This is a genomic window from Streptomyces sp. NPDC019224 (genome assembly GCF_040632605.1).
Classification (GTDB): domain Bacteria; phylum Actinomycetota; class Actinomycetes; order Streptomycetales; family Streptomycetaceae; genus Streptomyces.
Genome location: NZ_JBEYCF010000046.1, coordinates 13,833 through 63,944, shown reverse-complemented (window position 1 = coordinate 63,944; position 50,112 = coordinate 13,833). Strand labels below are relative to the sequence as shown.

At 71.7% G+C, this 50,112-nt stretch carries 40 protein-coding genes and 1 pseudogene; 11 read left to right on the top strand and 30 right to left on the bottom strand.

Annotation, left to right across the window (positions count from 1 at the left end; all coding sequences use genetic code 11):
* The 15 genes from ABZ564_RS25295 to ABZ564_RS25225 all read right to left on the bottom strand — a co-directional run.
* Nucleotides 1-78, bottom strand: a 78-nt coding sequence (locus ABZ564_RS25295) for a hypothetical protein (RefSeq protein WP_360860754.1), incomplete at its 3' end; no start/stop codon positions are given.
* Between the two features lie 56 nt (nt 79-134).
* On the bottom strand, nt 135-1,154 hold the full coding sequence (hpnH, locus tag ABZ564_RS25290; RefSeq protein WP_360860743.1) for an adenosyl-hopene transferase HpnH: 1,020 nt from the start codon (nt 1,152-1,154) through the stop codon (nt 135-137).
* 5 nt (nt 1,155-1,159) lie between these two features.
* Nucleotides 1,160-1,819 (bottom strand): 1-hydroxy-2-methyl-2-butenyl 4-diphosphate reductase, encoded by a 660-nt coding sequence (locus tag ABZ564_RS25285; RefSeq protein ID WP_360860741.1) that lies wholly within the window; start codon nt 1,817-1,819, stop codon nt 1,160-1,162.
* Nucleotides 1,819-3,822 carry a squalene--hopene cyclase gene (shc, locus tag ABZ564_RS25280; RefSeq protein WP_360860739.1) on the bottom strand — a complete coding sequence of 668 codons (2,004 nt, stop codon included), beginning with the start codon at nt 3,820-3,822 and terminating at the stop codon, nt 1,819-1,821. Before shc ends, ABZ564_RS25285 begins: the two co-directional genes overlap by 1 nt.
* 106 nt (nt 3,823-3,928) lie before the next feature.
* Nucleotides 3,929-5,032 carry a polyprenyl synthetase family protein gene (locus tag ABZ564_RS25275; RefSeq protein ID WP_360860737.1) on the bottom strand — a complete coding sequence of 368 codons (1,104 nt, stop codon included), beginning with the start codon at nt 5,030-5,032 and terminating at the stop codon, nt 3,929-3,931.
* The gene (hpnE, locus tag ABZ564_RS25270) at nt 5,029-6,417 is read right to left on the bottom strand and encodes a hydroxysqualene dehydroxylase HpnE (protein ID WP_360860735.1); all 1,389 of its coding nucleotides are present in this window, start codon (nt 6,415-6,417) and stop codon (nt 5,029-5,031) included. The genes ABZ564_RS25275 and hpnE overlap by 4 nt, the downstream gene beginning before the upstream one ends.
* Before the next feature lie 119 nt (nt 6,418-6,536).
* Nucleotides 6,537-7,457 (bottom strand): presqualene diphosphate synthase HpnD, encoded by a 921-nt coding sequence (gene hpnD, locus ABZ564_RS25265; protein ID WP_360860733.1) that lies wholly within the window; start codon nt 7,455-7,457, stop codon nt 6,537-6,539.
* A gap of 29 nt (nt 7,458-7,486) precedes the next feature.
* Entirely contained in the window at nt 7,487-8,407 is a 921-nt protein-coding gene (hpnC, locus tag ABZ564_RS25260; protein ID WP_360860731.1) for a squalene synthase HpnC, read from the bottom strand.
* Between the two features lie 442 nt (nt 8,408-8,849).
* The gene (locus tag ABZ564_RS25255; protein ID WP_360860729.1) at nt 8,850-9,635 is read right to left on the bottom strand and encodes an ABC transporter ATP-binding protein; all 786 of its coding nucleotides are present in this window, start codon (nt 9,633-9,635) and stop codon (nt 8,850-8,852) included.
* A complete protein-coding gene (locus tag ABZ564_RS25250; RefSeq protein ID WP_360860727.1) occupies nt 9,628-10,557 on the bottom strand; it encodes an ABC transporter permease in 930 nt (309 codons plus the stop codon). Before ABZ564_RS25250 ends, ABZ564_RS25255 begins: the two co-directional genes overlap by 8 nt.
* A gap of 106 nt (nt 10,558-10,663) precedes the next feature.
* On the bottom strand, nt 10,664-11,536 hold the full coding sequence (locus ABZ564_RS25245) for a glycosyltransferase (protein ID WP_360860752.1): 873 nt from the start codon (nt 11,534-11,536) through the stop codon (nt 10,664-10,666).
* 8 nt (nt 11,537-11,544) lie between these two features.
* Nucleotides 11,545-12,324 (bottom strand): CDP-alcohol phosphatidyltransferase family protein, encoded by a 780-nt coding sequence (locus tag ABZ564_RS25240; protein WP_360860725.1) that lies wholly within the window; start codon nt 12,322-12,324, stop codon nt 11,545-11,547.
* Nucleotides 12,302-13,363 (bottom strand): iron-containing alcohol dehydrogenase family protein, encoded by a 1,062-nt coding sequence (locus ABZ564_RS25235; RefSeq protein WP_360860723.1) that lies wholly within the window; start codon nt 13,361-13,363, stop codon nt 12,302-12,304. The genes ABZ564_RS25240 and ABZ564_RS25235 overlap by 23 nt, the downstream gene beginning before the upstream one ends.
* A complete protein-coding gene (locus ABZ564_RS25230; RefSeq protein ID WP_360860721.1) occupies nt 13,351-14,088 on the bottom strand; it encodes a phosphocholine cytidylyltransferase family protein in 738 nt (245 codons plus the stop codon). Before ABZ564_RS25230 ends, ABZ564_RS25235 begins: the two co-directional genes overlap by 13 nt.
* A complete protein-coding gene (locus ABZ564_RS25225; RefSeq protein WP_360860750.1) occupies nt 14,085-15,908 on the bottom strand; it encodes a DUF5941 domain-containing protein in 1,824 nt (607 codons plus the stop codon). The genes ABZ564_RS25230 and ABZ564_RS25225 overlap by 4 nt, the downstream gene beginning before the upstream one ends.
* A 390-nt stretch (nt 15,909-16,298) precedes the next feature.
* Between ABZ564_RS25225 and ABZ564_RS25220 the strand changes: the two genes are divergently transcribed.
* From ABZ564_RS25220 to idi, 3 genes are all read left to right on the top strand, one after another.
* On the top strand, nt 16,299-17,234 hold the full coding sequence (locus ABZ564_RS25220; protein ID WP_360860719.1) for a cation diffusion facilitator family transporter: 936 nt from the start codon (nt 16,299-16,301) through the stop codon (nt 17,232-17,234).
* Between the two features lie 73 nt (nt 17,235-17,307).
* Nucleotides 17,308-17,823 (top strand): N-acetyltransferase, encoded by a 516-nt coding sequence (locus ABZ564_RS25215; RefSeq protein WP_360860717.1) that lies wholly within the window; start codon nt 17,308-17,310, stop codon nt 17,821-17,823.
* 126 nt (nt 17,824-17,949) lie between these two features.
* Nucleotides 17,950-18,543: an isopentenyl-diphosphate Delta-isomerase gene (idi, locus tag ABZ564_RS25210; protein WP_360860715.1), complete on the top strand. Its 594-nt coding sequence runs from the start codon at nt 17,950-17,952 to the stop codon at nt 18,541-18,543.
* A gap of 22 nt (nt 18,544-18,565) precedes the next feature.
* Here the strand turns inward: idi and ABZ564_RS25205 are convergent, their stop codons facing one another.
* Complete coding sequence (locus ABZ564_RS25205; protein WP_360860749.1) at nt 18,566-19,024, bottom strand: ATP-binding protein; 459 nt, start codon at nt 19,022-19,024, stop codon at nt 18,566-18,568.
* A 133-nt stretch (nt 19,025-19,157) separates the two neighbouring features.
* On the bottom strand, nt 19,158-19,793 hold the full coding sequence (locus ABZ564_RS25200) for a DUF308 domain-containing protein (protein WP_360860713.1): 636 nt from the start codon (nt 19,791-19,793) through the stop codon (nt 19,158-19,160).
* Nucleotides 19,794-19,872: 79 nt separating this feature from the next.
* Between ABZ564_RS25200 and ABZ564_RS25195 the strand changes: the two genes are divergently transcribed.
* The 3 genes from ABZ564_RS25195 (at nt 19,873) to ABZ564_RS25185 (ending at nt 24,131) form a co-directional block, all read left to right on the top strand.
* The gene (locus ABZ564_RS25195) at nt 19,873-20,643 is read left to right on the top strand and encodes an enoyl-CoA hydratase/isomerase family protein (protein ID WP_360860711.1); all 771 of its coding nucleotides are present in this window, start codon (nt 19,873-19,875) and stop codon (nt 20,641-20,643) included.
* An 82-nt stretch (nt 20,644-20,725) separates the two neighbouring features.
* Complete coding sequence (locus ABZ564_RS25190; protein WP_360860709.1) at nt 20,726-21,583, top strand: hypothetical protein; 858 nt, start codon at nt 20,726-20,728, stop codon at nt 21,581-21,583.
* 154 nt (nt 21,584-21,737) lie between these two features.
* Entirely contained in the window at nt 21,738-24,131 is a 2,394-nt protein-coding gene (locus ABZ564_RS25185) for a Tex family protein (RefSeq protein WP_360860706.1), read from the top strand.
* Between the two features lie 206 nt (nt 24,132-24,337).
* Here the strand turns inward: ABZ564_RS25185 and ABZ564_RS25180 are convergent, their stop codons facing one another.
* The 3 genes from ABZ564_RS25180 to ABZ564_RS25170 all read right to left on the bottom strand — a co-directional run bounded on the left by ABZ564_RS25180 (nt 24,338) and on the right by ABZ564_RS25170 (nt 28,083).
* The gene (locus ABZ564_RS25180) at nt 24,338-25,552 is read right to left on the bottom strand and encodes an amidohydrolase (protein ID WP_360860703.1); all 1,215 of its coding nucleotides are present in this window, start codon (nt 25,550-25,552) and stop codon (nt 24,338-24,340) included.
* A 56-nt stretch (nt 25,553-25,608) separates the two neighbouring features.
* The gene (locus ABZ564_RS25175) at nt 25,609-26,277 is read right to left on the bottom strand and encodes a GntR family transcriptional regulator (protein ID WP_360860700.1); all 669 of its coding nucleotides are present in this window, start codon (nt 26,275-26,277) and stop codon (nt 25,609-25,611) included.
* Between the two features lie 168 nt (nt 26,278-26,445).
* A complete protein-coding gene (locus ABZ564_RS25170) occupies nt 26,446-28,083 on the bottom strand; it encodes an ABC-F family ATP-binding cassette domain-containing protein (RefSeq protein WP_360860697.1) in 1,638 nt (545 codons plus the stop codon).
* Between the two features lie 178 nt (nt 28,084-28,261).
* Here ABZ564_RS25170 and ABZ564_RS25165 point away from each other — a divergent pair, with 178 nt between their 5' ends.
* Entirely contained in the window at nt 28,262-29,185 is a 924-nt protein-coding gene (locus ABZ564_RS25165) for an FAD-dependent oxidoreductase (RefSeq protein WP_360860694.1), read from the top strand.
* Between the two features lie 82 nt (nt 29,186-29,267).
* On the opposite strand, the gene ABZ564_RS25160 is transcribed toward ABZ564_RS25165, so the two are convergent.
* The gene (locus tag ABZ564_RS25160; protein WP_360860691.1) at nt 29,268-31,007 is read right to left on the bottom strand and encodes a BCCT family transporter; all 1,740 of its coding nucleotides are present in this window, start codon (nt 31,005-31,007) and stop codon (nt 29,268-29,270) included.
* Between the two features lie 493 nt (nt 31,008-31,500).
* Between ABZ564_RS25160 and ABZ564_RS25155 the strand changes: the two genes are divergently transcribed.
* A complete protein-coding gene (locus ABZ564_RS25155; protein ID WP_360860688.1) occupies nt 31,501-32,541 on the top strand; it encodes a LacI family DNA-binding transcriptional regulator in 1,041 nt (346 codons plus the stop codon).
* Between the two features lie 15 nt (nt 32,542-32,556).
* On the opposite strand, the gene ABZ564_RS25150 is transcribed toward ABZ564_RS25155, so the two are convergent.
* From ABZ564_RS25150 to ABZ564_RS25140, 3 genes and pseudogenes are all read right to left on the bottom strand, one after another.
* Complete coding sequence (locus ABZ564_RS25150) at nt 32,557-33,438, bottom strand: oxygenase MpaB family protein (RefSeq protein WP_360860685.1); 882 nt, start codon at nt 33,436-33,438, stop codon at nt 32,557-32,559.
* Nucleotides 33,439-33,567: 129 nt separating this feature from the next.
* The gene (locus ABZ564_RS25145; protein WP_360860682.1) at nt 33,568-34,380 is read right to left on the bottom strand and encodes a tetratricopeptide repeat protein; all 813 of its coding nucleotides are present in this window, start codon (nt 34,378-34,380) and stop codon (nt 33,568-33,570) included.
* A 53-nt stretch (nt 34,381-34,433) separates the two neighbouring features.
* A pseudogene (locus ABZ564_RS25140) lies at nt 34,434-34,909 on the bottom strand (macro domain-containing protein).
* Between the two features lie 156 nt (nt 34,910-35,065).
* On the opposite strand from ABZ564_RS25140, the gene ABZ564_RS25135 reads away from it, so the two are divergent.
* Nucleotides 35,066-35,797, top strand: coding sequence for a MerR family transcriptional regulator (locus ABZ564_RS25135; RefSeq protein WP_360860679.1), 732 nt, complete (start codon nt 35,066-35,068; stop codon nt 35,795-35,797).
* Between the two features lie 46 nt (nt 35,798-35,843).
* On the opposite strand, the gene ABZ564_RS25130 is transcribed toward ABZ564_RS25135, so the two are convergent.
* Genes ABZ564_RS25130 through ABZ564_RS25115 form a run of 4 tightly spaced genes read right to left on the bottom strand, consistent with a single transcriptional unit; the run spans nt 35,844 to nt 41,605 of the window.
* Complete coding sequence (locus tag ABZ564_RS25130) at nt 35,844-38,015, bottom strand: 3-hydroxyacyl-CoA dehydrogenase NAD-binding domain-containing protein (protein ID WP_360860676.1); 2,172 nt, start codon at nt 38,013-38,015, stop codon at nt 35,844-35,846.
* A gap of 30 nt (nt 38,016-38,045) precedes the next feature.
* Complete coding sequence (locus tag ABZ564_RS25125) at nt 38,046-39,260, bottom strand: acetyl-CoA C-acetyltransferase (protein ID WP_360860673.1); 1,215 nt, start codon at nt 39,258-39,260, stop codon at nt 38,046-38,048.
* A 51-nt stretch (nt 39,261-39,311) separates the two neighbouring features.
* Nucleotides 39,312-40,454: an acyl-CoA dehydrogenase family protein gene (locus ABZ564_RS25120; RefSeq protein WP_360860670.1), complete on the bottom strand. Its 1,143-nt coding sequence runs from the start codon at nt 40,452-40,454 to the stop codon at nt 39,312-39,314.
* Nucleotides 40,454-41,605 (bottom strand): CaiB/BaiF CoA-transferase family protein, encoded by a 1,152-nt coding sequence (locus ABZ564_RS25115; RefSeq protein WP_360860668.1) that lies wholly within the window; start codon nt 41,603-41,605, stop codon nt 40,454-40,456. Before ABZ564_RS25115 ends, ABZ564_RS25120 begins: the two co-directional genes overlap by 1 nt.
* A 213-nt stretch (nt 41,606-41,818) precedes the next feature.
* On the opposite strand from ABZ564_RS25115, the gene ABZ564_RS25110 reads away from it, so the two are divergent.
* Complete coding sequence (locus ABZ564_RS25110) at nt 41,819-43,009, top strand: saccharopine dehydrogenase NADP-binding domain-containing protein (RefSeq protein WP_360860665.1); 1,191 nt, start codon at nt 41,819-41,821, stop codon at nt 43,007-43,009.
* A gap of 258 nt (nt 43,010-43,267) precedes the next feature.
* On the opposite strand, the gene ABZ564_RS25105 is transcribed toward ABZ564_RS25110, so the two are convergent.
* On the bottom strand, nt 43,268-47,200 hold the full coding sequence (locus ABZ564_RS25105; protein ID WP_360860662.1) for a ThuA domain-containing protein: 3,933 nt from the start codon (nt 47,198-47,200) through the stop codon (nt 43,268-43,270).
* Nucleotides 47,201-47,600: 400 nt separating this feature from the next.
* A complete protein-coding gene (locus tag ABZ564_RS25100; RefSeq protein ID WP_360860659.1) occupies nt 47,601-48,608 on the bottom strand; it encodes a multicopper oxidase domain-containing protein in 1,008 nt (335 codons plus the stop codon).
* A gap of 627 nt (nt 48,609-49,235) precedes the next feature.
* Between ABZ564_RS25100 and ABZ564_RS25095 the strand changes: the two genes are divergently transcribed.
* Nucleotides 49,236-50,112 (top strand): plastocyanin/azurin family copper-binding protein (locus ABZ564_RS25095; RefSeq protein ID WP_360860656.1); only part of this gene is annotated, 877 nt, incomplete at its 3' end.

Genomic DNA, 50,112 nt, shown 5'->3' with positions numbered 1-50,112 from the left:
CATCAGCGTGTAGAACCAGCCGCGGGTCTGGTCGATGGCCTCCGAGATGAACTGCGCCGGGTAGCGGCTCTCGAAGATCTCCTTGTTCTTGTACGCGGGTGCCCCGCCCGCCTGCCGGGCGACCGGCTATCTGCTCACCGGTTTCCGCCGACGGTCTCGCGTGCGGCGCGCAGGGACTCCTTCAGCGACCCCATGGTGGCGAGGACGGCGGTGGGTTCGTAACCGCAGTGCGCCATGCAGTTCGCGCAGCGCGGGTCCTTGCCCCGGCCGTACTTGTCCCAGTCGGTCTCCTCGATGAGCTGCCGGTACGTCGGCACGTAGCCGTCGCTCATCAGGTAGCAGGGCCGCTGCCAGCCGAACAGCGAGTAGTTGGGGATGGCCCATGCCGTGCACGGGAAGTCGGCCTTGCCCTCCAGGAAGTCCAGGAAGAGCGGCGAGTGGTTCAGCCGCCACCGGCTCCGGTTGCCGCCGGCGAAGGTCTTCCTGAACAGCTCACGGGTCTGGTCGACGCCCAGGAAGTGCTCCTGGTCGGGTGCCTTCTCGTACGCGTAGGCGGGCGAGATCATCATCTCGTCGACCTTGAGGTCGTCGTTGAGGAAGTTGAGCACCTCGATGATGGTCTGCGGGGTGTCGGTGTTGAAGAAGGTGGAGTTGGTGGTGACCCGGAAGCCGCGCCGCTTGGCCTCCTTGATCGCCGCCACCGCTTCGTCGAACACCCCCTCCTTGGCGACCGATTCGTCGTGCCGCTCGCGCAGCCCGTCGATGTGCACGGCGAACGCGAAGTAGGGCGACGGGGTGAACTTCTCGATCTTCTTGCGCAGCAGCACCGCGTTGGTGCAGAGGAAGACGTACTTCCTCCTGGCCACGAGCTGGCGCACGATCTCGTCGATCTGAGGGTGCATCAGCGGCTCGCCGCCGGCGATGGAGACCATCGGGGCGCCCGATTCGAGCACGGCGCCGACGGCCTGGGCCACGGGCATGCGCTGCTTGAGGACTCCGGCCGGGTGCTGGATCTTCCCGCAGCCCTCGCAGGCGAGGTTGCAGGCGAACAACGGCTCCAGCTCGACGATCAGCGGAAATTTGTCCCGCTTGCGGAGCTTCTGTTCAATGAGGTACGTCGCAACCTTGATGGACTGACGAAGCGGCATGGCCATCTAGCTCACCTCCTGGGGAGCAGCAGAGATCGGTGCCATTCATAGAAAGCCGGCAGGACAGCACGAAGAACACGGAAAGCCGATATTCCACCGCGAAGCGTGCCGATGCGGACGAGCTCATGCTCCGGAGCGTCCACGACCACCCGTACGGCGGCAACCGGGCGTGGCCCGGACCGCAGGGCGGTGCGCAGGGTCGCCGCGGACTCCATGTCCACCGCGATCGCCCCGGTGGCCCGCAGTTCGGCCCGTCCATGTCCCCGGACGACATGGTCGGAGCCGGTCAGCGGACCGGTGTGTACGGTGCGCCCCGGTACGGCCCTGGCCAGCGCCTCGGCCAGCAGGTCCGCGCCGGTGCACGGGACGGGGTCCCCGGCGGCCCGGGTCTCCTCGGCCACCACCAGGTCGCCCGGGTGCATCCCGGACGCGAGACCGGCGCAGAACCCCGAGGCGATGACCGCGGTGTCCGCCGCCCCGTCCTGCCCGAGCGCGCGCGCCACGGCGGTTTCTGCCGCCCTGGGGCCCATGCCGGTACGGAGCACGGTCACCCGCTCCGGGGCGTCCACCGCCCTCCCCCTGCCGGTGCGCAGGGCGAGCTGTTCGATGCCGAGCGCGCAGGCGATCAGCAGGGGGGCGGCGGGGCCGGCCGGCCCCGGACCGTCACCCATCAGGCCTCCTCGCGCGTCGGCGTGCGGCCCGCGAACGGGTCGCCGTGCACGTACCGCCCGAGTGCGGTGAGCGGGAAGACCTGCCGGTAGAGGTGGTAGTTGATGGAGAAGTCCCAGGGGAACCCGGTTCCGGTGAAGTAGGGCTCGTCCCAGGAACCGTCGGCCTGCTGGGTCTCGGTCAGCCAGGCGATGCCGCGTGTCACGGCGACGGTGTCCCGCCGGCCCGCGGCCAGCAGCGCGAGGAGCGCCCAGGCGGTCTGGGACGCGGTGGACGCGCCGTGGCCGATCCACTTCTCCTCGGTGTACGAGCGCAGATCCTCGCCCCAGCCGCCGTCGTCGTTCTGGACGGACTCCAGCCACTCGACCGCGCGCCGGATCGCCGGGTGCGACGGAGGCAGCCCGGCTGCGGTCAGCGCGGGGACCACCGACCCGGTTCCGTATACGTAGTTGACGCCCCAGCGCCCGAACCAGCCGCCGTTGGCCTCCTGTTCGGACAGCAGCCACTCGATGCCGCGCCGGGTGACGGGGTGGTCGGCGCGGCCCTCGACGGCGAGCATCTCCACCACGTGCCCGGTGACGTCGGCGGACGGCGGGTCGATGACCTCGCCGAAGTCGCAGAAGGGCAACCGGTTGGGGAAGGGGCTGGTGTTGTCCGCGTCGAACGCGCCCCACGCCCCGTTGCGGGACTGCATGCCGACGTTCCAGCGCACGCCGCGCTCGATGGCGGCCTCCACCCGTGCCTGGTCGGGGTGGCGGACCCGGCGGAGGGCGAGGACCACCTCCGCGGTGTCGTCGATGTCGGGGTAGTTGTCGTTGTGGAACTCGAACGCCCAGCCACCGGGCTCCAGTCCGGGTCGGCGCACCGCCCAGTCGCCCGGCCGGACGATCTCCTCGGCGAGCATCCAGTCCGCCGCCTTCACGAGCGCCGGGTGGTCGGGGGCGACCCCGGCGTCGGCGAGCGCGATGGTGGCCAGGCAGGTGTCCCAGACCGGGGACTGGCACGCCTCGATCATGCGGGTGCCGTCCTCGCGCCACACGGCGAAGCGATCGAGCGATTCGAGTCCGGCCCGCATCACCGGGTGTTCGAGGTCGTAGCCGAGGAGGTGCAGGGCGATGACCGAGTAGACGGCGGGCGGCTGAATGCCGCCCCAGCAGCCGTCGTTCTCCTGGCGTTCGATGATCCAGCGGGCGGCGGCGTTCATCGCGACCCGGCGCAGTCCACGCGGCGCGAACCGGTGGTAGAGGTGCAGCGCCTTGTCGAGGCGCTGGAAGAGGCCGTCCCAACTCGCCGCGGGGGCGGGGCGCTTGGGAGGGTTCGGGTGGTCGGGGTCGGTGTGCAGCTCATCCAGGGCGAAGGGGGCGGGCCGCACCGGCCGCTTCGCCGAGACGATGGTGAGCGGCACGATGGTCTGACGGGCCCAGCAGCCGAAGTCGTAGATGTTGAGCGGGACCCACGTGGGGAAGAACATCAGCTCGGGGGGCAGCTCCGGCAGGTCGTCCCACTTCCACCAGCCGAAGAGGGCCAGCCAGATCCGGGTGAAGACCCGGCTCGCGGCGATGCCGCCCTGCTCCCTGACCCAGCCGGCGGCACGGGCCATGTGCGGGTCCTCCGGCCGGTCGCCCGCCAGCCGCAGCGCCACGTACGCCTCGATGGTGGTGGAGAGGTCCGCGGGGCCGCCGTGGAAGGTCGCCCAGGTTCCGTCGCCGAGCTGCTCGCCGCGGATGAACCCGGCGGCCGCCCGGACCGTGGCGGGGTCCTGGATACCGAGGAACTGACGGAGCAGCAGGTCCTCGGCGTCCATGGTGACGTTGGTGGCGAGGTCGCCCTTCCACCAGCCCTGCTCGTCCTGCCTGCCGAGGAGATGCTCGACCGAGCGTTCGGCGGCCCGCCGCGCGGCGGCAAGTACACCGTCCGCGGCGATGGTTGATTCGATAGTCGGTCTGCTGGCCGAGGCTGCGCGGGGGTCAACGGCCCCGGTGCTTCCGTCGGTCGTCGCTGTCATGGCTTCCCCTTCGTGCAGGTGGTCCTCTGCTGTGCTGGGGTCTCCGTCGGCCGGCGCCCGTGCGGGCACCGGCCGGCGACTGCGAGTCATATGGACCAGATGGTGATCATCTCTTTCGTACGACGACGAAGTCCGCGAGCGCCGTGAGCTGCGCCCGCACGGATTCCGGCATGTCGACACCGTGCAGCACCTCGATGGCGACCGCATGCTGACGACGCGCCTCCTGGGCGGTCCACTCGCGGCCGCCCGCCTCCTCGATGAGCGCCGCACGGGCGGCGAACTCCTCCTCGGAGAAGCTGTCGAAGTCGCTGCTCTTGGCGTCGGCGGCGAGCAGTTCGCCGAGGCGCTCGGAGGCCGGCCCGCCCGCGGCGAGCGCGGCGACGACCGGCAGCGACTTCTTCCGCTGGCGCAGATCGCTCCACGTCTGCTTGCCGGTGGACTCGGGGTCGCCCCAGATGCCGAGAAGGTCGTCGACCGCCTGGAAGGCGAGCCCGAGGTGGTGACCGTACGCCTCCAGGAGGTCGGCGGTCCGGTCGTCGGCGCCACCGAGCACCGCGCCGATGGAGCAGGCGCAGGCGAGGAGGGCACCGGTCTTGTTGCCCTCCATCTCCAGGCATTCCTCGACGGTGACGCGCTCGCGGTGCTCGTAGGAGATGTCCTGGGCCTGCCCGTCGATGAGCTTACGGGTGGCCGACGTCAGCCGCCTCGCCGCACGGCCCGCCTCGGCCGTGCCCAGCTCCAGCAGGACGTCGTAGGCCAGGGCGAACAGGGCGTCGCCGACCAGGATGGCCTGGGCGGGGCCGTGCACCTTCCACACGGTGTCGCGGTGGCGCCGCTGCTCGTCGCCGTCCATCAGGTCGTCGTGCAGCAGCGAGAAGTTGTGCACGAGTTCGACGGCGACGGCGCCGGGGACGCCGGCCTCGGCCGCGGCGCCGGCCGCCTCCGCGGACAGCAGGGCCAGCGCCGGACGGACGGCCTTGCCGCCGTCGCCGTCCGCGGGCCTGCCCTGGGCATCGATCCAGCCGAAGTGATAGGCGGCCACGGTGTCCATGGGCGGTGCGAGCCGGTCGGCGGCGGCCCGGAGCACCGGCGCGGAAAGGGCCCGTCCGCGCTCCAGAAGCGCGGTGACGTCCGTGGCGTCCGCCACGGTGTCGAAAGCCGGATTCGCCGGGGTCACTGACTCTCCTCTTGTTCCGGTGGTACTGCTCATGCCGCCTCCTGCAGCGGATGTTCGTGGGGGCGGCCGAGCGCCAGGAGCGCGGCGTCCGCGGCGCCCGCCCCGCTGCGGACCGCGCCCTCCATCGTGGCGGGCCAGCCGGTGGCGGTCCAGGCACCTGCCAGGAAGAGTCCGGGGGCGCGGGTGAGCGTCCCGGGGCGCAGCCGGCCGACGCCGGGGGCGGGTGCGAAGGTCGCGGTGCGCTCACGGGTGACGAAGAAGTCCCGGATGCCCGCGCCGCGCGCGGCCGGCAGCAGCCGTTCCAGCTCGGGCAGGTAGCGGGCGCGCAGCTCGGCCACGGGCAGGTCGATCTCGTCGCCGGCTGCGGACTGGGAGACCGCTAGGTACTGCCCGGGGCCGGTGAGGCCGGACGCCTCGGTGCGGTCGAAGACCCACTGGACCGGCGAGCCGAGCGCGGCGAAGAACGGCCGCTTGAGGACCTTGCGGTCGTAGACGACGTGCACGTTGAGGATCGGCGAGGTACCGATCTCCAGGAGCCGGTCCGGCGCGTCGAGCGCGCCCTCGGGCAGCAGCGCGTGGGTCTCGCGCTGCGGCACGGCCAGGACAACGGTGTCCGCCTCGATCCGTTCGGCTCCGGTGTCGACCAGCCAGCTTCCCTCGCCGGTGCGGGTGAGGGCGCCCGCCTTGGTGCGCAGTTCGGTGCGGACGCCGGCGGAGTCCAGCGCCTTGCGGCCCAGGGTGTCGTGGATGTCGCCGAGCGGTACGGCGGCCCAGCCGATGTCGGCGGCGCCCGGTTCGGAGAGCAGTCCGGTCTTGAAGACCTTCGCGGCGAGCGCGAGGGAGGAGTGCGGCGCGGTGGCGTTGAGGGTGGCGACGCCGACCAGGTCCCAGAGAGCCTCGATGGTGCGGGGCGACTGGCCGTGGCGGGCGAGCCAGCTGCCGAAGTCGACGGCGTCGAGCGCGGGGTCGTCCGGGTCGAGCCGGCCGAGCGCGAGCGCGGCCCGTGCGACGCCGGCCCGTTCGGCGAGCGACAGGTGCGGGTATCCGGCCAGGCCGGCGGCGAGGTGCAGCGGAACCGGGAGCGCGTTGCGGCGCAACCGTCCCAGCCGGGGTCCCGAGGGCCGCCCGACGTCGAGAACGGGCACGTCCAAACGGTTTTGCAGGGGCGCCAGGCGGGCGCCGTCGACACGGTCGAGGAACCAGCGGTAGGCGGTGCAGCAGCGCAGGTAGACGTGTTGGCCGTTGTCGACCGTCAGGCCGCCCCGGCGGAAGGAGAAGGCGAGCCCGCCGAGCCGGGGCCGCCCTTCGAGCAGGGTCACGTCAAGTCCGGCGTCGGCCAGGCGGAGGGCAGCCGTGATGCCGGCGAGCCCGCCGCCGACCACGACCGCACGGGACGGGCGCAGGGCGTCGTCACTCATGCGTCCCCCTCTCGCCGGGCCTGCTCAGGCAGGGACGCAGCGGCCGGGCCGGGGGTTGCCCGCCGGCCGTTCCGTTCATCCCGGAGGCACACGGGACGCGAGATGTGCGTGAGGCCCATTCAGACACGCCCCCGGGTCGTGCGCCGGGAGATGTGGCGGGCGTCGAGACCGGACAGGCCGCGCACCGCCACGTACGCCTTCTCGTGGCCGGGCAGCGAGACCCGGCCGCGCAGCACCGCCTCGGGATCGCGCTCGATGCGGTCGAGGAGCCTGCGGTAGATGCCGGCCATCGCCGCCACGCAGGCCCCGCTGCGGCGGTCGAGCATCGGCAGCAGCCGGTACCCCTCGGCGAACAGGGCGCGGGCGCGCCGGACCTCGAAGTGGACGAGGCCCGCGAAGTCGGAGCCGGGCGGCGGGGCGGCGCGGTGGAAGCCCGCGGAGCAGCCGAACTTGGCGAGGTCGTCGGCGGGCAGATAGGTGCGGCCGTTGCCCGCGTCCTCGCGGACGTCGCGCAGGATGTTCGTCAACTGGAGGGCGAGGCCGAGCGTGTCCGCGTACTCGGCGGCGCGCTCGGCGCCGGGTGCGCCCGGCTCCGTGCCGAAGACACCGAGGCTGAGGCGGCCGATGGCGCCCGCGACGCACCGGCAGTAGACCTTGAGGTCGTCCCAGGTCTCGTAGGCCGCGCCGCGCACGTCCATCAGCACACCGTCGATGAGTTCGTCGAGCCCTTCGAGCGGCAGCGGGAACCTGCGGGCGGCGTCGGCGAGCGCGACGGCCACCGGGTCGGTGTCGTCCTCTTCGACCGCGCCGGCGCGGACCCGGTCGAGCAGGGTGCGGGTGCTCTCCAGGCGGATGCGCTTGGTCTCCGGCTCCAGTTCGCCGTCCCCGATGTCGTCGACGCGACGGGAGAAGGCGTACAGGGCCGACATGGCCTGCCGCTTCTCGGCCGGCAGCAGCCTGATGCCGTACGCGAAGTTACGCGCCTGCTGTCCGGTGACGGCCTCGCAGTAACTGTACGCCGCCTGTACCGGTGCCGACATGTACGTCGTCTGTCCCTCCACGGTCCGGCTCACCCCTCTCTACGCGCTTTTCGCAAGACAACTCCCACTTCGCGCAGCAGGCTGGGCTTGGTGGGTCCGGGTGGTCCGGGCAGTACGTCGAATCCGGCGCCCGCGATCGCGGTGAGGGCGGCGCGTCCTCCTCCCACGAATCCGGCGAGAAGCAGTCTGAGCCTGCCGTGGACGCTACCCACCAGAGGGGTTCCTTCATTCAGCAGATCCCGGGCGCGTTCCGCTTCGTACGCGATCAGGGAGCGCACCGACGCGTTCGCGGAGGGCGCCGCGAGGTCCGCCTCGCCGACGTGGAACCGGGCCATGTCCTCGGCCGGCAGATAGACGCGGTCGCGGCCGAGGTCCTCGGCGACGTCCTGGAGGTGCTCGATGATCTGCAGTGCGGTGCACACGGCGTCGGAGCGGCGCAGCCGTTCGGGGCTCGCGGTCCCGGTGAGCTGGAGGACCAGGCGGCCGACGGGGTTGGCGGACAGCTCGCAGTAGGCGAGCAGTTCCTCGTACGTGCCGTAGCGGCGGACCTTCTGGTCCTGCCGGTTGGCCTCGATGAGGCCGAGGAAGGGTTCCGGGGTGAGCGCGCGGCGGCGGGCGGTGGGGCGCAGCGCCCGGAGCAGCGGGTGGCGCGGAGTCCCGCCGGTGGTGGCGAAGACGCGGCGCAGGTCGCTCTCCAGCGCGTCGAGCATCGCGAGCCGGTCGTCCCCCTGGGCCGGGTCGAGGCCGAGGTGCGTGGCGTCGGCGCCGCCGGGGGCGAGGTCGCCGTCGCCGATGTCGTCGACGAGCCGGGCGAAGCCGTAGACGGCCATCAGATCGTCGCGCCAGGCGCGCGGCAGGAAGAAGGGGGCGACCGGAAAGTTCTCGTCGGCCGCCTTGTCGAGGGTTCCGGATGCGGCGGTATCAAGCCGCGCCTGCCGGGTACGGGTCACTGCGGACCGCCCTGCGCGGGGACGGCGTGAGCACCTCGGAGCTGGAGATCTTCCGTCATAGCCGTCACATCTCCCGTTCTACACTGCTGACCCAAAACATCCCATTCCGGACACGCCGCCCACCCTCCCGAGTGCCGAGGACGGCTCCGGGCCGTCCACCCAGGCGGTATCGCCCCACTTGCGGCGAATCAGCACCGGTACAGCTTACGTTGTACGACTGCCACTCGAACGCGGGGGTCCGAGCCGTGCGGCACCGGCCCCGTGGTCCGCGTCAACTTTCCACCCACCGGGCCGCGTTCACGTCATCCGGCGGTAGGAGATCGCGCCGGACGCCGTACGACGAGGCGTGGATGCCCCGCCTCCGGTCCACCGCCCGGACATGGCGCGGCCCCCGCCGGAAAGGGTCCGGCGGGGGCCGCCCGGGGCGTGACGCGGGTGTGTCCTACTTGCCGGTCTCGCGCTCGTAGGCCCGCAGTACCTCTTCGGTCGGGCCGTCCATGAGCAACTCGCCCTTCTCCAGCCACAGCACCCGGTTGCAGGTGTCCCTGATCGACTTGTTGCTGTGGCTCACCAGGAAGACCGTCCCGGCCTCCTTGCGCAGTTCCCTGATCCGCGCCTCGGAGCGGATCTGGAACTTGCGGTCACCGGTCGCCAGCGCCTCGTCGATCATGAGCACGTCGTGGTTCTTGGCGGCGGCGATGGAGAAGCGGAGCCGGGCGGCCATGCCGGAGGAGTACGTGCGCATGGGCAGGGTGATGAAGTCGCCCTTCTCGTTGATGCCGGAGAAGTCGACGATCTCGTCGTAGCGCTCGCGGATCTCCTCCCGGCTCATCCCCATCGCGAGGCCGCCGAGCACGACGTTGCGCTCACCGGTCAGGTCGCTCATCAGCGCGGCGTTGACGCCGAGCAGCGAGGGCTGGCCGTCCGTGTAGACGCTGCCGCTCTCGGTCGGCAGGAGGCCGGCGATGGCGCGGAGCAGCGTCGACTTGCCGGAGCCGTTCGTGCCGATGAGCCCGATCGCCTCGCCGCGGTAGGCGGTGAAGGTGACGCCGCGCACGGCGTGCACCTTGCGCACCCCGCGCTCCTCGCGCTTGTCGCGGCGCAGGATCCGGCTCAGTGCCGCGGTGGCGCTGCCCTTGCCACCGCCGCCGCCGTTGACCCGGTACACGATGTGCACGTCGTCGGCGATCACGGTGGGGACGCGCCCCGCGGTGTTGTCGTCAGCCACGGCCGTACCGTTCCTCTGCCTTCCAGAAGTACACGAAGCCCACGATGCCCACCACGACCGACCAGACGAGGGCGACCGCCCAGACGTGGTCGGGCAGGTTCTCGGAGCCGTATCCGTCGATCAGGGCGAACCTGACCAGGTCCATGTAGACGGCCGCCGGGTTGTACTGGAGCACGTCGGTGATCCAGGCCGGCTTGTCCGCGAGCATCACCGGGATGGAGAACATGACCCCGGACGCGTACATCCAGGTGCGCATGACGAACGGCATCAGCTGGGCCAGGTCGGGGGTCTTCGCCCCCATCCTCGCCATGGCGAGCGCCAGTCCGGTGTTGAAGAAGAACTGCATGGCCAGGGCGGGGATCACCAGCAGCCACGACAGCCGGGGGTAGCTGCCGAATCCGACCGTGACCGCGATCAGCACGATCATCGAGTACAGCAGCTGCTGGAGCTGCTGGAGCGAGAAGGAGATCGGCAGCGACGCCCGTGGGAAGTGCAGCGCCCTGACCAGACCGAGGTTCCCGGAGATGGCCCGTACGCCGGCCATCACGGAGCTCTGGGTGAAGGTGAAGACGAACACCCCGGTCACCAGGAACGGGATGAACACCTCCTGCGGTATGCCCTTCTTCGTGCCGAGGATCAGCCCGAAGATGAGGAAGTAGACCGCGGCGTTCAGGAGCGGGGTCGCCACCTGCCACAGCTGGCCCAGCTTCGCCTGGCTGTACTGGGCGGTCAGCTTGGCCCGGGAGAACGCCAGGATGAAATGGCGTCGCCCCTGGAGCTGGCGCACGTACTCGAGGAGTCCGGGCCGGGCACCACTGACCGCAAGGCCGTACTTCGCGGCCAGCTCGGCCGCGCTCAGGCCGTCGTCGGCTGATGGCGGGCCGCCCAGCAGGGCCGCACCACCATGGGTTGTGTCACTCACCAGAAGAAACTCTCGTATTCGAAATGCGCAGCCGGTCGCGGGCGCGGCTCAGGGCGGACAGGTCCTGACAAGAAAAATACGACTCATGCTCCCAGAGGCGAGCCTCTCAGATCACCGGCGGGCGGCCCAGCCTGGTCAAGCGCCACACGGTACGCCACTTCATCGGGCGGCGCGGTCCGCACGGCGTCCGCCAGCCCTCCCGGAAGCCGCCGAACCATGCCTTCAGCGCCTCGCCGGACGGCCTGCGCAGCAGGGTCAGCAGCATCCACACCCCGAGGTACACCGGGACGAGGGGGGCGGGGAGGTTGCGCCGGGCCAGCCAGACCCGGTTGCGTGCCACCATGCGGTGGTAGACGGCATGGCGGGACGGGGCCGTGGTGGGGTGGTGCAGCACCATGTCCGCGCGGTAGTCGATCAGCCAGCCGGCGTCCAGCGCCCGCCAGGCCAGGTCGGTCTCCTCGTGCGCGTAGAAGAAGTCGCCCGGCAGCGGACCGACCTCGGCAAGGACCCTGGTGCGCACCGCGTTGGCACCGCCCAGGAACGTCGTCACCCGCGACGAGCGCATCGGGTCGGCGGCCCGCAGCCGCGGCACGTGCCGGCGCTGGGTGACACCGGTCTCGGGGTCCGCGATGCGGAAGCTGATGATGCCGAGCCGGGGGTCCTCGGCGAACGCCTTCCGGCACAGCTCCGCGGTGTCGGTGAGGGGCAGCAGCCCGTCGTCGTCGAGGAAGAGCAGGGCGTCCACGTCGGCGCCGGAGGGCCCGAAGGCCTCGATGCCGACGTTCCGGCCGCCGGGAATGCCCAGGTTCTCGGGCAGCTCGACGATCCGGACGCCCGCGGGGACGTCGGGGACGGGCGAGCCGTTGCCGACGACGACCACCTCGATCCGGTCGCCCTCCTGGGCGGCGACCGAATCGAGCAGGGCCCGCAGTTCGGCCGGGCGGTTGCCCATGGTGATGATGACCGCGCCGAGTTTCATGGGTGTACTCACTTCAGCCTGCTCGATGCCAGGACCGACACGAGGTGCAGCAGGGTCTGCAGCAGGGCGATGCCGGCCAGGACCGCGACCGCGAGCCGACTGAAGAAGAAGTCGTCCCGCACCTCGTCGAGGACGGCCGCGACCAGGATGACCAGCGACGCCTCGACGCACAGGATGAGCCGGTGGAACTTGAGCGCACCGGCGGCCCGGCGGGCGAGCGCCATGCCGGAGGAGCGCGGCTCGGACGCGGACTCCTTGACCGGCGGCAGGCCGCCCTGGTGACGGGCGACGCCGACCAGGTCCGTCTCGGCCTTGATCAGGATCGCGCCGAGCGCGGCGAGCGTGCCGAGGAAGGCCCACAGCCAGTCGATGCGGCCGGTGCCCCACAGGTCGGCGGCGCGCAGACCGAAGCCGACGAGCACGGCCGCGTCGCACAGGTAGGCGCCGACCCGGTCCAGGTAGACGCCGCCGAGCGAGAACTGCTTCTTCCAGCGCGCGATCTCGCCGTCCACGCAGTCGAGCAGCAGGTACAGCTGGACCATGACGACGCCGAGCACCGCGCCCCAGATGCCCGGCACGAGCAGTGCCGGGGCGGCGAGCACACCGGCGAGGGTCATCAGATAGGTCAGCTGGTTGGGCGTGACCTTGGTGTTCACCAGGTACCGGTCGATGCGCAGGGAGATCTCGCGCATGTATATCCGGCCCGCCCAGTGTTCACCGCTGCGCCGGTCCTTGACGCCCGGCGGGTGAACGACCGGGCGGAGTTCAGCTACTGATGGTCTTGGCATAGTCGGCGTACGCGTCCCTGATCTGGTCGGTGGAAAGGCTGAGGTGTTCCAGGACCGTGAAGCGCCCCGGTCGGGTCTGGGGGGCGTACTCGACGGCCTGGACGAACTCGTCGGCGGTGAAGCCGATCTCCTCGGGCGTGACCGGCAGGCCGTGCCTGCGCAGCACCTCGGCGAAGAGGCCGGACTCGTCCACGGCTCCGCGCAGGTGCATGGCGAAGGCGGCGCCGAGGCCGACCTGCTCGCCGTGGCTTGCGGCCCGCTTCGGGAAGAGCAGGTCGAAGGCGTGGCTGATCTCGTGGCAGGCCCCGGACGAGGGCCGGGTGTCGCCGCTGATCGAGATGGCGATGCCGGAGAGCACCAGCGACTCGGCGAGGACGGTGAGGAACTCGTCGTCGGCGACCGTGCCGGGGTGGCGCAGGACGGCCTCGCCGGCGGTACGGGCCATGGCTGCGGCGAGGCCGTCGATCTGCTCGCCGTTGGCCTGGTGCGAGAGCTCCCAGTCGGCGATGGCGGAGATGTTGGAGATCGCGTCCCCGATGCCGGACCGTACGAAGCGGTCGGGGGCGGCGCGGATCACCGACAGGTCGATCACCATGGCGATGGGCATGGGGACGCCGTAGGAGCCCCGGCCGTTGTCGTTGTCCAGGGTGGCGACGGGCGAGCAGAGGCCGTCGTGCGCGAGGTTCGTGGCGACCGAGACCAGCGGCAGGCCGACCCGGGCCGCGGCGTACTTCGCCACGTCGATGATCTTGCCGCCGCCGAGGCCGACCACGGCGTCGTAGCGCTTGCCCTTGATGTCGTCGGCCAGCTGCACCGCGGCGTCGATGCTGCCGCCCGCGACGCAGTACCAGTCGGCGCCCGGCAGGGCCGGTGCCAGCTTCTCGCGCAGGGCCTGCCCCGAGCCGCCGCTGATCGCGATGGCGAGCTTGCCGGAGGCGGAGATCCGCTGGTCGGCGAGGAGGCCGGCCAGGTCGTGCATGGCGCCCCGGCTGATGTCGACGAAGACCGGGGAGGGGATGAGTCGGGTCAGTACCGGCACGCGATCCCCCTCCCCTTGGCGAGGTCGTCGTGGTTGTCGATCTCGACCCAGCTCACGTCCCCGATGGGGGCGACGTCGACGGTGAAGCCCCGGTCGACGAGCTCCTGGTAGCCGTCCTCGTAGTAGAGGTCCGGGTCGCGCTCGAAGGTGGCCTTCAGCGCGTCGGCCAGCTCCTCGGCGGCCTCGGCCTCGATGAGGGTGACGCCGATGTACTCGCCGGTGGCCTCGGACGGGTCCATCAGCTTGGTGATCCGGCGCACGCCCTTGCCGTCCTCGGCGACGACCTTCATCTCCTCGTCGGCGAGGTTCTTCACCGTGTCGAGAGCGAGGATGATCTTCTTGCCGTCGCCGCGCGCGTCCAGCAGGGTGCGCTCGACGGAGACCGGGTGGACGGTGTCGCCGTTGGCGAGGAGCACGCCGCGTTTCAGCACGTCACGGGCGCACCACAGGGAGTAGGCGTTGTTCCACTCCTCGGCCTTGTCGTTGTCGACGAGGGTGAGCCTCAGGCCGTACGTCGCCTCCAGCTCCTCCTTGCGGGCGTGGACGGCCTCCTTGCGGTAGCCGACGACGATCGCGACCTCGGTGAGCCCGATCTCGGCGAAGTTGGCCAGCGTGAGGTCGAGGATCGTCCGGTCGCCGTCCACCGGCACGAGCGCCTTGGGCAGCGTGTCGGTGTAGGGGCGCAGGCGCCGTCCTGCGCCGGCTGCCAGTACGAGGCCGATCATGCGGGTTCTCCTTCGTCGTGGACGGCGGGCGCCCCGGAGGACACCCAGAAGCGGATGGACTCCACCAGCACGACCAGCGCGACGGCCACTGCGAGGACGGTGAGGGCCGTGGTGAAGCCGGAGGCTCCGGTGAGAGCGGCGGCGAGCACGGCCACGACCAGGGTCCGGCCCTCGTGTCCGCCGATCGTGCGCACCAGCCACCGGGGCGGGGCGCCGGTGCCGCCTCGGATGCGGTACACCGTGTCGTAGTGATGGTAGGCGACGGCCGAGACCAGTCCGAAAGCCGCGGGGAGCGCCCCGTCGATGTCGCTGCGGGCGGCCAGGATCAGGACCGTGCAGTACTCGGCGGCCCGGAAGACGGGCGGCAGGAGCCAGTCGAGGGCGCCCTTGAGGGGGCGGGCCACGGCGAGGCCCGAGCAGATGGCGTAGAAGGCGGCGGCGATGATCGTCTGTCGGCTGCCGAAGGGCTGCTGGAGCGCGGCGGCGATCAGTGCGCCGGCGCCCACGAGGGCGATCACCGGGGCGGTCCGGGCGCCGCGGATACGCGGGCCGCGGGCGGCGACGAGCTCGGCGAGCGGGCCGGAGTCCGCGAGGTCGGCGAGGGCCCGGGCGGCGCGGTCGGTGCGCCGGGCCTTGCGGGTCAGCGAGCGCAGGAGGCGGCCGGCGGTGGTGTAGCAGGCGGCGAAGGCGCAGCCGATCAGCAGGGCGTAGAAGACGATGCGCGGGGTGGTGAGCGCGGTGAGTACGGCGATCATCGCCCAGCGCTCGCCGATCGGGAGCACGATCATCCGCCGCAGCCAGACCGTCCAGCCGACGCTGTCGAGCTTGTCGGAGAGGGCGGCCGTGGGGCTGGAGTTCGCCACCGCGTCGTGGTTGGCCTCGTTGAACGAGAAGTCGATCACATGGCGGCAGGACTGGAGGACCATCGCGCCGAGTGCCAGCGCCCAGACGTCGTCGCCGCCGCGCGCAGCGCCGAGGGCGAGGCCCGCGTAGTAGGCGTACTCCTTGGCGCGGTCGAAGGTGGCGTCCAGCCAGGCGCCCATCGTGGAGTACTGGAGGGAGTAGCGGGCGAGCTGTCCGTCGGTGCAGTCCAGGACGAAGGAGAGCAGGAGCAGGATGCCCGCCGCGACGTAGCCGCCGCGGGTGCCGGTGGCCGCGCAGCCGGCCGCTATCAGCGCGGTGAGCAGGGACGCGGTGGTGACCTGGTTCGGCGTGAGGCCCCGGCGCGCGCACCAGCGGGCGATGTAGCGCGAGTACGGGCTGATGAAGTGGGTGGTGAAGAAGCCGTCGCGGGCCTTCACCGCGCTGCGCAGCCGGACCGCCTCGTCGTCCACGGCCTCGACGTCCGAGCGGGCGGCGGCGCGGCCGGTCTCGTCGGTGGGCACGGTGGCGACGAGCGAGCCGAGCTCGGGGCGCTGCACGGCGGTGCCCTGGGCCTCCATGGCCGCGGCGAGCCTGCCGGGCACGGTCCGGTCGGTGACCGCGGCGGTGCCGCCCGCGGGCACTCCGGCGCCGACCGCGTCGGTCGTGGCGCGCAGGGCGCCGACCAGGGCGGGGCGTGCCTCGGCCTGCGCGGTGAGGGCGCCGGGCACAGCCGCCGCGGGGAAGCGGGGGTCGGTCAGGGCGAGCCGGAGGGCGTGGCGGTGGCCGACGAAGCGGGGGTCGACGAGGGCGACCCGGTGGCCCGCCGGGACGGCCGACAGCAGTGCGGCCGCTTCGGTGACGTCGGCGGCTGCGCGGACGTCGAAGCCCAGCGACCGCAGATCGTCCTCCAGCGACGATCCGGGCAGCGGAGCACCTGTGAGAATGGCGGTCGACAGACGAACTCACTCCTTGGGTGCTGACACGGATCGGCACGCGACAGTGCGGCCCGAAGCGGCCGGCGGCATGTCGGCAGAGGCTATCGGATGAACGGAAGCGCGAGTTCACTGCCCGTTTGTGCTCCGTTCCGGGCGGAGCCGGATCGTGCGCGCCACCCGCGATCATCATCGTCGATGGCCGCCTCGCCTGACAAAAAAGCCGGGGCGACGCTCTCGTCGCCGACCGGCCCCCGTATCGCGGCACGGCTCTCACTCGCACTCGTTTCCGCAGGTCAGGGCTAATGACAACGGTGTTCGACGCCGTGTTGCCCCATACCCCCCACCCGTAGTTGACTGGCAGGGGCCGGCCCGGGGAAGCCCGGGCCCGCGAGACGACCGGGAGGCGTCCCCATGGGGGCAGGGCACGATCACGGACATGCGCACGGCGTACCGGCCGGCACGGCGGCCGCCGCGCACAAGGGACGGCTGCGCATCGCGCTGTGCATCACGCTGGCCGTGACGGTCATGGAGATCGTCGGGGGTGTGCTGTCCGGCTCCCTCGCACTGATCGCCGACGCGGCCCACATGGCCACCGACGCCCTGGGGCTCGGGCTGGCGCTGCTGGCGATCCACTTCGCCAACCGACCGGCCGGCCCGAACCGCACCTTCGGCTACGCCCGGGCGGAGATCCTGGCGGCGCTCGCCAACTGCTGCCTGCTCCTCGGGGTGGGCGGCTATCTCCTCTTCGAGGCGGTGGAGCGCTTCATCGATCCGGCCGAGACCCGGGGCGGGCTCACGATCGCCTTCGCCCTGGCGGGTCTGGTCGCGAACACGGTGTCGCTGGCGCTGCTGACGCGCGGGCAGGAGGACAGCCTCAATGTGCGCGGCGCCTATCTGGAGGTGCTGGCGGACACGCTGGGCTCGGTGACGGTGCTGATCTCGGCGGGCATCGTCATGGCGACCGGCTGGCAGGCGGCGGACCCGATCGCCTCGCTGGTCATCGGCCTCATGATCGTGCCGCGCACGGTGCGGCTGCTGCGCGAGACGCTGAACGTCCTCCTGGAGGCGGCGCCGCCGGGCGTTGACATGGGCGAGGTGCGCGACCACATCACGGCGCTGCCCGGGGTGCTGGACGTCCACGACCTGCACGCGTGGACGATCACCTCGGGCATGCCGGTGCTCTCCGCCCATGTGGTGGTGCAGCAGGACCTGCTCGACTCGATCGGTCACGAGAAGCTGCTCCACGAGCTCCAGGGCTGCCTCGGCGACCACTTCGACGTCGCGCACTGCACCTTCCAGCTGGAGCCGAGCGGCCACGCCGAGCACGAGACGAGGCTCTGCCGCTGACGCCGCGGGGCGCGGAGCCCAGGTGTAGGGTTTCGCGGATGTGCACGAACCGGCCCGCCGGAGGACCCCCGCGTTGACCGACATCACCTGGACCGTCCGCCCCGAGGCGGCCGCCGACATCCCCGCCGTGCACGCCGTGAACGCCGCCGCGTTCCCGACGGAGGCGGAGGCCGGTCTCGTGGACGCGCTGCGCGGCGATCCGTCGGCCTGGCTGCCGGGCCTCTCGTACGTCGCCGAGTCGCCCGACGGGGCCGTCGCCGCCTTCGCCCTGCTGACCCGGTGCCGGGTCGGCGGCGCGGCCGCGCTGGCCCTGGCTCCCGTGGCCACCGCGCCGGAGCACCAGCGCCGGGGAGCGGGCTCGGCCGTGGTGCGGGCCGCGCTCGACGCCGCCCGGGAGCGGGGGGAGCGGCTGGTACTGGTGCTCGGCCATCCCGAGTACTACCCGAGGTTCGGTTTCGTACCGGCCTCGCGCTACGGAATCCGGCCGTCCTTCGACGTCCCGGACGAGGCGATGATGGCGCTGCCGCTCGATGATTCCGCGCCCGTCCCGCTGGGCACGATTGAGTATCCGGCGGCGTTCGGGGTCTGACGTGCCGGTCGGGGGCCGGGCGGACATACCCGGAACCGAAGTACGGACAAGCCGCTTTTGTACGGCAGACTTGAGCAGACTCGACGGGACCGGCGCACGGGGCCGGGACCACAGCGAAGGATGGGTATGCCGACCACACCAGTCACCGCGGCGAACACCTCGTCGAACGGCACAGCGGACGCGATCATGCTCGAACTGGTCGACGAGAACGGCACCACCATCGGCACGGCGGAGAAGCTCGCCGCCCACCAGGCGCCCGGACAGCTGCACCGCGCGTTCTCCGTGTTCCTCTTCGACGAGCAGGGCCGGCTGCTGCTGCAGCAGCGCGCCCTGGGCAAGTACCACTCCCCCGGTGTCTGGTCCAACACGTGCTGCGGCCACCCCTACCCGGGCGAGGCGCCCTTCGCCGCCGCCGCCCGGCGTACGTACGAGGAGCTGGGCGTCTCGCCCTCCCTGCTGGCCGAGGCCGGCACCGTCCGCTACAACCACCCGGACCCGGCGTCGGGCCTGGTGGAGCAGGAGTTCAACCACCTCTTCGTGGGTCTGGCGCAGGAGCGGCTGCGGCCCGATCCGGAGGAGGTCGGCGGGACGGCCTTCGTGACGGCGGCGGAGCTGGCCGAGCGGCACGCCCGGGAGCCGTTCTCGGCGTGGTTCATGACCGTGCTGGACGCCGCGCGGCCCGCGGTCCGCGAGCTGACCGGGGACGCCGCCGGCTGGTAGGGACGTACGCGGGCGGCGGGGTTCAGAGGGCGGTGCCGCTGAGCGGCAGGGCCGCCCAGATGACCTTGCCGCCGCCCGCGGTGTGCTCGACGTCGCACGTGCCGCCCGCTTCCCGGGTGATCTCGCGGACCAGCAGCAGGCCCCGTCCGCCGGTCTGCGCGTAGTCGGTCTCCAGCGCCGTGGGGCGGTAGGGGTGGTTGTCCTCGACGGACACCCTGACCCATTGCTCACCCACGGCCACCTCGACGGCGAGCTCGGGCGAGAGCAGCGCCGCATGCTTCACGGCGTTGGTGACCAGCTCGGAGACGATGAGCAGCAGCCCCTGGGTGATGTCGTCGTCGATCGGCACGTTCTGGCGCTTCAGCAGATCGCGTACGGCGTGCCTGGCCCGGGGTACGGAGACGTCCGTGGCCGGGGCGGTGAACCGCCAGACCCCTTCGTACGGCACGGGCCGGGCGGGGACACTCCCGCGGCTCTCCATAGTCCGGTACCCGCTCTCCACTCGAAGTGACTTCACATCGAGTACAGGGTGGCGGTCGAGGTTGCCCCGGTCCGTACTACTGAACACAAGTCGACTCCTATTGACCGAACTCGACTTCATTCACACGGGAGTGTCATTTTTCGGACTGCTTCTGACTGTCCTCGGTGAGCGGGTCCGCCTCTTCTCCCTTGTTCCCTCCTGACGCCATCTGTTCGGAGACCATCGAGACGATCCGTCTGCCGCCGATGCCGAGGGCGACGAGCCCGAGCCCGTCGAAGAGCAGGGCCAGCGAGAAGAAGCAGCCGAGTACGTAGAGACTGCTGTGCGGCCAGTCGAAGAGGACGAGCAGGCCGAGGAGCAGCCCGAAGGCGCCCTGGAGCAGCATCAGGCCGAACTGCGGTCCGCGCACCACGACGCTGCCGACGAGCCGGAAGACCCCGCCGGTCAGGAAGAGCAGCGCCGCGAACATGGTCAGCGCCTCGGCGGTCCCGTGCGGGTGGCGGATGACGACGATCCCGGCGGCGATGTTCAGCGCGGCGACCACCACGCCCAGCCAGAAGTAGTCGGTGCCGCGCGACTGGACGGCGTGCACCAGTCCGACCAGGCCGCCGACGAGAAGCAGCCAGCCGAACAGGATCATCGAGGTGAGCGTCGCCACGCCGGTGTAGACGAGGCCGACCAGGCCGGCGACGACGAGCAGAATGCCGAGCAGGGCCAGACCGCCGAAACTGCGGTTGAGCTTCCTGCCTTCGCGTTCGGGACCGGCCACGTGGGGCTCCTCGGGGTGCGTGCCTGCTTCGCGACCCCTTCTTGATCATAGGTTCGAACAGCACGGATAGCATCCGGCCATGGACCGTACGGAACCCCGGCTGGAGCACGCCGTCGCCGACGGCGTCGCCACCGTCGTCATCAGCAACCCCGCCAAGCGCAACGCGATGACGGCCGCCATGTGGCAGGCGCTGCCGGTGCTGCTGGAGAAGCTGGCCGCCGATCCCTCGGTGGGCGCCCTGGTCCTGACGGGCGCGGGCGACACCTTCTGCGCGGGTGCGGACATCTCCTCGCTCCGGGATCCCGGGCCCGATCCGCAGGCACTGGCCGTGGCGGCCGAGGAGGCGCTGGCCGCGTTCCCGCTGCCGACGCTCGCCGCGGTGCGCGGCTACTGCGTGGGCGGCGGGAGCCAGCTCGCCGCCGCCTGCGATCTGCGCTTCGCGGCGGAAGGGGCGCTGTTCGGGGTCACCCCGGCCAAGCTGGGGATCGTCTACCCCGCGTCGTCCACCCGCCGGCTGGTCGCCCTGACGGGGCCCGCGACGGCCAAGCACCTGCTGTTCTCCGGCGAGCTGATCGACACGGAGCGGGCGTTGCGGACCGGTCTGGTGGACGAGGTGCTGCCGGCCGGCGCGCTGGACGAGCGGGTCGGCGCGTATGTACGGACGCTGGTGTCCCGGTCCCGGCTGACACAGGCGGCGGCCAAGGAGTTCGCGGCCGGGCGCGAGGACCGGGCCGGGCACTGGGCCGGGCAGGCGCGGCGCGGCGGCGACACCGCGGAGGGTGTCGCCGCCTTCCTGGAACGCCGTACGCCCCGCTTCACCTGGCGGGCCGGGAGGCCCGCCGGAGGCTGAGCCCCGGCGTCGCCGACTGCGGCACAGCTCACGCACGGCGAGGGCTTCCTGGCCGTACCGACCAGTCGGTAACGTGCTGGGCATGAGTACTCTCCCGCCCCGCGCCGGACGGCGTTGCCACAACGCCCTGAACCCGCTGCACTCCTCGCTCTACTTCTCCCCCGACCTCGGCAAGGAGCTCGGGGGGATCGGGATCTGCGACCCCTCCGCCGCCTACTTCGCCACCCGCGCGGCCGCGATGGGCGCGGTCGGCGCCGACACCGTGACCGCGACCTTCTACAACTTCAACCCCGCCCTGGTGGCCCGGCACGTCCCCGCCGTCTGGGAGATCGCCTCGCCCGCGAAGGTCCTGGACGCCCGGCTGCGCGCCGCCGACGCGACGCTGCGCCGGCTGCTCGGTGAGGAGGTCATCGCCTCCCCCGAGATAGCCGAGGCCGCGCGGCTCGCCCTGCGCGCCACGGAGGGCTGCACCCGGCACGCCCGGCCGCTGTACGCCGCACACGCCGGTCTGCCGGTTCCGGACGAACCGCACCTGGCGTACTGGCACGCGGCGACCCTGCTGCGCGAGCACCGGGGGGACGCGCACCTCGCCGCGCTCCTCTCCGCCGGTCTCGACCCGGTCGAGGCCCTGGTCAGCCACACCGCCACGGGCAAGGGCATGGCGATCGGCTGGCTCCTGGCCAGCCGTGGCTGGCGGCGCGCCGACTGGGAGGACGCGTCGGAGCGGCTGCGCGGGCGCGGGCTCCTCACGGCGGAGGGCGGGCTGACCGAGGAGGGCGCCGAGCTGCGCAAGGAGCTGGAGGAGGCCACGGACCGCATGGACCTGGGCCCGTACGAGCACCTGGGCGGACCGGGGGTGGCCCGGCTGACGGAACTGGGGCGGGGCTTCCTCGCGACGGCGGCCGCGGCGGGCGCCTTCCCGGCGAGCGCGACGGGCTGACCCGCGAAAACCGGAAGACCGCTCCCTGGGGTGGCCGGGCGACACGGTGGCCGGCCACCCGGCAGAATGCAGGGCGTGTGACTCCGGGCCCGTCCCAGCGGCGGCCCGGGGCCCGACCAGCACAGCCAGCAGGAGAAGGCGAGTCGGTAGAACCGTGACGACGTCCATCGAAGGCAGGATCGCCGAGGAGCTCGGCGTACGCGAGCGGCAGGTGAAGGCGGCCGTCGAGCTGCTCGACGGCGGGTCGACCGTGCCGTTCATCGCGCGCTACCGCAAGGAAGCGACCGAGATGCTCGACGACGCGCAGCTGCGCACGCTCGAGGAACGGCTGCGGTATCTGCGGGAGCTGGAGGAGCGCCGGAGGGCGGTCCTCGAATCCGTACGGGAGCAGGGCAAGCTCGACGAGGCGCTGGAGGCGCGGATCCGGGCGGCCGACACGAAGGCACGCCTGGAGGACATCTACCTCCCGTTCAAACCGAAGCGGCGGACGAAGGCGCAGATCGCCCGGGAGGCCGGCCTCGAACCGCTCGCCTCCGGCCTGCTCGACGACCCCTCGGTGGACCCGCTCGCCGCCGCGGCGGCCTTCGTCGACGCGGACAAGGGCGTCGCGGACGCGGCGGCTGCCCTGGAGGGCGCCCGCGCCATCCTCACCGAGCGCTTCTCGGAGGACCCCGACCTGATCGGCGAGCTGCGCGAGCGCATGTGGACGCGCGGGCGGCTGGTGGCCCGGGTGCGGGACGGCAAGGAGGAGGCGGGCGCCAAGTTCGCGGACTACTTCGACTTCGCCGAGCCGTTCACCGCGCTGCCCTCGCACCGGGTGCTGGCGATGCTCCGGGGCGAGAAGGAGGACGTGCTCGACCTGGTCCTGGAGCCGGAGGAACCGTCCCAGGAGCCCGGCCCGTCCAGTTACGAGAACATGGTCGCCCGGCGCTTCGGCGTCAACGACCGGGGGCGCCCCGGCGACAAGTGGCTGGCCGACACGGTGCGGTGGGCCTGGCGGACCCGGATCCTGGTGCACCTCGGCATCGACCTGCGGCTGCGGCTGCGTACGGCGGCGGAGGACGAGGCGGTACGCGTCTTCGCGTCGAACCTGCGCGACCTGCTGCTCGCCGCGCCGGCCGGGACTCGGGCCACACTGGGGCTCGACCCCGGTTTCCGTACCGGTGTGAAGGTCGCCGTCGTGGACGCGACCGGCAAGGTCGTCGCCACCGACGTCATCCACCCGCACGTGCCGGCCAACAAGTGGGACCAGTCGCTGGCCACGCTGGAGCGGCTGGCCCGGGAACACCACGTCGACCTGATCGCCATCGGCAACGGCACGGCGTCCCGCGAGACGGACAAGCTCGCCGCCGAGCTGTGCGCGAAGCACCCGGAGCTGAAGCTCACCAAGGTGATGGTCTCGGAGGCCGGCGCCTCCGTGTACTCGGCGTCGGCCTTCGCCTCGCAGGAACTCCCCGACATGGACGTGTCGTTGCGCGGCGCCGTCTCGATCGCGCGCCGGCTCCAGGACCCGCTGGCCGAGCTGGTGAAGATCGACCCGAAGTCGATCGGGGTCGGGCAGTACCAGCACGATCTGTCCGAGGTGAAGCTCTCGCGGTCGCTGGACGCGGTCGTCGAGGACTGCGTGAACGGCGTCGGCGTCGACGTCAACACCGCCTCCGCGCCGCTGCTCTCCCGGGTCTCCGGCATCGGCACGGGGCTCGCCGAGAACATCGTGGCGCACCGCGACGCCAACGGCCCGTTCCGCTCCCGCAAGAGCCTGAAGGACGTGGCCCGGCTGGGCCCGAAGGCGTACGAGCAGTGCGCGGGCTTCCTGCGCATCCGGGGCGACGACCCGCTCGACGCGTCCAGCGTGCACCCGGAGGCGTACCCGGTGGTGCGGGCGATGGTGAAGAAGACGGGCGGGGATGTCGCCGCGCTGATCGGCAACACGGATGTCCTGCGGTCGTTGCGGGCGGACGACTTCGTGTCCGAGAAGTTCGGGCTGCCGACGGTCACCGACATCCTGAGGGAGCTGGAGAAGCCGGGGCGCGACCCGCGACCCGCCTTCAGGACCGCCACCTTCAAGGAGGGCGTCGAGAAGATCGGCGACCTGGCGGCCGGAATGGTGCTGGAGGGCGTCGTGACGAACGTCGCCGCGTTCGGGGCGTTCGTGGACGTCGGTGTGCATCAGGACGGGCTCGTGCATGTGTCCGCGATGTCGCGGTCCTTCGTGAAGGACCCGCGGGATGTCGTGAAGCCGGGCGACGTGGTCCGGGTGAAGGTGATGGAGGTCGACATTCCGCGTAAGCGGATCTCGCTGTCGTTGCGGTTGGACGACGAGGTGGGGGGCGGTGCGGCTCCGGCCGGCGGCCGGGGCGGCGGTGCGGGTGCGCCCCGGGCGGGGGCTCGCGGTGCGGGTGGCGCCGAGCGTGGTGGACGGCCGCCCCGGCCCCGGCAGGGGGGTGGCGGCGGTGGCCGGCCGGCGCCCGCCGCGACTCCGGCGAACGGGGCCATGGCCGATGCGTTGCGGCGGGCGGGGTTGTTGAAGGGGGACGGGGGGCGGTAGTCCCCCGGGGCGGGGGCTGGGTGGTGCGTCCGCGGCGGGCCTTGTCCCCTCCCCGCCCCTTCCCGGAACCGGAGCGCCGCCCCGGCCCCGCGCCGCAGACGCCGACGGGGCCGGCCCTCCCCGGGCCGCCGCCCCGGGCCCCGCGCCTCAGAGGCCGGCGGGGCTGGAGGGGGTGGCGGGGCTGGAGGGGTCCGCAGGGGTGGGTCTCATGCGCCGGGGCCGAGTGCGAGGCCGTCCGCGACCACTCGGCCCTCGTGCAGCACCGTCCGGTCCCCGCTGCGGTCCATCACCGCTGAGCTCACCGTTTCGCCCTCCACCAGCAGCAGGTCCGCCCTCGCGCCCACCGTCACGCCGGGACGGTCCTTCGTGGACTTCAGGCGCGGCGGGCCGGCCTGGAGGATGGAGGCGCCGCCCATCGTCGCCACGGCCACGCAGTGTTCGATCAGGTCGTCCGCGCGGTAGCCGTTCGTGAAGGCCAGTTGCCAGGTGCGGTCCAGCATGTCGCCGTTGCCGTACGGGGACCAGAAGTCGCGCTGGCCGTCCTCGCCGAGGCCCACCCGGACGCCGGCGGCCGTCAGATCGGCCAGCGGGAGCGCGTGGTGACGGGCCGGGGCGATCGTGGCCATCGCGATGTCCAGCTCGGCGAACTCCTCGATCAGCCGGCGCGTCGTCGCCTCGCCGACCGAACCCAGGTCGTAGGCGTGCGAGATGGTCACCTGGCCGGCCATGTCCAGGGCGCGCACCCGCTCCAGGATCAGGTCGACGCTGAACACCCCGAGGGCGCCCGGCTCGTGGAGGTGGATGTCGACCGGGGCCCGGTGGCGCTCCGCGAGGCCGAAGACGATGTCCAGGTGGCGTACGGGGTCGCGGTCCAGGGTGCACGGGTCGATGCCGCCGACGACGGCGGCGCCCGAGGACAGGGCCCGCTCCATCAGCTCCGGCACCCCCTTCTCCCGGAGCAGGCCGGCCTGCGGGAACGCCATGATCTCGACCTCGCACCGCCCGGCGTGCGCCTCCTTGGCCGCGAGGACGCCCTCGAACCGCTCAAGGCCGCAGTCCGCGTCGATCTGCGCGTAGCTGCGGACGCGGGTGGTGCCGCGCTCGATCATGCGGGCCAGGGTGTACGTGGCCCGCTGGGAGACGTCCCACTCGTCCTCGCGCCAGTGCTCGCGGTCGTTCATCATCATGCCCCAGACCCCGGGGGCGCCCGTGTGGGGGCGGAAGGGCAGGCCCATGCGGGTGGAGTCCAGGTGGCAGTGGACGTCCGAGAAGGACGGCAGGGCGAGCCGTCCCCGGCCGGCCACGGTGTCGCCCGTGGCGGCGCGGGCCGGGTCGTGCGGGGCGATCGCGGTGATCACCCCGTCCTCGACGGTGAGGTCGCTGGGCTCCCCGCCCCACGGACGGACGTCTGTGATCAGCATGCGGCGCATCTCCTCGATGGGTGTGTGGTGTGGCTGTGCCCGGTGCGGTTACGCGGTCACTCGGCCGGGAGCACTCCGGTCAGAGCGGTCAGGGACGGGCCCCTCCCCCGTTCGATGTGCGCGTACGCGAGAGCCGCGGCCAGGTCCGGCTTGCCCGCGTGGATCGCGGCGCAGATGTCCTGGTGCTCCGTGCACTGGACGCGCGGGTCCCGCCCCCCGGTGAGGGTGAACAGCCACTGCACCAGGCCGAGCGAGGGCTGCAGCGCGTCCTGGAGCAGCCGGTTCCCGGTCATCGCCACGATCTCCGCGTGCAGGGCGGTGTTGGCCGCCGGGATCTCCTCGGCGGCGCCCCGGCGCGTGGCGTCCTCGGCCGCCGCCATCAGGGCCCGCAGCCGCTCCCCGTCGCCCCCGGCCGCGCACGCCTCGGCGGCCCTGCGGGCGGCGAACACCTCGAGGCTGAGACGGAGGTCGAAGAGTTCGGCGACGTCCCGCAGCGAGAGGTCCCGCACGGAGGCGCCCCGGCGCGGGGACATGACGACCAGGCCCTCGCCGGTCAGCCGGGTGAGCGCCTCGCGGACCGGGATGCGCGAGTAGCCCAGGCTCTCGGAGAGCTCGCGTTCGCGCAGCCGTGAGCCCGGCGGGTACGCACCGGACAGGATGCCCGCACGGATCGTCCGCTCGGCGTGGTCGGCGTGCGAGGCACCGGGGCCACTCGCTTCGGTCATGGTGCGCTCTCCTCGATCGGGCCGGAAGGCCGGGGGCCCGAACAAGGCGACCGTAGCACTTGGTATGCCAAGTGCTACGGCCACGCGCACCGTATGCCGTTTATATGCGAAAGATCCGTGGAGGAGAGTCGAAGCTCAGCTATTTGGCATACCAAAGCGGGGCGGTCCTCAGACCTCCGTCACCCGGCCCTCCGCCACCCCGATGCGGCGCGTCGTGCGGACCGCCTCCAGCATCCGGCGGTCGTGCGTCACCAGGAGCAGGGTGCCGGTGTAGGAGTCGAGCGCCGATTCCAGCTGTTCGATCGCCGGCAGGTCCAGGTGGTTCGTGGGCTCGTCCAGCACCAGGAGGTTGACGCCCCTGCCCTGGAGGAGGGCGAGCGCCGCCCGGGTGCGCTCCCCCGGCGAGAGGGTGGTCGCCGGGCGCATGACGTGCTCGGCGCGCAGCCCGAACTTGGCGAGCAGCGTGCGGACGTCGGCGGGCTCCGTATCGGGGACCGCCGCGCAGAACGCCTCCAGCAGCGTCTCCGAGCCGTGGAAGAGCTTGCGCGCCTGGTCCACCTCGCCGACGACCACGCCGGACCCCAGGGTCGCGTTCCCCGAGTCCAGCGGGAGGCGGCCGAGCAGCGCGGCCAGCAGGGTCGACTTGCCGGAGCCGTTGGCACCCGTGATGGCGACCCGGTCCGCCCAGTCGATCTGGAGCGAGGCCGGGCCGAACACGAAGTCGCCGCGCACGACGCGGGCCTCGCGCAGGGTGGCGACGACCGAGCCGGAGCGGGGCGCGGAGGCGATCTCCATGCGCAGCTCCCACTCCTTGCGCGGCTCGTCCACCACGTCGAGCCGTTCGATCATGCGCTGCGTCTGACGGGCCTTCGCGGCCTGCTTCTCGCTGGACTCGCTGCGGAACTTGCGGCCGATCTTGTCGGAGTCGGTGGCCTTGCGGCGGGCGTTCTTGACGCCCTTGTCCATCCAGGAGCGCTGCATCAGGGCGCGGCTCTCCAGCGCCGAGCGCTTGTCGGCGTACTCCTCGAACTCCTCGCGGGCGTGGCGCCGGGCGCGTTCGCGCTCCTCCAGGTAGGCCGCGTAGCCACCGCCGTACAGGTTGATCTGCTGCTGGGCCAGGTCGAGTTCGAGGACCTTGGTGACCGTGCGCATCAGGAATTCACGGTCGTGGCTGATGAGGACGGTGCCGGAGCGCAGCCCGGAGACGTACTTCTCCAGGCGTTCCAGGCCGTCCAGGTCGAGGTCGTTGGTGGGTTCGTCGAGCAGGAAGACGTCGTAGCGCGACAGCAGGAGGGAGGCGAGTCCGGCGCGGGCCGCCTGGCCGCCGGAGAGGGCGGTCATCGGCAGGTCGAGGCCGACGGTCAGGCCGAGTTCGGCGGCGGTCTCCTCGGCCCGCTCGTCCAGGTCCGCGCCGCCGAGGGCGAGCCAGCGCTCCAGGGACTCGGAGTACGCGTCGTCCGCGCCGGGCGCGCCGTCGACCAGGGCCTGGGTGGCGGCGTCCATGGCGGTCTGGGCCTCGGCGACGCCCGTGCGGCGGGCCAGGAACTCCCGTACGGTCTCGCCGGGGCGCCGCTCGGGCTCCTGGGGCAGGTGGCCGACGGTGGCGGTGGGCGGGGAGAGCCGGAGCTCGCCCTCCTCCGGCTGGTCGAGCCCGGCGAGCAGCCGGAGCAGCGACGATTTTCCGGCGCCGTTGACTCCGACGAGACCGATCACGTCCCCGGGGGCGACCACGAGGTCGAGCCCGGCGAAGAGCGTGCGGTCGCCGTGTCCGGCGGCGAGGTCCTTGGCGACGAGAGTGGCAGTCATCAGGATGCAGATCCTAATCGGCGCGGCGGGGGGCCCGAGGACGGGCCGGGGGCGGCCCGCGGGTGTGTGGGGCGGGGCCCGGAGGACGGGCCGGGGGCGGCCGTCGGCGGGGGGGGGGCGGCAGCCCCTTAGGGTCCCGGTCAGGTACGCGGACCGGGCGGCGAGAGGCGGGGCAGTGGTGTCGGACGTGATCGTGGTGGGCGGCGGGGTCAGCGGGCTGACCACGGCGATGGTGCTGGCCGAGCGGGGCCGCCGGGTGCGGGTGTGGTCCCGGGAACCGGCCGGCGACACCACGTCGGCCGTGGCCGGGGCCCTGTGGTGGCCCTACCGGATCGAGCCGCTGGACCGCGTCGGCGACTGGTCGCTGGCCGCGCTGCGCTGGTACGAGGAGCTGGCCGCCCGTCCGGGCGGGACCGGCGTACGGCTGGTCGACGGCCTCCATCGCGGCGAGCGCCTCTCGGGCCTGGGGCCGTGGGCCGGGGAGCTGAAGGACGCCGTGGAGACCGCCGAGGGGCTGCGGTGCCGGCTGCCGCTGATCGACATGCCGGTGCACCTGGGATGGCTGGAGGGGCGGGTGCGGGCGGCGGGCGGCACGGTCGAGCGGCGCGCGGTCACCTCGTTCGAGGAGGCCTCCGCGGAGGCGGGGACGGTGGTCAACTGTGCCGGGCTCGGTGCCCGGGAGCTGGTGCCGGACGCCGGGATGCGGCCGGTGCGCGGGCAGCTGGTGCTGGTGGAGAACCCGGGGATACGGGAGTGGTTCACCGAGGCCGGTCCGGCGTCGAGCGAGACCACGTACTTCTTCCCGCAGCCCGGCCGGCTGGTGCTCGGCGGCACGGCGGCGGCCGACGACTGGAGCACGGTTCCCGATCCCCGTACGGCCGAGGAGATAGTGGCCCGGTGCGCCCGGGTGCGGCCGGAGATCGGCGGCGCCCGGATCATCGGCCACCGGGTGGGCCTGCGGCCGGCCCGGGACGCCGGGGTACGGATCGAGGCCGAGCCGCTGGCCGGGGGCGGGCGGCTGGTGCACAACTACGGCCACGGCGGCGCGGGGGTGACGGTGGCCCTGGGCTGCGCGCTGGAGGCGGCGCGGCTGGTGGGGTGAGGCCGGGCGGCCGGTGCGGGGGCGGTCGTGGCCGCACCCGGCCGGGGCCGGCGGCCGTGCGCCGCCCGCCCCGGCGGGCCCCTCACGCCGGACCGGCGCCGCCCGGCCGGTCGTGGCGTTCCGTCGTGATCTGGCTGCCGCCCGGGCCGATGCGGATCTCGAAGTCGCCGTCGTACTTGGCGTGGCCCTCGATGACCGCGGACTCGACGGCCTCCACGCCGAACTCGCGCCGCACGATCAGCGGGTCCTCGCGCAGGTCGCGCATCAGGGCCACGCACATGCCGATCATGACAAGGGTGAAGGGCGCGGCCACCAGGATGGTCAGGTTCTGGAGACCCGCCAGGGCGTCGCCCTTGCCGTTGCCGATGAGCAGCATGATGGCCGCGACCGCGCCGGTGACCACACCCCAGAAGACGACGACCCAGGTGGCGGGTTCGAGGACGCCCTTCTGGGACAGCGTGCCCATCACGATGGACGCGGCGTCGGCGCCCGAGACGAAGAAGATGCCGACGAGCACCATCACCAGCACACTCATCAGCGTGGCGACGGGGAACTGCTGCAGTACGCCGAAGAGCTGCGCCTCCTGGCTGTCGGCGCCGGCGAGCTCGCCGCCCTCCTGGAGCTTGATGGCGGTGCCGCCGAAGACGGCGAACCAGATCAGGCTCACGGTGCTGGGCACCAGGATGACGCCGCCGATGAACTGACGGATGGTCCGGCCCTTGCTGATGCGCGCGATGAACATCCCGACGAAGGGCGTCCAGGAGATCCACCAGGCCCAGTAGAAGACGGTCCAGCTGCCGAGCCAGTCCGCGACCTCGCCCTCACCCGTGGCCTCGGTGCGGCCGGCCAGTTGCGGCAGGTCGCCGAAGTAGGCGGCGATCGAGGTGGGCAGCAGGTCGAGCACGATGATCGTGGGGCCCGCGATGAACACGAACACGGCCAGGATCAGGGCGAGCACCATGTTGATGTTCGACAGCCACTGGATGCCCTTCTCCACACCGGAGACCGCCGAGGCGATGAACGCGACGGTCAGCACGCCGATGATCAGGACGAGCAGGCCGGTGCCGGTCTTCTCCTTCCAGTCCAGCTCGTGGAAGCCGCTGCCGATCTGGAGGGCGCCGAGGCCCAGCGAGGCGGCCGAGCCGAAGAGGGTCGCGAAGATGGCCAGGATGTCGATGAACCGGCCGAGGCCGCCGTGGGCGCGGCGGGTGCCGATGAGCGGCTCGAAGACGGCGCTGATGGTCTGCCGCCGGCGGCGCCGGAAGGTGCTGTACGCGATGCCCAGGCCGACCACCGCGTAGATCGCCCACGGGTGCAGCGTCCAGTGGAACAGGGTGGTGGCCATCGCCGTCTGCATCGCCTCCGCGGCGTCGGCGGGGCGGGTGCCGGGCGGTGGGTCGGTGAAGTGGGCCAGCGGCTCACTGACCCCGTAGAACATCAGACCGATGCCCATGCCGGCGCTGAACATCATCGCGACCCAGGAGACGGTACGGAACTCGGGCTCCTCGTCCTCCTGGCCGAGGGTGATGTTTCCGTACCGGCTGATGGCGAGCCACAGGGCGAAGACCACGAACCCGGACGCGGCCAGGATGAAGGCCCAGCCGCCGTCGTGGATGAGACCGTCGAGGGCCTTGTCGGAGACCTTCTCCAGCGAGTCGGTGGCGGTGGCCCCCCAGACGACGAAGGCGAGGGTGAGGCCGGCCGTGACGCCGAACACCACCCGGTCGGTGACGGGGCGCCGGTTCTGGGCCGGGTCCTCGGGAAGGTCCGCCGTCACCGACAGGTCCCCTCTGCCGCCCGTTCTCTGCTCGTCCTGCGACACGAATGGCACCTTTCACGGAGACTGACAATTCGCTCTCCGTAGGCAGTACCACACCGAACATGCATCTTTCGTCATCAACAAGCGGTATCGGGTTGACCGTTTGCGAGGTGGCACGCGGCCCGTCCGCCCAGGAGGAGCGGAATCGGCTTCCGGCCGGCTGCCGCAGGAGTGCGTACACCCCGTCGCCGTCGGGCCGCGAGGTGACGTGGCGCGGTTCGAGTTCGTTCCGGACGCCGGCGAACCGCTCCGCCGTGAGGCGGTGACCGCAGGACGGGCCGGGGAGGGTTTCGCCCGGCCCCGGGGCCCCCTCGGCAGCGCCCCCGAGGCGGATGGGGTCAGGGCCGGCCGATTCGGCCGCCCGGAACGGACCCGTGCACGTGCGGTCCGCCGGAAACGGGCGGGCGGTCCCGGCCCGTTAGGCTGGCGGGGTTGTTCGCGCCGATCGGCCGGCCCGGCCGTTTCCGGCCCCCGCCGCGCCCCAGAGGAGCGTCCCTTGCCCGGTCCGTCCCCCGATGCCCCGCTTCACGCGCGCCCCACGCTGGAAGCGGTGGCGGCCCGCGCCGGAGTCTCCCGGGCGACGGCCTCCCGGGTGGTGAACGGCGGCGCGGGCGTCCGGCAGCCGCTCGTGGACCAGGTGCGCGAGGCGGTCGAGGAACTGGGCTACATCCCGAACCATGCCGCCCGGACCCTGGTGACCCGGCGCAACGGGGCGGTGGCCGTGATCATCGACGAGCCCGAGGCACGGATCTTCTCCGACCCGTTCTTCTCCCAGCACATCCGGGGCATCAGCAGGGAACTCAACGCGCACGACGCGCAGTTGGTGCTGCTGCTGGTGGAGGGCCGTGGGGACTTCGAGCGGGTCAGCCGCTATCTGGCCGGGGGCCATGTGGACGGGGTGCTGGCCTTCTCGCTGCACACGGACGACGAACTGCCCGCGGCCATAAGGCGTTTCCGCGTCCCGGCCGTCTACGGCGGCCGGCCCGGGCGGCCGGGCGCGCCGTCCGACGCGGTGCCCTTCGTGGACTGCGACAACCGGGGCGGCGCCCGGGAGGCCGTACGGCATCTGGCCGGACTCGGCCGCCGGCACATCGCGCACATCGCGGGCCCGCGCGACCAGACCTCGGCGCTCGACCGCATCGACGGCTACACCGACGTCCTGCCCGACGCCGACCCCGCCCTGCTCGCGGACGGCGACTTCACGGTGGACGGGGGCGCCCGCGCGATGGCGGAGTTGCTGGAGCGGCGGCCGGACGTGGACGCGGTGTTCGCGGCGAACGACCTGATGGCCTCGGGGGCGCTGCGGGTGCTGCGCGAGCGGGGGCGACGGGTGCCGCAGGACGTGGCGCTGGTCGGGTTCGACGACATGGATTCGGTCGCCGAGGCGACGGACCCGCCGCTGACGACGATACGTCAGGATGTGGTGGGAATGGGCCGGTTGATGGTCAGGCTGCTGATGGAACGGCTGGAGGACGGCGGGGCGGGGCCGGAGTCGGTGATCACGCCGACGCGGCTGGTCCGCCGCGCCTCGGCCTGATCCCCCGGCCGCCGTTCATACCGCGGCCGCTCTCCCGCGCCTGCGGGCCGCCCGGTGCGCCGCCCGGGCCCGGCGCGCCCGGGGGAGGTAGCGCAGGCGCTCCGGCAAGGCCGGGACCACCACCCGCACCACCGCGCAGAACCGTCGCAGGGCGCGTTCCTGCGCGTCCGTCCACTCCAGCCCGATGGCCTCGCGGGCGTCGGGCGGCATCAGCCCGACGGTCAGGAAGGCGCGGAACCGGGCGAGCGGCGGGAGCAGCACCGGCCACAGGGCCCTGAGCAGCAGCCGCAGCGGCCACGGTCCCCGGTCCGGCGGCGGGACGGCGGTGTCGGTGGCGACGAGTTCCGCGACGACGGGGGTCTTCTCGATCTCGTCGGCCAGCACGGCACGGTAGTAGGGCCAGAACTCCTCGATGGTCTGCGGCATGTCCCGGTCGTGGATGCCGAGCACCCGGCCCACCTGGAGCCATTCCGCGTACAGCGCGCGTTCCTGCTCGTGGCTGAGCGGGCGCAGCAGATAGCGGGCGCCGTGCCGGTAGACGGGGTAGCCGGTGGCGTGCACCCAGGCGTAGTTCGCCGGTGTCAGGGCGTGGTAGGGGCGTCCCCGGGTGTCGGTGCCCTGGATGGCGCGGTGCAGCCGGCGGAGCCTGCGTCCCTCCTCCGCGGCTTCCTCACCCCCGTAGACCCAGAGCTGGAGCGAGCCGAGGGAGCGCTCGCCCCGCCCCCAGGGGTCGGTCCGGAACACGGAGTGCTCGTCCACACCGGCGCCGACGGCGGGGTGGGCGACCTGGAGGGTGAGGGCGGCGGGCAGCATCAGCAGCGCCCGGATGTCGCCGGACAGGCTCCACAGCACGCCGCCGGGCGGCGGTGGTGGTGCGGGATCGTTCCTGCTGGTCATGCGGTGCTCCCGGCGGTTCGGTGGGCGCCGGCCGAAGCACCGGGGCCCACGTGATCCAGTATGCGGACCGTGCGCGGGCGGACGAGGCGGCGGCCGTCCGGCCGGGCCCCTGGTGCGGCTGGGACACGGTCAGGCGGCGTCGAAGCGGTCCAGCAGCTCGCGGGCCTCCACGGTGCGGCGGTGGGCGGGGCCGAAGGAGGCCAGGCAGGCGTCGTGGGCGGCGTCGGCCCGGGTCCGGGCCTCCGTGACGCGGCCCAGCCCCAGCAGGGCGGTGGCGGCGACCAGGTCCACGGCGCCCGCCTCCGGACCGCGCTGCCCCTCGGGGAGGGCGCGGTGCAGTTCGCCGGCGGTCGCGGCCTCGGCGAGCGCTTCCTCGTAGCGTGCCTGGCCGTTCAGGCTGCGGGCCAGGCCGATCTGCAGCACCAGGCGGATGCGGTGGGGTTCGCGCAGCTCCGCCAGCGCGTCGCGGGCCAGCGTCTCGGCCTTCGCGTGGTGCCCCTGTGCGTTGAGGGCGAAGACGACGCCGTTGGTGGCGGCCGCCGCCACGCGCCGGATCTCCGGATGCGTGCCGCCGGCCGCTTCCCGGACAACGGCCTCGCTCTCCGCCTCGCACTCGGCGTGCCGGTCCAGCGAGGCCAGCTGCTGGGCGCGGTCGGACCGGAGTTTCAGCGTCTGCCAGTGACCGGTCCCGAAGAGCTTGCGGGAGACCGACAATGCCTCGTCGTACGCGGTCAGGGCCTCGGCGTGGCGGCCCTGGGCGCCGGTCGAGACGGCGGCCACGGTCAGCGCCACCAGCAGCTCTCCCCTGTCACGCGGCCGCGACCGGGCCACGGCGCGCGCCGCCTTCTCCGCCTCGGCGTAGCGCTCGGCCTTATACAGCTCGACGGCCCGGGTGGCGGGGGACGGCTTCGTACGTCTGACGCGCGACCGGAAGAGTCTCATGCCCGGAGCATAGGGAGGGCCCGCCCGGCCCGGGCGGTCGGGGTGCCCGGCGCTCAGTCGAAGTCGTACACCGTCACGGGCACGCCACGGCTCGCCAACCGGCCCTCTACGAGCGGCTCGACCCGGGACCACTCGCCGCCCGCGAGCCCGCAGCCGATCCGGGGCATGTGCACCGAGGCGCCGAGCTCCAGCGCCCGGTCGGCCACGGCGGTGAGCCCCGTGCCGATGGCCTCGTAGCGCACCGGAACACCCTTGCTCCCCCGGCGCGTCCCCCGCTGGCCCACCAGGTTCGCCACCCAGAGGGACGGGGCGACCTGGACGAACCGCACGGCGCCGAGGCCGAAGTCGTTGTGCGCGCGCTCGCGGTGCCAACTGCGGTACGCGGCCTCGGGTTCGGGCCAGCGGCGCGAGAGGGCCAGGACGAAGCCCTTGCCCCAGCCGCCGAGATCGTTGCAGACGTGCACGATCACCTTGACACCCTTGCCCCGCGGCGAGATCGCGTCCCCCGTACGTACGTGATCCCGGACATGCGGTCAGGGTGGAGCTCGGCACTGACATCGATGCTGATACTCAGGTTCAACGGTCCGGCGCCACTTTCACATCAGTGGTGAGACAGCAATACTGTTGCGCCGAGCGGGGCGTGCCCAGGCGTGGCCGTTCGCAGCACCGGACACGAGGAGCGGGAATGGCGACCGAGGCCGAGGAGCCGAAGCTCACCGTCGACGAGCTGGCGGCTCGCGCCGGGGTGACCGTGCGCACGGTGCGGTTCTACAGCACCCGGGGGCTGTTGCCGCCCCCGGTGATCGGGCCGCGCCGGGTCGGGCACTACGGGCACGACCACCTCTCGCGGCTGGCGCTGATCGAGGAGCTGCAGCACCAGGGCATGACGCTCGCGGCGATCGAACGGTACCTGGAGCAGCTGCCGCCCGATGTGAGCGCCCACGATCTGGCCATCCACCGGGCCCTGGTCGCCTCCTGGGCGCCGGACTCGCCGGAGAACGCCTCGCGGGCGGAGCTGGAACGGCGGGCCGGGCGGCCGCTCGGCGAGCAGGACCTCGACCGGCTGGCCGCGATGGGGGTGCTGGAGCGGTCCGCGCCGGACGACGGGGTCTTCAGGCTGGATCCGGGGCTGCTGCGGCTGGGCGTGGAGCTGCTCGACGTACCGATCGCGCACGAGACGATCCTCGCAGCCCGTACGGTCCTGATGGAGCACACCCGTTCGGCCGCGCAGGAGCTGACCCGGCTCTTCCGGGACGAGGTGTGGAGCCCGTACCGGGAGCGGGAGGCGGACCCCGAGCACGTCAAGGCGATGAAGTCGCTGTCCGCGCACATGCAGCCGCTGGTGCTCCAGGCCCTGGTGACCGCGTTCCAGCGCTCGCTGAAGGAGGAGCTGCGGGCGGCCTTCACAGCCGAGTGAGTGCCGTACCGCGCGGGGAAGGCGGTACGGCACTGCGCGCGTCGGCTCAGTCGTGGAAGGTCTCGCCCTTCTCCGCCTTGTCCACCAGCAGCGCGGGCGGCAGGAAGCGGTCGCCGTAGCGCTCGGCGAGTTCCCGGGCGCGGGCCACGAAGCCGGGCAGGCCGCCCTCGTAGCCGTTGATGTACTGGAGCACGCCGCCGGTCCACGGCGGGAAGCCGATGCCCATGAGGGAGCCGATGTTGGCGTCGGCGACGGTGATCAGGACGTTCTCCTCCAGGCAGCGGACGCTGTCCAGCGCCTCGGAGAAGAGCATGCGCTCCTGCATGTCGGTGAACGGGATCTCGGTGTCCGGCTTCGCGAAGTGCTCGCGCAGGCCCGGCCACAGGCGCGTGCGCCTGCCCGTCTCGTCGTACTCGTAGAAGCCCGCGCCGCCGCTGCGCCCGGGGCGGCCGAACTCGTCGACCATCCGGTCGATCACCTCGTCCGCCGGGTGGCCGGGCCAGGTGCCGCCCGCCTCCTCGACGGCCTTGCGGGTCTCGTCGCGGATCCTGCGCGGGAGGGTGAGGGTCAGCTCGTCCATCAGGGAGAGCACCTTGGCCGGGTACCCGGCCTGGGCTGCGGCCTGCTCGACGGAGGCGGGCTCGACGCCCTCGCCGACCATGGCGACGCCCTCGTTGATGAACCGGCCGATGACGCGCGAGGTGAAGAAGCCGCGCGAGTCGTTGACGACGATCGGGGTCTTCCTGATCCGGCGGACCAGGTCGAACGCGCGGGCCAGCGCCTCGTCGCCGGTCTTCTCGCCCTTGATGATCTCGACCAGCGGCATCTTGTCGACCGGCGAGAAGAAGTGCAGCCCGATGAAGTCGACGGGGCGCGAGACACCTTCGGCGAGAACCGTGATGGGGAGGGTGGAGGTGTTGGAGCAGAGCAGCGCGTCGGGTTCGATGACGTCCTGGATCTCCTGGAACACCTTGTGCTTGAGGGCGGTGTCCTCGAAGACGGCCTCGATCACCGCGTCGCAGCCCGCGAGGTCGGCCGCCTCGGCTGTCGGGGTGATGCGGGCCAGCAGTTCGCCGCGCTCGGCCTCGGTCGTACGGCCCCGGGACAGCGCCTTGTCGAGCAGCTTCTCGCTGTACGCCTTGCCCTTGGCGGCAGCCTCGGCGGAGACGTCCTTGAGGACGACCTCGATGCCGGCCCTGGCGCAGGAGTACGCGATGCCGGCGCCCATCATGCCGGCGCCGAGGACGGCGACCTTGCGGACCCGGCGTTCCTCGATGCCCTTGGGGCGGCTGGCACCGGAGTTGACGGCCTGGAGGTCGAAGAAGAACGCCTGGATCATGTTCTTGGCGACCTGGCCGGTGACCAGCTCGGTGAAGTACCGGGCCTCGATGGTCAGGGCGGTCTCGAAGTCGACCTGCGCCCCCTCGACGGCGGCGGCCAGGATGTTGCGCGGCGCGGGCATGGGGGCGCCGGCGATCTGCTTCCTGAGGTTCGACGGGAAGGCCGGCAGGTTCGCGGCGAACTTCGGGTTCGCCGGGGTGCCGCCGGGGATCCTGTAGCCCTTGACGTCCCAGGGCTGCTGGGACTCGGGGTGGGCGTCGATGAAGGCGCGGGCCTTGTCGAGCATCTCCTCGGGCGTGGCGGCGACCTCGTGGACGAGGCCGTTCTCCAGTGCGCGCCGGGGCGTGTACTGGGTGCCCTGGAGGAGGACCTTGAGCAGCGCGTCGGCGATGCCCATGAGGCGTACGGTGCGGGTGACGCCGCCGGCGGCGGGCAGCAGGCCGAGGGTGACCTCGGGCAGGCCGATGCGGGAGCCGGGGGCGTCGAGGGCGATGCGGTGGTGGGCGGCCAGGGCGATCTCGTAACCGCCGCCGAGGGCAGCGCCGTTGACGGCGGCGACGACGGGCTTGCCGAGGGTCTCGATGCGGCGCAGCGACCTCTTGATCGCGGTGCCGGCGTCGAACGCGGCCTGCGCGTCCTCGGGACCGATTCCGATCATGTCCTTGAGGTCGCCGCCCGCGAAGAAGGTCTTCTTGGCGGAGGTGTAGATGATGCCCCGGAGGGAGTCCTTCTCGGCCTCGGCGCGGTCGGCGACGGCCGCGAGGGAGTCCTTGAACGCCTGGTTCATCGTGTTGGCGGACTGGTCGGGGTCGTCCAGTACGAGGGTGACGACGCCGGTCTCGTCCTGTTCCCAGCGGATGGTCGTGCTCTCGGTCATGGGTGTGTCTTCTCCGTAGGCAGGGGGCGGTCAGAGACGCTCGATGACGGTGGCGATGCCCATGCCGCCGCCCACGCACAGGGTGGCGAGGCCGTAGCGCCCGTCCCGGCGCTCCAGTTCGTCGACGAGGGTGCCGAGGATCATCGCGCCGGTGGCGCCCAGCGGGTGGCCGAGGGCGATGGCGCCGCCGTTGACGTTGACCTTGTCGAGGGAGAGCCCCATGTCCCGGACGAAGCGCAGGACGACCCCGGCGAACGCCTCGTTGATCTCGACCAGGTCGATGTCGTCGATGGTCAGCCCGGCCTTGGCGAGCGCCTTGCGGGTGGCGGGCGCGGGGCCGGTGAGCATGATGGTGGGCTCGGAGCCGGAGACGGCGGCGGAGACGATACGGGCGCGCGGGGTGAGCCCGTATCGCTCACCGATCCCCTGGTTGCCGATGGCGACGAGGGCGGCGCCGTCGACGATGCCGGAGGAGTTGCCCGCGTGGTGGACGTGGTCGATCTTCTCGACCCAGTGGTACTTCTGCAGCGCCACCGCGTCGAAGCCGCCCATCTCGCCGATCGTCGCGAAGGAGGGCTTGAGCGCGGCGAGGGAGTCGGCGGTGGTGCCGGGGCGCATGTGCTCGTCATGGTCGAGGACGACGAGTCCGTTGCGGTCCTTGACGGGGACGACGGACCGCGCGAAGCGGTTCTCCTTCCACGCCTCGGCGGCCCGCTCCTGCGACAGCGCGGCGTATTCGTCGACGTCGCGGCGCGAGAAGCCCTCGATGGTGGCGATGAGGTCGGCGCCGACGCCCTGCGGGGCGAAGCCGGTCTCGTAGTTGGTCATCGGGTCCATCGCCCAGGCGCCGCCGTCCGAGCCCATCGGCACCCGGGACATCGACTCGACGCCGCCCGCGAGGATCAGGTCCTCCCAGCCCGAACGCACCTTGGCGGCAGCCAGGTTGACGGCTTCCAGACCCGAGGCGCAGAAGCGGTTCTCCTGGACGCCGGCGACGGTGTCCGGCAGGCCGGCCGCGATGGCGGCGATCCGGGCGATGTCGGAGCCCTGGTCGCCCAGCGGGCTGACCACGCCGAGGACGATGTCGTCGATCGCGGCCGGGTCCAGGCCGGGGAAGCGGTCGCGGAGCTCGTGGATCAGGCCGACGACGAGGTCGATGGGCTTGGTGCCGTGCAGGGCGCCGTTGGCCTTGCCGCGCCCGCGCGGGGTGCGGATCGCGTCGTAGACGAATGCTTCGGTACTCAAGACAGCTGCCTTTCGGGGGTGGTGGCGCGGGCGTGGTCCGGGGAGGCGGGGTCAGGAGAGCAGCGAGCGGCCGATGATCTCCTTCATGATCTCGGTCGTGCCGCCGTAGATGGTCTGGACGCGGCCGTCGGTGAACGCCCGGGCCACCGGGTACTCCGCCATGTATCCGTAGCCGCCGTGGAGTTGCAGGCAGCGGTCGGCGACGCGCTTCTGCAGCTCGGTCGCCCACCACTTGGCCATCGAGGCGTGCACGGCGTCGAGCGTGCCGTCGGAGTGATCGACGATGCACCGGTCGAGAAAGGCCCGGGTGACGGCGCACTCGGTGGCCATCTCCGCGATCTCGAAGCGGATGTGCTGGAGCTTGGACAGCGGCCGGCCGAACGCCTCGCGCTCCTTGACGTACGCGGTGGTGATCTCCAGGAGGTGTTCGGCGGCGGCGATCCCGGCGACTGCTATGCCCATGCGTTCCTGGGCGAGGTTGGTCATCAGGTGGACGAAGGCGCCGTCGCGCTCGCCGAGCAGGTTCTCCTTGGGTACGCGCACGTCGTGGAAGAACAGTTCGGCGGTGTCCTGGGACTTCTGGCCGATCTTGTCGAGGTTGCGGCCCCGCTCGAAGCCCTCCGCGCCGCGCTCCACGACGATCAGCGAGAGGCCCTTGGCACCGCCCTGCGGGGTGGTCCTCGCGACGACGACCACCAGGTCGGCGAGGATGCCGTTGGAGATGAACGTCTTGGAGCCGTTGAGCAGCCAGTGGTCGCCCCCGTCCTCGGCGGTGGTGCGGATGCCCTGGAGGTCGGAGCCCGCGCCGGGTTCGGTCATGGCGATGGCGGTGATGGTCTCGCCACTGCAGAAGCCGGGCAGCCAGCGCCGCTTCTGCTCCTCGGTGGCCAGGCCGGTGAGGTAGGGGCCGATGATGTCGTTGTGCAGCCCGAGCGCGAGACCGGGCGTGCCGGCCCGGGTGAACTCCTCGGCCAGGACGGCGCTGTAGCGGAAGTCGGTGGTGCCGCCGCCCCCGTACTCCTCGGGCACGGCGAGACCGAGGAGGCCCTGCCGGCCGGCGGCGCGCCATGCCTCGCGGGAGACGATGCCGTCCTTCTCCCACTGCTCGTAGTGCGGAAGGACCTCCTTGGCGAGGAAGGCGCGCACGGTCTCGCGGAACGCGTGGTGCTCTTCGGTGAAGATCTGCCGCTGCATCAGGAGCTGGTGTCCTTCCGGGTGTTCCGCAGACGGGGCACGTCCCAGTCGGCGGCGACGGCTTCGGTGTCCGCGCCCGGCAGGGCCGGACCGGTGCGCACCGACGCGGGCGTGGCCGAGAAGCGGGGTGCGGGAGCGGGCTGGGTGAGCCCGCCGTGCTCGACGAAGGTGGCGCGGGCGGCGAGATGGGGGTGGTGGGGTGCCTCGCGGAGCGAGAGGACGGGTGCCACACAGGCGTCGGACCCGTCGAAGAGCTCGGTCCACTCGGCGCGGGTGCGGGTGCGGAACCGCTCGGCGACGGCGGTGCGCAGCTCGTCCCAGCGGGTGAGGTCGTTCCGGTCCGGGGCGGTGTCCGCGATACCGAGGAGTCCTACGAACTCGTCGTAGAACCGCTGTTCCAGCGGGCCGACGGCCATGTACTCGCCGTCGGCGGTCTCGTACGAGCCGTAGAACGGGCAGCCGCCGTCCAGGAGGTTGGCGCCGCGCCGGTCCTGCCAGCCGCCGGCCGCGAGCATGCCGTGGATCATCGTGGCGAGGTGGGCGGCGCCGTCGACGATCGCCGCGTCGACGACCTGCCCGGTGCCGCCGGGCGTACGGGCGTGCCGGAGGGCGGCGAGAACGCCGACGACGAGGTAGAGCGAGCCGCCCGCGTAGTCGCCGACCAGGTTGGCGGGGACGGTGGGTGGCTCACCGGGCCTGCCGATCATGGAGAGGGTGCCGGTGAGCGCGATGTACGCGATGTCGTGTCCGGCGCGTTCGGCCAGCGGCCCTTCCTGGCCCCAGCCGGTCATCCGCCCGTAGACGAGCTTCGGGTTGCGGGCGAGGCAGGCGTCGGGGCCCACGCCGAGGCGTTCGGCGACGCCCGGGCGGTAGCCCTCGACGAGGACGTCGGCGCGCTCGACGAGGTCCAGGACGGCGGCCGGGCCGTCGGGGTCCTTGAGGTCGACGAGCACGGAGCGTTTGTTGCGGTTGGTGAGGTCGTGGGCCGGGTCGATGCCGATTCCGGCGCCGCCGGGGCGGTCGACGCGCACCACGTCGGCGCCCAGGTCGGCCAGGAGCATCGCGGCGAACGGGCCGGGGCCGATGCCGGCGAGCTCCACCACCCGCAGCCCGTCGAGCGGGCCGCGCGGCCCCTTCCCTGGTGTCGCCATCGAGCCCCCAGCGGTATGACACAACCGATGTAACATCGATGATGCTAAGAACGCGCCGCGCTCCGCACAACCCCTGGGGGAGAGCAAGCGCTTAGTTCTTTTCGCGGATACTCATGGATACTCCCCCATGTCCCTCTCCCGCCCGCGCAGCGCCACGGCGACCGCGCTAACCTCTGCTCGCTCCGTCCGGCGCCGTCCTCCGTGGAGGCTTTCGTGAACAGGCAGAACGGGCCCGCGCGCCCCTATGACGTCATCCTTTTCGGCGCCACCGGCTTCGTGGGCGCGCTCACCGCCGCCTATCTGGCCCGGCACGCCCCCGATGGCTGTCGCTGGGCCGTCGCCGGACGCGACCGCGCCAAGCTGGAGACGCTGCGCACCTGGCTGACCGCCCTCGATCCGCGCTGCGCGGACCTCCCGCTGCTGGAGGCGGACGCGGGCGACGCCGGCTCGCTGCGCGCGCTGGCCGAGTCCGCCCGCGTGGTGGCCACGACCGTCGGCCCCTACGTCCTGTACGGCGAGAAGCTGGTCGCCGCCTGCGCCGAGGCGGGGACGGACTACGCGGACCTCACGGGCGAGCCGGAGTTCGTGGACCGGATGTTCGTGGAGCACGACGCCCGGGCCCGCGAGACCGGCGCCCGGCTCGTGCACGCCTGCGGTTTCGACTCCGTGCCGCACGATCTCGGCGCCTACTTCACGGTGCGCCGGCTTCCGGAGAACGTGCCCCTGCGCATCGACGGCTTCGTCCGCAGCAACGCCGCCTTCTCCGGCGGTACGTTCGCCTCGGCGCTCACCGCGATGGGCCGGGGTCCGCAGATGCTGCGCGCCGCGAAGGAGCGCCGGCTGCACGAACCCCGGCCGGCCGGCCGCCATGTCCACGCCCCGCTCGGCCGCCCGCGCTTCAGCCCGGAGACCGGTACCTGGGCGCTCCCGCTGCCCACGCTCGACGCGGCGGTCATCGCCCGCTCGGCGCGTGCGCTGCCCCGTTACGGCCCCGACTTCCGCTACCGCCACTACGCCTCGGTCAGGCACCTGCCCGTCGCGCTCGGCGGTACGGCGGCACTCGGAGCGCTGCTCGGTGCCGCGCAGCTGCCGGCCGCCCGGAACTGGCTGATGGGGCGTTACGAACCCGGCTCGGGCCCGGCCGCGGTGCGCCGGGCCCGCAGCTGGTTCACCGTGCGGTTCGTCGGTGAGGGCGGCGGGCGGCGGGTGTTCACGGAGGTGTCGGGCGGCGATCCGGGCTACGACGAGACGGCGAAGATGCTCGCGGAGTCGGCGCTGTGCCTGGCGTTCGACGAGCTGCCGGCCACCTCGGGACAGGTCACGACGGCCGCCGCGATGGGCGACGCGCTGCTGGAGCGGCTGGTCGCGGCCGGGTTGCGCTTCCGGGTGGCGGCGGTGCGCTGATGCCCCGGCAGCCCCGGGCGGCCAGAAGATCCAGGAGGCCAGGGTGTGGAGCATCGCCCCGGCCCAGAAGAAGCCGACCGCACCCCCGGTCAGCATGCCCAGCGCCACACGGCGCTGAGCCGGGCGACGGGAAGCGTTTCCAGCGTTTGATTCTTCACGCTCCGACGTGTCGAGCCACGTCGTACGGAGGAGCAGCACCACGCGGCGGGGGCCGCGACCTCCTGGCCGCGGCCCCCGCGTGCTTACCCACTGCCCGTGCTACAGGCTCCGCGCCCTGATGTTGCGGAACTCGGCCAGGTCGTTGTCGCTGTGGTTCTGCAGCCCGATGTACCCGCTGAGGAACTGGCGCAGGTCCGTGGACGGGTCACCCGCCCGGGACGACTCCTTGCCGGGTGTGTTGTCGAACTCGTTGATCACCACGCCGTTACGGATGATCGTGTAGTGCTGTCCGACCGCACGGACCTCGTAGTCGTTCCACTGGCCCTTCGGGGTCACCCCCGCCTTGTCGAGACCCACCGGCTTGAAGTTGTACACCGAGCCGGTCTTCTGGGCCTCGCCACCTGCTCCGTCGTAGATCTGAATCTCCTGTCCGCAGTAGACGGCGAGCCACTCCTGGGCGTTGCGGGCCGAACCGAGCGTCCCGCAACTGCCGGCCGGACGGTCGGCCAGGGGCGTCCGCGGGTCCGGGAACCTGATGAAGACGCCCGTGTTCGCATGGGCGGTGCCCGGCGCCACGTCCCGGAACTGGAGTCTGAGCGAGAAGTCCCCGAGCTCCTTCCTGGCGTACCACAGCATCCCCATGCCGCCGGAGGTGCGCAGGGTTCCGTCGGGCTGGAGCGAGAACTTCCCCGGCCCCGCCTGCCGCCAGTCAGCCAGGCTTGCCGCCGTCCCGTCGAAGAGCGGGCGGTATCCGGCGACCTTGCCGATCCGGCTCCGAGCGGCGGCCTTGCCGATCGCCGACGCCTCCTTGTTGGCCAGGACGTCCTCCTTGCGGAGGTCGTTGACCACACCGTTGACGTGGCTGACGAACTCGCCGTGGTTCGGCCAGGACGCCTCGTCGTCGATGAGGTCATTGACGGTGCAGCCGCCACCGGCCTTGTGGTTGGCCACCTCCGTATCGGTGTCGAGCAGCCACACGGTCTTCCGCGCGTCCGGAGCGGAGCAGCCGGCCTTCGCGTCGATCGTCGCGGTGGCCTTCTCACCGTCGGCGTAGGTGACCGTCAGCTTCGCGTGGTACGTGCCGTAGTCGGCGTAGGTGTGCGTCGGGGCGGCCTCGTGCGAGGGCGCGCTGCCGTCGCCGAAGTCCCACTCCCACGCCACGCCGCCGACCCTGGTGCCGGAGAACGCCACCGTCTTCGGCTTGCTCTGCGTCACCACGCGCGCCCCGGCGGCCTGCGGGTTCGGGGTGGCGGGGCCACCGTGGTAACTGATGCGGATGAGCTTCTGGTTGGGGTGCAGGCTGAAGAAGCCGCCCGCGTAGTCGAGCATGTACAGGGCGCCGTCGGGACCGAACTTGGCGTCCATCCAGCTCTGCATCTGGGTGGCGCCGCCGCCGGGCGCGATGATGCTGCGCAGGTCCTCACCGAAGGCGGGTGCACCCGCGTCCTTGACCTTGGCCGGGTCCACCGTCACCGCGACGCGGTTGTTGGCGTTGGACTCGTCGCCGATGAACCACTTGTCCTCCCAGTACGCCGGCCAGGCGTCGCCGCTCTCCGTGTTCACCTGGGAGCGGTGGTAGGTCGGACCGGACATGACGGCCTGGCCGCCGCCCTTGAAGTACGGCTCCGTGTAGGTGGCCTCGCTCTCGACGTACGACGGCAGGCCGCTGCCGTCGGAGCGCTCGGGGTAGACCGGGCCGCCGCCCTGGGGCGAGAACCAGATCATGTTGTCACGGGCGGCCGGGATGTCCGTCAGACCGGTGTTGCGCGGCGACTCGTTCTTGAGGTGGTCGCAGTCGTACCAGCCGGTGAGCTTCTTGGCGTCGGTGTTGCTGCGGTCGCGATAGGGCTGCTTGTTGCCCATGCAGTACGGCCAGCCCTGGTTGCCCGCGGAGGTGATGACCGTGGCCGTCTCGTACTTGGCCGGGCCCAGCTCGGGATCGGGTGCGCCGGCGTCCGGGCCGACCCAGCCGGCGGTGAGCCAGTTGTGCACCGGGTCGATGGACAGCCGGGCGATGTTGCGGACGCCCATCACATAGATCTCGGGACGGGTCTTGTCCGTTCCCGGCGGGAAGAGGTTGCCCTTGGGAATGGTGTATGTGCCGTCCGGCTCGGGGTGGATCCGGAGGATTTTCCCGTTCAGGTCGTTCGTGTTGCCGGCTGTGCGGCGAGCGTCCTGGAAGGAGACGCCCTTGTAGTCCTCGGTCCAGTTGTTCCCGGAGTAACCTCCGGAGCCGCCCGAGGAGTTGTTGTCGCCGGAGCCGATGTAGAGATTGCCGTCCTTGTCGAAGGCCATCCCGCCGCCGGCGTGGCAGCAGCTGTGGATCTGGGTGTCCCAGTGCAGCAGGTCCTTGCGGGTGCCCTGGTCGATGGAGTCGGACCCGAAGTCGTAGGTGAGCCGGGAGACCGTCCGCTGACCGATCCGCTTGTCGCGGTCGATCGAGTCGTGCGGCATCCAGAAGATGTACATCCACCCGTTCTTCTCGAACTTCGGGTCGAGGGTGATGCCGATGAGGCCTTCCTCGTTCTTGACCAGTTCGTCGCCGCTGCCCCGGTTGCCCATCACGTCGAGCGTGGTGAGCAGTTTGACCTTCTTGGTCTTGGGGTCCCACTGGTGAATCGTGCCGCAGCCGAGGCCGACTTTGGGGTCGTTCCAGTCGACGATCGCTCCGGTGGGGCAGGCGGCCTTGCCGATGTAGAAGGCCTTGCCGTCGGGGGCCATGGTCAGACCGTGCGGCTCACCGATCTGGTCCAGCTGCCCGGCCTTGTTCTGGGCGGTCAGCCGCTCGGTGGTGTAGTTGGACGCGATCGTGGCCTGACAGTCGCCGCGCACCATGCCGGTGGTCCACTCGATGGCGCCGAGCAGATGGCTCTGGAACTTCGAGTCGCTGGTGTAGCTCTCCTCGGTGCGCCCCATGCCGGTGTAGAAGGACCTGCCGCCCTCGTAGTCGCGGCACCACGAGATCGGGTGGAAGGGGCCGTTGGCGCTGAGGCCCGGCTTGTACCTGCTCTCCTCCACCTGGGCGATGGTGTGGACCTTGCCGATGGGGTTGGGGTCCCAGTTGATCCACTGGTCGGAGCGGGTCCAGTTGAGGGGAAGCCCCTTGTTGGCAGGGTGTTGCCGGTCCGTCACATCGACGACGGCCTGCTGGACCTTGGAGTCCTGGGGCGGTGTCGGGTTGGCGCTGAAGAGCCGCAGCTCGGCCAGCTGGATCAGCGGTTCACCGCTGTTCGCGGTGATCTCCAGCCGGTAGTTCCGGTAGGCGTCCTTGTTGGTGAACTGGAACTGCCTGGTCTGGCCGCGCGAGGTGAACGTCTCGCCGCTCCGGGTGTCCAGTGTCTTCCAGGTCTTGCCGTCGTCCGATCCCTGAAGCTTCCAGTCCTTGGGGTCACGTCCCGTGTAGTCATTGCCCGAGGTCAGGGCATAGTTGACGATCGCGACGGGCTTGTCCAGCTTCGCGGTGACCCAGCCGGTGGGATCGAAGGTCAGCCACTTGGTGTCGTTCTTGCCGTCGAACAGCTTGTCCTTCGACTCGTTCGGCGAATTGTCCCCGCTGACCGCGCTCTCGACGACCTTCTCGGCGTCGGGCAGCCCCAGTGCCGGCCGGGTGCCGATCAGTCCCGTGAACCAGGAGGAGTCGGACTGGGCCCGTGCGGCGTCGTGCACGCCGACGAAGCCGCCGCCGCCGCTGATGTACGCCTTGAACGCGGCCTCCTGCTCCGCACTGAGCGTCACACCGTCGGCCGACAGGAACACCACGCCCCGGTAGTCGGCGAGGTCGGCGGCGTTGAACACGCTCGCGTCCTCGGACTCGACGACCTTGAATCCATTCTCGGAACCGAGCTTCTCGATCGCGGCCGCGGCCTTCTTCACCGGGTCGTCCTGCTTGGCGGCAGGTCCGTGGAAGACCAGCACGTTCACCGTGGAATCGGCCGCGGCGGCCTGCTCCCCGGCGCTGTCGGCCGGCTTGGCCTGTGCCTGTACGGCGGGCAGCGTGGACAGCCCGACGCTCAGCGCTGCGCTGGACAGCATGACGACCGCCCGGCGCCAGGGGCGTACGCGCCGCCTCGGCCGTCCGCCCGGCGCGGGCGGGGCTCCGCTACTCCTCGACCATGTGAACGGGTCTCTCTTGCCCATGCTTACTCCTTGACTCGATCAGGAAGAGCGATCAGGGGATGGGTACATGTCCTGTTCTCGGACTGCCGCCGGGCCCCGGGCCGGCGGGGGGCCGGGCGGGACGGCGTTCGGCAGGCGTTCACGATGCCCGGGAGGGCGAGTGCCGGAGGGGGCCGGGCATGCCTCTGGTCCTGGCGGGCAGGGGACCGCCGACGGCCGGTCCGTACACGCCCGTCAGGCAGGCCTTACGGGCGTGGCTTCTGAAGCGGCCGGGGCCGGGCCCGCCGCTGTATCGGGGGTGGCTAGTGCCGCGGCACTAGTGGTGGGCCATCCCTTCCATTCCCTCCATCCCTTCCATCCCGCCGCCGGGGACGTGGCCGTTGGCATCGGCCACTTGGAAGATCCCGACCATGCCCATGTCCGCGTGGCTCTGGACATGGCAGTGGTACATCCAGTTGCCCGCGCCGACCCGGGCGCCCGCCACCACCTGGAAGCCGAAGGAGTCCCCCGGCCCGACGGTCTTGGTGTCGATGACGCGGGTCTCGTCCTTGGGGCCCTGCATGATGCCGGTGCGGTTGTCGACCCAGCGGTGTCCGTGCACGTGGAACGTGTGGAAGAACTCCCCGTGCGTGATGACGATGAACTCCACCCGCTCGCCGACGACGGCCTTGAGCGTCGGAACGTCGTGATGGGCCCTGTTGTTGATCGTCATGTCGTTGAACACCACGGTGAACTTCTTGTCGGGCAGCACATCGCCCTTGCGGCGTACGACGACGGCCCCGTACAGCCCCCTCTTGAGACCTCCCGTGCCGTGCTCGGTACCCACCTGGTGATCGTGGTAGTGCCAGTAGCCGGCGCTGCCCGTCTCCCACGTGCCATCGTGATTCGGCCCCGGGGCGTGGGTGCGCCAGACGTACGTCCGGCGGCCACCCGGTTCGACAACGCTGTCATTCATCTTGGTTCCGTCGCTCGCCACGTCGTAGTCCACACCGTGCACATGAAGACTCGCGGCGACGTCCAGATTGTTGACGACCTCGATGTTCATCGTGTCGCCCTCGGTCATCTCGATGAGCGGACCGGGAATCGACGCCTTGCCCGGCTCAAGGCCGTAGCCCATCTCCCCGTTCGGCAGCTTCTCCATGTACAAGGTCAGCTGACGGACGGTGCCCTTGTCGTTCCCCTGCCCGTTGCCCTCGCGGAGCTTGTCCTGCGATACGGCTGCGGTAGCGCCCAGCACCGTGGGCACGACCGCCGCGGCTGCCGCCCCGGTGGCGAACGCCCGCCGGGAGAAGTGGCGTCTCATGCCTGTGTCTGAGTCGAACATCGCTCTCCAATCCTCGAAACGCGAAGGTGCATGCGGTCGTTTCGTGGTTCTGGTCCAAGCCGCCGACAACGGCAGCTGGTCCGTCGCGGCGGTACGCGTGGTGCGCCTGGCCCGCGGTGCCGCCGGGGCGGGACGGTCGCCGGACCGGACTTCGGGCGGCGGCGGTCGGACAGGGCCAGGACCTGACGTGAGCTCTGACTCGGCTCGATGGGCCGGCTGCGGCCGGGACCGGACCGACTGGGTGGAGATAGTCACCTCGGAACGCTGGACACCGTAGCGGCCGGGCATCCAGTTTTTCCAGACACAGGTCAAAGTTGGTCGGATTCTCGTCAAAGGTCTTGGCGAATAGTCAAAAGGCTCGCTAACTTGCCGACGTTGCCACGTTGAAAAGGCTGCGCCCACCCTCCCGCTCGGGCCGGGCCGGGCCGGTCATGTGAGCAGCCACTCGTACCTCGGAACGCGCTCATCCCGGCGACGAAACGTCCAGCAGGCGGGACCGTGAGTCCTATGCGGTGCCGCACAAGCGATTTCCCGAAAGGTGCAGCAGTGTCCAGAAGCCTGCTCCATGACCAGACGGATCCGCCCCCCTCGAGATCTGCGCTACGCGACCGGCTCGGTGAGCATCCGATGCTGATGGCAGTGATGGCCGTGGTCTTCACCGCGTTCGCCCTGGCCGTTCCGGCCGCGTACGCGGCCGTGAACCGCTCGGCTGAACCGGCGGCGGCGAACCAGGTGCTCACCTGGACGGCCGGCGACGACTACACCAAGTACACGTCGGCTCCCGCCACGGCGGTGGCGGGCAGGACGACCATCGTGTTCGAGAGCAGCGCGGCGACGGGCAACACGACGGGGCTGACGCACACGCTGACGTTCGACTCGGCGAACGGCGACTACAACAACGATGTCAGCCTGAACATCCTGGCGAGCCCCTTCGACGCGGAGGGCGGCAGGCACTCGGCGGAAGTCACGCTCACGCCCGGCGTCTACCGGTACTTCTGCGCCATGCCGGGCCACCAGATGATGGTGGGCGAGCTGGTCGTCACGGCTGCCCCCGGTGAGGACACCACCGCGCCCGAGGCGTCCGCGTCCGTCACCGGCACCAAGAACAGCACCGGCGAGTACGTCTCCACCGCAACCGTCACCCTGACCGCCTCCGACACCGAATCAGGCATCGACACCATCGAATACGCCCTCGACGGCACCACATACAAGCCATACACCGCCCCCATCGCCGTCAGCGCCGCAGGACAACACACCCTCACCTACCGGGCCACCGACAAAGCCGGAAACACCTCCACCGCCAAGTCCGTCACCTTCACCGTCGCCGCACCCCAACCCCCGAAGGACACCACCCCACCCGACACCTCCGCCAACGTCACCGGCACCAAGAACAGCGCCGGCGAGTACGTCTCCACCGCAACCGTCACCCTGACCGCCTCCGACACCGAATCAGGCATCGACACCATCGAATACGCCCTCGACGGCACCACATACAAGCCATACA

Bases quoted from the DNA above. Each gene is read 5' to 3' on its own strand.
- hpnH (WP_360860743.1), bottom strand. From the start codon at position 1,154: ATGGCCATGCCGCTTCGTCAGTCCATCAAGGTTGCGACGTACCTCATT.
- ABZ564_RS25285 (WP_360860741.1), bottom strand. From the start codon at position 1,819: ATGGGTGACGGTCCGGGGCCGGCCGGCCCCGCCGCCCCCCTGCTGATC.
- shc (WP_360860739.1), bottom strand. From the start codon at position 3,822: ATGACAGCGACGACCGACGGAAGCACCGGGGCCGTTGACCCCCGCGCA.
- ABZ564_RS25275 (WP_360860737.1), bottom strand. From the start codon at position 5,032: ATGAGCAGTACCACCGGAACAAGAGGAGAGTCAGTGACCCCGGCGAAT.
- hpnE (WP_360860735.1), bottom strand. From the start codon at position 6,417: ATGAGTGACGACGCCCTGCGCCCGTCCCGTGCGGTCGTGGTCGGCGGC.
- hpnD (WP_360860733.1), bottom strand. From the start codon at position 7,457: ATGTCGGCACCGGTACAGGCGGCGTACAGTTACTGCGAGGCCGTCACC.
- ABZ564_RS25245 (WP_360860752.1), bottom strand. From the start codon at position 11,536: ATGAAACTCGGCGCGGTCATCATCACCATGGGCAACCGCCCGGCCGAA.
- ABZ564_RS25240 (WP_360860725.1), bottom strand. From the start codon at position 12,324: ATGCCAAGACCATCAGTAGCTGAACTCCGCCCGGTCGTTCACCCGCCG.
- ABZ564_RS25230 (WP_360860721.1), bottom strand. From the start codon at position 14,088: ATGATCGGCCTCGTACTGGCAGCCGGCGCAGGACGGCGCCTGCGCCCC.
- ABZ564_RS25220 (WP_360860719.1), top strand. From the start codon at position 16,299: ATGGGGGCAGGGCACGATCACGGACATGCGCACGGCGTACCGGCCGGC.
- idi (WP_360860715.1), top strand. From the start codon at position 17,950: ATGCCGACCACACCAGTCACCGCGGCGAACACCTCGTCGAACGGCACA.
- ABZ564_RS25205 (WP_360860749.1), bottom strand. From the start codon at position 19,024: ATGGAGAGCCGCGGGAGTGTCCCCGCCCGGCCCGTGCCGTACGAAGGG.
- ABZ564_RS25195 (WP_360860711.1), top strand. From the start codon at position 19,873: ATGGACCGTACGGAACCCCGGCTGGAGCACGCCGTCGCCGACGGCGTC.
- ABZ564_RS25190 (WP_360860709.1), top strand. From the start codon at position 20,726: ATGAGTACTCTCCCGCCCCGCGCCGGACGGCGTTGCCACAACGCCCTG.
- ABZ564_RS25180 (WP_360860703.1), bottom strand. From the start codon at position 25,552: ATGCTGATCACAGACGTCCGTCCGTGGGGCGGGGAGCCCAGCGACCTC.
- ABZ564_RS25175 (WP_360860700.1), bottom strand. From the start codon at position 26,277: ATGACCGAAGCGAGTGGCCCCGGTGCCTCGCACGCCGACCACGCCGAG.
- ABZ564_RS25170 (WP_360860697.1), bottom strand. From the start codon at position 28,083: ATGACTGCCACTCTCGTCGCCAAGGACCTCGCCGCCGGACACGGCGAC.
- ABZ564_RS25150 (WP_360860685.1), bottom strand. From the start codon at position 33,438: ATGACCAGCAGGAACGATCCCGCACCACCACCGCCGCCCGGCGGCGTG.
- ABZ564_RS25145 (WP_360860682.1), bottom strand. From the start codon at position 34,380: ATGAGACTCTTCCGGTCGCGCGTCAGACGTACGAAGCCGTCCCCCGCC.
- ABZ564_RS25135 (WP_360860679.1), top strand. From the start codon at position 35,066: ATGGCGACCGAGGCCGAGGAGCCGAAGCTCACCGTCGACGAGCTGGCG.
- ABZ564_RS25130 (WP_360860676.1), bottom strand. From the start codon at position 38,015: ATGACCGAGAGCACGACCATCCGCTGGGAACAGGACGAGACCGGCGTC.
- ABZ564_RS25120 (WP_360860670.1), bottom strand. From the start codon at position 40,454: ATGCAGCGGCAGATCTTCACCGAAGAGCACCACGCGTTCCGCGAGACC.
- ABZ564_RS25115 (WP_360860668.1), bottom strand. From the start codon at position 41,605: ATGGCGACACCAGGGAAGGGGCCGCGCGGCCCGCTCGACGGGCTGCGG.
- ABZ564_RS25105 (WP_360860662.1), bottom strand. From the start codon at position 47,200: ATGCTGTCCAGCGCAGCGCTGAGCGTCGGGCTGTCCACGCTGCCCGCC.
- ABZ564_RS25100 (WP_360860659.1), bottom strand. From the start codon at position 48,608: ATGTTCGACTCAGACACAGGCATGAGACGCCACTTCTCCCGGCGGGCG.